Origin of the sequence: Enterococcus ureasiticus (genome assembly GCF_001730285.1) — a bacterium.
GTDB lineage: Bacteria > Bacillota > Bacilli > Lactobacillales > Enterococcaceae > Enterococcus_L > Enterococcus_L ureasiticus.
Map to the genome: position 1 here is coordinate 461,371 of NZ_MIJZ01000013.1, position 46,844 is coordinate 508,214.

Consider the following 46,844-nt stretch of genomic DNA (forward strand, 5'->3'; position numbering starts at 1 on the left):
ATCGTCGTAGCATTTTCCATTTCATAAGTTTTGATTTTTTTTACAAAAAGAGTTGTCTTCACGTTGTAATCAAATTCTTTTACATATGTAGACTTACCTAATTTTTTAACCTCATCTACCTTTAACGCTGTTGGTGAAAAAGATTGACCTTCTTCCATCATCTTCTCATAGTCCATTTCAACACTAACAGTGGCACCTAAATCATGTTTGATTTTCTTTTCGACATTTGCTGTGGATTTCTGAATAGCAATTGATCCTGCAATAACATTACCTAATATAAAAATAACTGCAAATAAAATAACTGATTTCCCTTTTCTTCTTACAACACTGCACAGTGCTCGATTCCAATAATTCATATATTCTTCCTTCCTACTTAAAAAACAATGAAAAATCAGCTTAGCTAGATATCATTACACTATTCAGTCAAATCAATAAAAACAATTGAGTTGTATCCGCTAAAGCTGATTTTCTATATTGTCTTTGATAAATGATAGCTTCCCACCATTCAATCCCCACAATTCGTCAACATATTCAGCAATCGCTTTTGATTGTGAGCTGATAACGACACATTTATTTTCATTTTTTGCATATATACGTATGTACTCCATGATCATTTCTAATGAAAGTTCACTTAATGACGCAGCAGGTTCATCAATCAAAACGATTTCGGGATCATTAATTATTGCTTTTGCCAAATATACCCGCTGCTGATTAGAAACAGCTATTTTTTTGATTTTTTGGTTTGCTACCTTTTCGTCAATTCCTACTTTTTTCAGTGCTTCGTAAAAATAGCTATTTCCTTTTGTAACAGTGTTTGACATACAAAGTTTTAGTGTCGTCAAAGCTGTCTCATTTGAAAGAACATTGTAGTGTTGAAAAACAGTGCCTATTTCTTGCCTACGATAATTGTCTCGATCTATATCCTCAAGGTTTTGGTTTTTAAAAAGAATTGCGCCTGAATCAACGGTATCTAAGCCTGCAATTAGCGCTAGCAAGGTGGTTTTTCCTGCTCCCTGTTTTCCTAAAATCCCATAAACTTTCCCCAGCGAAAAGTCGATCGTTATATCATTTAAAACAGTCACATCGTTCTTCTTATTCGTATATACTATATTTTTAAGAGAGAGAATCATCACTCGTCTAAGTTCCTTTCTAACAAAAAATCAATTGGTTTAAATTTAAAAAGTTTATAGATATCAATGGAAATGATCGTAATCAAGAATAAGCTGGTCATTCCAAGTATAGTGATAAAAGAATGAGCATTCATCAACATAGGAATAGATAATATGGATTCATTTTGTTCGCTAGCCATTAGACTAGATAACTGATCAATATTTCCCATCAGTCGTTTTTGATTTACTAATTGCCAATCAGCGATTGGTTGCACGAACCCTTTTGCAATCACGGATGCTAAACTAAAACTAACACATGTAACGATAACCAACTCAGTCACTCGACTTTTGATTATTTGCTGTTTCGTTATTCCAAGATTGCGCAACACATAAAGCTCTGTTTGACTTTTTCTAAACTTCCGAACTGAAAATAATGCCAACCAAAAGTTACCGAAAATCAAGAAACCTAACAGAATCGTTCCTGCCAATGTTCTTACTCCATTAACTGGACTTAAAATAAAATTCATTTTTGCTTCATTTGTTATCACTTGATAATCACTTGGCAAACCTTTTGCTTTCATCTCGCTTAAAAATTTATCAAAATCATCCATACTTTTTAGTTCATACGATACGCTGTTATGACCTGAATAATCAAAATTTTTTATACTATTCAGTGTTTCCCAATTCGTAAAAATATCATTCCCTTGATAACTCATGAACAGACTGCCTTCATCGGATGATTGAACTTGTTCTTTAGGTTGATACATTCCAGCAACAACCAATGTTTGTTTCTCAGTATCTTGATTTCCTGTTAAAGCCACTTCAATCGAATCGCCTATTTTAAGCTGATTTAGCTGAGCAAACGCACTACTGACAAAGCATTCATTCTGTTTTAGGTCCGTGCTTCCTCCGTTGATTTCCATCCCACTATCTGCGAGCATGTTTACAAATGTCTCTGGTTCTGCCCCTATCCAATAAGTTATTGTTTGACCATAATTAGTTTTGGTACTCTCATTTTTTTGGAACTGATCTGAACTAGGGATTCCGACTGGTTTTAATGTTTCAAATGAAATCGGAACATTGCCAATCATTTCTATTCCAGTTACATATTTAGACTCTCCAAATTTGATATACTGTTCTTTTGTTAGTTTTTCTTCATGCATTGAATTACTTAAATCTGGTTCTAGAATCGTTACTACAGTCATAAACTTTTTGCTATAATTTTTTGTAAATAATTTAGCAGAAGTATATATGGTATTTGTCACCATTGTCCCTAAAATCAAAAGAAACAACATGATACCGACTAGTAAATAATTCCAAATGTGTCTTCTAAGATTTAAGAAAGCATGTTTAAAGACGAACATGTTCTTGCTCTCCCCTTCCTTGATACTACAATACCAAATCAATTGTTAACTGAATGTTAACTTTCAATGATTTGTGGAAATGATAGATAAAAAGTTGAACCTTGATTTTTTTTACTTTCAACATAAACAAAGCCCTGACATAAGTCACAAACATGAGACACCACTGATAATCCAATACCGTAACCATCTTGTTTGAGCCCATTTATTCGATAATTATGATTAAAAATAGTTGCATGAACTTCAGGATCAATCCCTTTTCCATGATCTTTGATTTCAACAATAACACTGCCTTTTTTATTATTAACAGCAACTTCTATAGGCTTGCCATTACCATATTTGATTGCATTATCCACTAAATTTGATACCGCTCGATAGATCCAGCGGTTTTTACCTATGATCAATGTCGACTTGATTTCATCAAAAGAAAAGGTAAGCTGTGGGTAACTTTTGCGATATGTATCGCACACTTCTGCACAGATCAATGAAACATCAACTTGTTCACTCATCACCTCTTCCGTACTGTTTGAAAGAGTTAAAATATCATCGATACTATCCGTCAGACGATCTAGAATATGCAGATTACCCGTTTCGTTTTGCTCTAGTTCTAAATTAGCTCGTAAAATCGCAATGGCATTTTTCTGTTCATGAGTAAGATAACTACTTAGTCTTTTATAATCATCTAAATTCCCATCAAATTTATCTTTTAGTTGTTTAAATGCTTTAGCAACAGATTTATCTTCAACTTTATCTTCTGAAAATTTTTCTAGAAACTGTAAATCATGGATGATCGAAACCATTTGCTTCGTATAAATCCGCCGTAAAACAAACCATAGTGTCATAGTCAGCACTAAAATGGCTGAACACACTGCTAAAATAATCATTGGCAAATACTTGGATAAACTATTTAAATAAATATCATCAAGCGTTTGCGTACTAACTAATTCAGATGCTTTAAGTTCAATACTTGTTATCGGTTTTTCTTGAGCAATTGTTGAATTTACATCATTCACAACATATACAGCTGAACCGATTGACTGACCTATCTGGAGTGAACGCCAGTTATTTTTCACTGCAAAAAAACCACCACTGATAATCAAAATAACAAAAAAAGCAAAGGTTAATACGGTCAAACTAATTTTAAAATTTACTCGCATAATTGATATCCTTTCGCCCGAATAGTTTTAAGTAACTCTTTTCCTGATGCTTGGGCAAGTTGTTTTTTTAAGCGGGCAATATGAACACGCAAAACAGAAGAAAATGGATCAAAGTTTTCGTCATAAACATGTTCAGCTATCATTTCTGTAGAAACTACCGCTGGATGTTGTTGAGCAATACATAACAAAATATCGAATTCTTTTGGTTTTAACACGACTTCTGTTTCCCCATAACGAACAAAACGCTTCACAGGATCGATCATTAACTGATTGATTTGGATATGAGGCGATGTCCGACCATGGAAACGCCGAATAACCGCACGAATGCGGGCAACTAATTCCAATAATTCAAAAGGTTTGACTAAATAATCATCTGCGCCAAAGTCAAGTCCCTTGGCTCTTTCTTCGATTTCGTCCCTAGCTGTAGTAATGATAATAGGAGTGCCAATGTTCGAATCTCTTAAAAAATTCAAAATAGATAATCCATCTTTATCTGGTAAATTCAAGTCTAATAAAATAGCGTCATAGTTATTTACATAGGCCTTTTCTTCTCCTTCAAGCCCAGAAAATGCTAGATCTACTAAAAATTTTTCTCGTTCTAAACCCTTTTGAACTGATAGTGCCAGTTCACGATTATCCTCAATAATTAAAATTCTCATCCAATAGGTTCCTCTCTACGATAACTGATATGCCCGTCAATAGTTATCTCATAAGATACTATACCTATGAATGATTTGTCTATATTTCATTTTTTCAATTAAAATAAAATAACAAAAAATAAGCAATTGTATTTGAGATTCTTCAATACAATTGCTTATTTTTTATTTTCCATCTATTTATACTTCATTTAAAATACTTGCCACTTTTGTCGTAATCAAATCAATAGCTACATGATTTTCTCCGCCTTCTGGAACAATCACATCTGCATAACGTTTCGTGGGCTCAATAAACTGATGATACATTGGCTTTACCACATTCAGATATTGTTCAATAACAGAATCGAGAGTTCTTCCTCGCTCTTCCATATCACGTTTGATTCTACGAATGATGCGGATATCATCATCTGTGTCCACATATAATTTAATATCCATCAACTCTCGTAAACGGATATCTTCTAAAATCAGAATACCTTCTAAAATAATAACCTCTTTTGGTTCTTGAATAATAATGTCTGAACTTCTTGTATGTGCAACATAATCATACACGGGTTTTTCAATTGTTTGATAGCTTATTAATTGTTGCAAATGCTCGATTAACAAATCCGTATCAAAAGCAAACGGATGATCATAATTCGTTGTTAATCTTTCTTCAAAACTCAAATGGCTTTGATCTTTATAATAAGAATCTTGTTCCAACATCATGATCGAATGATTAGGAAAATGATTGAAAATCGCCCGACTGACACTGGTCTTTCCACTACCGGAACCACCAGTAACACCAATCACGATTGGTTGAGTATTTTTCATTCAACGAAACCTCTCTCTTGTATGTAATAGTCATGTTAACCTTTTTCTATTATAATAGAAACGAGCAAGAATGCTACAATTTTATCTATTTATTTTTTAAATCTGTCGATTTTTTTACAGATCCACTAGAAGGGAGTTAATAGTATGAGGATTAATGAAATTCAAGAACTTCAAACAGCACACTATGATTTATTATTATCAGCTGATCCAGATAAGTCTTTGATAGAAGAGTATGTAAAACGTGGCTTATGTTTTGAAGCTATTTTCAGCGAAACGATTGTCGGTATTTTAGTCTTGCTACCCACTCGTCCTGAAACCCTAGAAATCGTCAACATCGCTGTCTCTGAAAAATTGCAAAAAAAGGGGTTTGGTGAAAAATTAATTCAATTTGCATTAGCTCATGCTAAAAACAATCGATATAAAACAGTAGAAATCGGTACTGGAAGTACTAGCTTTGGACAACTATATCTCTATCAAAAATGTGGCTTTCGTATGACAAATATTGATCGTGATTTTTTCCTACGTCACTATGAAAAAGAAATTATCGAAAATAAACTTGTTTTGAAAGATATGGTGCGATTGAGCATTGATGTGTAAATAGTAAAAACAGTGATCAAGAGATTTGGAACCTACTCTTGATCACTGTTTTTCATTAGTTCAAAACACTAAAAATATCGTCTAACCGACTGATTTCATAAGTCGGTTGAATCGCTTGTGTTGCTGGTTGTTTCGAAGGATTTAACCACAGAGTCTGAATCTCAGCTAAATTACCTCCCTGAATATCTGAAGCTAGTGAATCACCAATGATCAGTGTTTTTTCCCGCTCAAAACTTGGAATCCGTTCAAAAACATAATCAAAATATTCCTTCATTGGTTTTTGATACCCCACTTCTTCTGAAACAAAAATATCGTTGAAAAAAGAAGTCATGTTCGAATCATTCAATCGCTGATATTGCGTTTTTGCTACACCGTTTGTAACAATATAAAGCGCATAGTCTGGTTTAAGACGTTCAATAATTTCTTTACTATTTCCTAGCAAATCATGGCCTTGACTTAAATGATAGCGATACTGTTCTCCCATCTTTTTCCCATCCACTTTTTTATTCAGCTGAGCAAACAACAAACTAAAACGAGTATCCGTAATCGTCTTTTTATCTGTTTTTCCTTGTTCGAAATCCCGCCATAATTGGCTGTTGATTTTTCTATAAGTTGCTTCTATTTCATCAGTCAACGTTAGCTCTTCTTCTTGAAAAAGCGCTTGTAATGCTTTTTTTTCTGTTAATTGAAAATCTAGTAATGTATCGTCGACATCAAATAATAAGGTTTTAAATTTCATGTTCCACACTCTTTTCTTTTTTATGAATGGTAAAGTAGGGCATTAAAGCCTGTAATTCTTGTTGATTTAAAGAACGGTATTCACCTAAACCAAGGCTTGGATCTAATCGGATCGGTCCCATCGACAAGCGTTTTAGATAGATCACTTTTTTCCCTACAGATAAAAACATTTTTTTGACCTGATGAAATTTTCCTTCAGTGATATCTAAATGGGCATGACTTTTATTTTCTTCTGAAGACAAAATTCTGAGCTCAGCCGGCTTGCATTGTTTACCATCTGAAAATACGATTCCTTCAGCAAATTCTTTACAATCTACTTCCGTCAAACGTTCATTAACAACGACTTCATAACACTTTGAAACTTTTTTATGTGGCAATAATAACTGATAACCTAATTGGCCATTATCCGTAATCAAGAGTAACCCTTCCGTATCTCGATCTAAGCGACCGATAGGATATAGCCCAGCTCTTTGATCACTTGCCCTAATTAAATCAATGACGGTTTGATGCTGAACATCTTTAACTGCTGTCACAACGCCTTGAGGTTTGTTCAGCATATAATAGACGTGGGTTTGTTGTTGGATTTTTTCATCTCCAACGAAAATATCTTGCAAGGCAGCATCTACATTTAAACTTTCATCCATCATGACCTGTCCATCAACAGTGACTTGTTTACTGCGAATCAGAGCTTTGACTTTCCTTCTTGATCCAATTTTTTCTTGTTCTAATAATTTATCTAAGCGCATTTATTTTCCTCATTTCAAGTAACATTCTAGTATAAACTTTAGAGAATGAAAAGAAAATAGGATAAGAAAACGGTTCATTCACTCTTAAACAAAACTTTAAGTACTATTTAAAAGACGCCCCTTCTTCTTTCACTTCCCTTGACTTAACTTTGAATTCGCGTTATGGTTGATATAGAAAGTGAATAAGGTTTCTCAAAAACAGCGTAATGACCTGGGAGAGAATAAGGTATCATATGGAATTTCCCCCTGGATAATTGTGCACAATTATTCGGGATTTTTTGTTTTTGTTGTCCGTTTGTAGAAGCTACTCGTTCGTTTCAAATTTGAACAGGAAAACCTTAGCTAAGTTTATGCTTTTACATGTTTACAATATGCGTCAACAAAACTCCTTTTTTCCATCATGTTGCGTTTTGCAGATAACCAAATATAAATTCATTTTATTTATCTAGCTTCACGAGCTAGTCTCTCTTAAATCAGTTGAGACTAAAAGGGCTCGTTCAGCTTTTAAATCAAGGAGGAATTTAGGTTATGTCAGTATCATTAGAAGTTAAAGAAAGAGCTGTCCGTCCGCGTTCACTAAGAAATCAACTACGTCACACTGGTCAAGTTCCCGCCGTCGTTTATGGGTATGAAATTGAAAGTACACCCATTTCAGTCGATCAAAAAGAATTAACAAAAATTTTACGAGATAATGGTGCCAATGCTGTAATCACAATGACTATTGGTGGCAAAAAAATCAATACATTGCTATTTAAAGCGCAATTGGACACTTTCACAAATCAAATGAAACATGTCGAATTTCTAGCTGTAAACATGAAAGAAACAACTGAAGTAGAAGCTGAAATCGTTCTTGTTGGCGAATCCGCTGGTGTGAAATCTGGTGGTGAATTAACACAAAACTTATATAATGTTTTAGTTTCAGCAACTCCAGACAAATTACCAGAACGTGTAGAAGTCGATATTACTAAACTAGCGATTGGCGATGCAATTACTGTCGCTGATTTACCAAAAAGCAAAGATTACGATATCATTACTGATGGCGAAGAGCAAATCGTGGCCGTTACAGAAGCCAAAGCTGCAACTGAAGAAGAAAGTTCTGAAGAAGCCGCTGAACCTACAGTAATTGGTGAAAAATCAGAATAAATGGTTGCTTACAAATAAATTTAGGGAGATGAGGTCTTTTGACCTTGTCTCTTTTTTATTGCAAAGAATCGCAAGCTTTCTACTTGCTTTTTTTATGAAACATGACAGAAGCGCGTTTTTACTAAATAAGGTATACTGTTATTATTAGATAGATAAAGGAGGTCATATAAATGGTTGAAAGTTTTGATAGTGAACGTAGTCGGTACGCTTCTTTAGGAGTGGTTGAAAGTCTACCTAGCGCTTTGATCGACAGTATCTGGCTGATTATTGATTTGGATTTAAAAGGTGTTATTCCACTCACAAATATGTTATATTTTGATTTGATCGATAATGGCGGGAAAGTAACCGTTCATTTCTCACAAGAAATAAGCGACGTTCAAATGGCCGTTGACTTGCCTTTCCCCTATTCTGAAGAATACCCATCTCAAGTTTTCGCTTTTGATGATGGGAATAAAGAAACGATTTTACTGCCGGCAGAAATGTTGGAATAGAAAAAAACAGTTCAGTCATCAAATAAAAAAAGTTCCGATAAGTTATAACAACCTTATCAGAACTTTTTTTTATTTATGCCATTCGTTTCGCAATAAACGAATAAATCGCAATACAAATCACTGCACCGATCAGTGCGGAAATAATTGGGAAACCACCGATAATCGGGCCGAAGTTTCCTAAAAGCATCGTACCTACCCAGCTACCAATAAATCCAACGATAATATTACCAATTACACCACCTGGTACATCTCTACCTAAAATTGCTCCAGCAATGGCTCCAAGTACGCCACCGACAATCAATGACCAAATAAAACTAAACATATTAAATGTCCTCCTCTAATTGAAATACACCAAAACATTATTGTAATGTACGCGTATTGTTTTCTTGTTTTTTATCATTTTCATTATCATCTTTTTTCTTGTTTTCGAATTTTTCTTCATACTGTTCTTTTGACATGACATCATCTACGTTCATGTTAAATTCAATAACATCCAAACCAGTCATGTTTTTTACTTCATCGGCAACTTTTTTAGTTGCTGTATCAAATACTTGAGCAATATTTTTTCCATATTCCCCAATTACATCTAAATCGATCGCTACTTGTTTTGTTCCAACTTCTGCACTGATTCCTTTAGTTGGGTTGTTTCCATTCGTAAATTTGTCGGTCAAGTTTGTAATTGCATTTCCGCTCAATCCTAAAATACCAGGGATTTCTGATACGGCGATACCAGCAATTTTTTTCACGACTTGGTCGTCAAATGTTAATTTTGTTTTGATTCCATTTACGTTTGTTCCCTCAGTTGTGTTTCCATTTGCTTTGTTATCCATTTTCTTCTCAACCTTTCTGATTTTGATTCAATTTATTTTTACCTTTCAAAAAAAGCTTGTATAGAAGCTAAAATTGAAGAGATAGAGCGTTTTTCATCTTGCGTTTTGCCAATAAAATAGCCGATTCCTGTTAAAGCGACAAGCAAAACTGTTTTCCAAAATCCAATTGTCATCAAAAGAATAGCAATTAAAACAGCTAAAACCGTGAATACAATTTGATTGCGGTAAGGAGCTATTATCATTCGTTTTTTCACTATGCTTCCTCCTTTAAACCACACGTGACTCTTTTTTTCCGCTTGGCAACAAGGACGATTCTACTTTTTTCTTTTTGAAAATAACGTTTATTTTATTCGTCTCAATCATTGCCATATTTTGTAAAGCTTGTGGGATCAATTCTTGAATTTGTTTCCCTCTACTTAAAAACTGCTGTTGTTTCTCATCTGCTATCGTGACTTCTACATCTGCTGTTTGTTTCTTGGTCAATCTCACTTTCACCTGTGCATCATTGACATTTACAATTCCATGTAGTGAAGACCTAGCAATTGATTCCAGTGTATTCAAAGGCAAGTTGACCTGTCCTGTATCTTTTTTTATGTGGATTTGCTTTTTGGTAATTGGTTTGAATAAAACCATCAAAAAAGTCAGCAACAAGACTGCTAATAAAACAAACAGAACAACTTGATAAAAATAAAACAACCAATCATATTGAAATAGCAAATTATTGAAAAACGTCGTTACAACGCCTAAATCCACCATTTGAGAATATAAACCGGCGATCCCAAAAATACCAGCTATTAACAATAACGAAATAATTCCTTTGATCACTCGCATAGATTTTCTCCCTCCAACATTGTTTGTTCTTTTGTAAAAGTTTTTTTCCTGTCTATACATTTTATGTTAAACGCATTATCCGACAATTACAAAAGATACGCATGCTCTTGGTTGGATTTTTCTATTATTACTTTACATTTCATACGCTATAAATACTGGTATCAACGTATTCATCGATCCCTTATAAATAATAATAAAAAAAGTGGATTTTTAAGATAAATATCTTAAAAATCCACTTACTTCTTCATTTTTTATCTGTTATTCAACATAAGCCAAACGATAAGATACCGTTCTTCCAAAAGGAAAAACTTGTAGTTCTTTTAATTGATCCGCTTTTAGATAACCGATTGCTCCTTGGTAAAGTGGCAAAACAGCCGCATCTTTTTCAATCAGCGTTTCTTCTAATTCTTTCAATTTATCCCAACGTTTTTCTGGATCATTTGCTAATGTGATTCTAGCATCATTCAAACCTTTATCATATTCAGGATTATTGTAGCCCGCCGTATTCAAGCCGCTCTTAGAATCATAGAATTCTAAAAAGTTGATTGGATCAGCATAATCAGGTGTCCATGTCCCAAAAACTAAGTCAAACTCACCAGCAGTTTGTAAATCCAAGCGATTTTGTAATGGAACTGATTTTAACTTAATTTTTAAACCAGGTAAATTTTGTTGCAACTGTCCTTGAACATACTCGATCGTCTTTTTCGCAAGTGCTGAATCAGCTGAAAGTAATTCTAATTCGATTTCATCTTTGCCTAACTCTTTCTTAGCTGTTTCCCAGCTCTTTTGTGCTGCTTTTAAATTAAACGGAAGGAAATCGCCATTTTCTTTACGGAAGTCCTCACCTGTTTCAGGATCTTTTGCAAAGTCTTTTGGTACAAAACCATTGATTGCTGTTGACCCATCCCCTAAAATATCTTTAGCAAATGTCTCTTTATCGATAGCTTGTAAAATCGCTTTACGAACATTTACATTGCCCGTTACTTCTCGTTTATGGTTAGGACTTAAATAACCAACCATTGCTTTGGGTATAAAATGTGCTTGAGGTGAATCTTTATATTGGAGCGCATAGGTATCTGCTAAAACAGTGTAATCTAAATCACCAGCATCAAACAGATTCGTTCCTGTCCCGATTTCTTTGACTACTTGAACATCGATCGTATCTAATTTGACATTTTTTTGATCCCAATAGTCTTTGTTTTTCGTTAATTTCCAATTTTCTGTGTTACCATCCCAACCTGAGATCACGAATGGACCATTTCCAACAAAGTTATCCGTTGAAGTGCCATATGCTTCGCCCTTTTCTTTGACGAATTTTTCGTTTTTAGGCATAAAGGGTGTTCCTACTAAGACTTGAGCTAAATAAGGAATTGGATATTCCAACGTCATTTCTAAGGTTTGATCATCAATTGCTTTTACACCAAGTTCATCCAATTTAGCTTGTCCTTCACGGATTTTTCGACCATTTTTGAAAATATCCATTTGGTTGCTACTACTTGAGCCAAAACTTGGATCAACAACATTTCTAAATGAAGAAACAAAATCACCCGCTATAACTGGATCACCATTGCTCCATTTGGTTTCTTTTAATTTGAATGTGTAAACTAATCCATCATCACTGACAGTCGGTTCACTCGCTGCAACAGCCAACTCAGGATCATGATTTTTATCCATTCGATAAAGACCTTCAACAACTTGGCCGATCATATCTGAACTGTAAACATCCGTATAATGAGCGCTATCTAATGTTGATAATTCTCCCCCAGAAGCAACTTTGATCACTTGTGTCTGAGCTGTTTTTCCATCATCCGTTTTTTCACCAGATGAACTTGTCCCTTTGCCCCCACTACAAGCTGTCAATAATAAACTCGCTGCCAATACAAAAACACCAAACTTTTTCTTCATTACCTAATTCCTCCTCTTTTTAAACGCTAGATTCTCTATAATTCTTCAACGACATAACGAAAAATAGCCATTTCTTGCTCTAAATGATCATAAGCAAAATCAGGATGCCACTGCACTCCTAAAAATGCTAGATTTGAATTGTTACTTTCCACCCCTTCAATGATACCATCTTCACTAAGTGCTGTAACCTTTAGCTTTTTTGCTAATTTTTTTACTGCTTGAAAATGAAATGAATTAACAGTCGTTTTTTCACCATAGATTTTACGTAAAATACATGTGTCTTCTGTGTGGATCTGATGTGTAGGAATTTCTCTAGATACCGGTACTTGCATATGGGCGATTTTCGTATCATTCAAATGACTGAGATCTTGATATAAACTACCACCCAAAGCTACATTAACCAGCTGTAGTCCACGACAAATTGCAAAAATCGGTTTCTTTTGTGCAATGGCTTCTTCAATCAATGCTAACTCAAATTGATCTCTTTCTTCAGATAATGAAGCTTCTTCAACTTGAATTGATTCACCATATAAAGCTGGTGAAACATTCTGTCCGCCAGCTAAAATCAACTTATCGATTTGTGTGATATAATCCTTAGCCAAATCAGGAGACCCAATTGGCAAAACCATAGGTAAGCCGCCAGCATTTTGAACTGCTTTAACATAACCGCAAGGCGTGTAACTAATCGGTAAATGATACAACCGCGCTCCTGCATCTTCAATTTCATTTGCTGCAATTCCAATAATCGGCCGCTTCAATCAACACCACTCCTTTTTACTTTCCGACAATAATTGTACATAGTTTATCAGATATATATATGAAAGGATAGTATAAATAGAAACAGTGCGATAGTTTTTCTCTATCGCCATTTACTTACTTTTTAATAGGAAATAACTATTTCTATTTTACCTCAACTTCACTTAATCGGTTACTTTTATGCTTAAAACATCCTATTTTCTGAATTTTCTAAACAAAGAGTTATTGACAAGGAGAAAAACTGGTGGTAAAGTAATAAAAAACAAAGAACAGAAGAGTACCTTTATTTTTTATTGAAGAGAGTCTTTGGCTGGTGGAAAAAGACTAAAAGATAAAGCGAACCACATCTGGGAGTTAACTTTTTGAACCTATTAGTAGGAAAGTTCGGGAATGCCCGTTATAGCATTAGAAGTCTATGACTTCATGAGGTTATCGTTGTGAAGCGATAATAAAAAAAGGTGGAACCACGAATTTTACGTCCTTTGGCTTAATTGCCAGAGGACTTTTTGTTTACTCATGAATTTCAATAGTTACCTTAATACAAAATAACATTCATTTCCCACACATTTTGATCAATAAAATCAAAAACGTATAAACAGAACAAGTAATCACAGATCATTTCCTGACAGAGACTTTTTTATTCGCTGAGAAAAAAAGCTGGAAACCTTCGATGAACACATCTGTTTCAGTCATCTTCTGAATCAAGTAAGAAGCTGCGGCATTCTCCGTTATCAGAAAAGAATCTTTAGCTTAGTAAAGATTCCATGAGGTTAATGCTGCGAGGTATTAACAAATTGAGGTGGAACCACGATTATTTCGTCCTCTTGGCAATATGGCCAAGGGGATTTTTTGTTTACTCTTAGAAAAAAGAAAATTAAAAAAATGGAGGAAAAATTATGAACTACGTTTTAGAAATCATGCCGGCTTTACTAGACGGCGCACTCATGACATTGAAAGTATTTATTTTTACGCTGTTAGGCTCGATTCCACTAGGGATTTTAGTTGCGTTTGCCTTACAGACAAATTTTAAACCCTTGAATTTTCTGATCAATATTTATATTTGGCTGATGCGTGGAACGCCATTATTATTGCAACTTATTTTTGTTTTTTACGGATTACCATTGATTGGGATCGTCTTTGAGCGATACGATGCAGCTTTATTCGCTTTTATTTTAAATTATGCAGCTTATTTTGCAGAAATTTTCCGTGGTGGGATTCAATCTATTCCTGAAGGGCAATATGAAGCAGCTAAAGTTTTACGTTTAACACGATTTCAAACAGTTTCAAGGATTATTTTACCTCAGGTGATCAAAGTCGTATTACCTTCTATTGGTAATGAAGTGATTAATTTGGTTAAGGATACTTCTTTGATTTATGTACTTGGTTTAGGGGATTTATTACGAGCAGGGAAAATTGCGATGAGTCGGGATGTTAGTTTATTACCATTAGTTTTAGTTGGTGTTATTTATCTATTATTGACAGCTGTGCTGACTCTGGCTTCGAAAAAATTAGAAAAACACTATCAGTATTATAAATAAGCGGAACGTTGTTACCAGATATCATACCTAGCTTCGCAGGCTAGCTCTTCGGGAAAAAGATAAATTATGATTGAGGCAAAAAGCACCTCATTCATGATTTCCTATTTTCCTGTCAGAGTTGAACGAGCCTGTTACGCTTTTAATCATATCTAGCTACGCGGGCTAGCTCTTCGGGAAAAAGATAAATTATGATTGAGGCAAAAAGCACCTCATTCATGATTTCCTATTTTCCTGTCAGAGCTGAACGAGCCCGCTACGCTTTTAAATTTAGGAGGAAAATCATGTTACGAATAAAAAATTTAACCAAAAGCTTCGATGGTCGCCGTATCATCGATCAATTGAATTTAGAAATCAAAGATGGAGAAATCTTAACAATCGTAGGACCTTCCGGCGGTGGGAAAACAACTTTGCTGCGTTGCTTAGCCGGTCTAGAAACGATCGATTCTGGCGAACTAACGATGGATGGTGTACCTTTTAATCCTGTGGAAATGGATAATGCAGACCAAGTCGTAGGGATCGTTTTTCAAGATTTTCAATTATTCCCCCACCTTTCAGTTCTAGACAATATAACTTTAGCACCGATTCTTTCATTAAAACAAACAAAAGAAGCTAGTGAATCTGAAGCAATGGAATTACTGACAAAATTCGGACTTAGTGGAAAAGAGCGCTTGTATCCTTATCAATTATCCGGTGGTCAAAAACAACGAGTAGCTCTCGCCCGTGCTCTTTCTATGAAACCTAAGGTATTAGGTTATGACGAGCCAACCAGTGCGCTTGATCCTGAACTTCGTCAGCAAGTCGAAGAAGTAATTTTGACGCTAAAAGCGCAAGGCATGACGCAAATCGTCGTCACTCATGATATGAATTTTGCTGAAAATATTGCAGATAACTTACTAACAGTAACACCTGTTCAGTAGAAAGGACGCTTCATATGACGAAAAAAAACTATCTGATCCTTACCATAACTGCTTTATTTGCTGTCTTATCAATAGCGGGTTGTGGCAGAAAAAAAACAGACACAGATCAATGGTCACGGATCAATTCTGAAAAACGGGTGATTGTCGGTTTAGATGATTCCTTTGTCCCCATGGGCTTTCAAAATAAATCTGGCGAGATCATCGGTTTTGATGTTGATTTAGCTCGAGCAGTATTTGATTTATACGGAATCACTGTGGACTTTCAACCAATTGATTGGTCGATGAAAGAAAATGAATTACAGAATCAGACGATCGACTTGATTTGGAATGGTTATTCTAAAAGTGCTGAACGTGAAGAAAAGGTTTTATTTAGTGATGAATACATGAAAAACGAGCAAGTTGTAGTGTCTTTGAAAAAAAATAATATCAATAAATTTGCGGATATGAAAGGAAAAATTCTAGGCGCTCAAAATGGTTCTTCTGGCTACAATAGCTTCGAAGAACAACCTGAAATTCTGAAAAATTTTGTTAAAGACCAGAACGCTATTTTATATGACGGCTTTAATGAAGCCTTTATGGATTTAAAATCTGGACGCATCGATGGCTTATTGATTGATCGTGTTTATGCAAATTATTATCTTTCTCATGAAGATAACTTAGCAAATTATTCGATTATCAGTGGTGATTTTGAAAGTGAAGCTTTTGCGGTGGGCTTACGAAAGTCTGATACAAAACTAGCTGAAAAAATCAACAACGGTTTTGAAAAACTAAGAAAATCAGGAAAACTGGCCGAAATTTCTAAGGAATGGTTTGGAGAAGATGTGACCAAGTAAAATCTTATTAGTCTATATAGCCAATGAAAAACCCCAAGGGAACTAAGTTCTCTTGGGGTTTAACGTTTCCATGCTCATACTATTAAGCTAAATATTTACTAGTTACATCAACCAAACGTTTTGTTTGATCTTGAATCGCTGCTTTCACTTCATCAGCTTTCAGCATATTTCCTTCTCCGTCAATTGAAGCACTTGTTCCATAAGGGTTACCGCCAGCTGCAAAAGTCGATGGATTTACGTAGCCTGCTGGTACTATGATCGCACCCCAGTGTTGCATTACTGTATAAATACCTTGGATTACTTGCTCTTGTCCACCATTTGGATTTTGTGCAGAAGAAAAGGCTGTTACAAACTTATTCGCTAATTTTCCTTGTGCCCAAAGTCCGCCTTGCAAATCAAAAAATTGTTTTAATTGGCTAGCCATTACGCCAAAACGTGAAGGTGAAGAGAAGATGTATGCATCTGCCCATAATAAATCATCACTTGTCACTTCTGGGATCTCTTTACTTGCGTCAACATTCTTACGCCAAGCTGGATTTGAATCGATTGCCACATCGGGAGCTAATTCATGGACTTTTCTCAAACGAACTTCTGCACCATTTGCTTCAGCTGCTTCTTTGGCCCATTTCACCATTTGTGTACCTGTTCCTGTTGAACTATAATAAGCAATTAATAATTTTGTTGTCATGATTTTTTTCCTCCAATAACTGTTGTTTTCTTATCTACATTCACATACTAACAAAAAGTAAGTGAACTTGCAAGAGATTTTGCTTACTAAAAATAAGTTAATTTCAAAATCCAACTCTTATCGGCGTTTGCTGAACAAAAAAGAGGCTGAGTCATAACTCTACGAGTCACATCTCAGCCTCAAGGAATCCAAATAAACGGTGGGAGCAAAAGCAACTCCTTCGGAAATAAGCTGAAATTTACAAAAATTTTTTAAAGCAATTTTCGTAAATTCCTTCTTATTCTCAGAGTTAAACACTTCTGTCCCAACCTCTTTTTTTATCGATAACTCTTTTCTTTTCCATCCCAAACTGACATACCTTCTGAAACAGAAACGACATTGTACCCATAATTTTCAAGAAAAGAGCACGCATGCTCTGAACGCACACCATGCTGACAAATAACATAATGGGGCTGTTCACGATTTATCTCTGTCATTGTTTCGGGTAATGTGGACAAAGGATAGTTTTTTGCATTGACGATATGACCTGCAGCAAACTCATCCACATCCCGAACATCAATGATCGAAACTGGTTCATTGACTGTTAATTCGATTAATTTTTTTAATTCTTTGATTGACACTCTTTTCATATTATTACAATTCCTCCTGCGGCTTTTTCAAATATAAGCCTACTCTTATCACACAATTCTGTATTCAGCAAATTCGCCTCATTAGCAGTATACCACTGTTGATTTTTACTACAACATTTTACGCCCTTTTTTTGAAAATTTATTAAAAAAGCTTACTTCAAAATTCTTTTGAAGTAAGCCTTACATTTATTCTTGTATGCCATTAGCTGTAATCAATTTTTTATACCAATAAAAAGATTTTTTCCTTGATCGCTCAAGTGTCCCATTTCCTTCGTCATCCATATCAACATAAATAAATCCATATCGTTTTTTCATTTCACCAGTTCCAGCGGAAACTAAATCAATACATCCCCATGGCGTATAACCAATCAAATCAACACCGTCTAACTCAATAGCATCTTTCATTGCAGCCACATGCTTACTGAAATAATCAATACGGTAATCATCTTGGATCGTACCGTCTGCTTCGATTTTATCCACCGCACCAAAGCCATTTTCTACGACAAATAATGGTACGTTGTAACGATCATACAATTTACACAAAGAAATACGTAACCCTAAAGGATCTACAGCCCAGCCCCAATCTGATTCTTGCAAATACGGGTTTTTGACCGCCGGCATTTGATTTCCCCCTACATATTTCACTTCATCTGGATTAGCCGCAGAAACGGTCGACATATAATAACTAAAGCCGATATAATCAACAGTTCCTTCTTTAATAATCTCATCATCGCCCGCTTCTTTTTTGATCACGACATTTTCTCGCTCAAATTCTTTTATTTTGTGGGCTGGATAATACCCTTTGACTTGGACATCAATATAAAATTCTTGCTCACGATTAAACTTGATTGCTTCCATTACATCTTCTGGATTGCAACTCATTGGGTAGCTTGGAATATAAGCCACCATCATTCCTATATTGAAATCAGGATTGATCTCATGGCCTAATTTAACCGCCTTAGCACTAGCAACAAATAAATGATGCGCTGCTTGATATTTCGCTTGTGGATCATTTTTATGAATACCGATTTGTGTCCAGCTACGTAAAAAATTGATTTCATTAAACGTCATCCAGTATTTGACTTTATCTTTGTAACGCTTAAATAATGTTTCACAGAAAAATAAGAAGTAATCGATCACTTTTCTACTTGACCAACCGTCTAATTCATCTGCTAAATACATTGGAATATCAAAGTGATTAATCGTAACAATTGGTTCTATTCCATAACTTAATAATTCATCAAAAACGCTATCGTAAAAAGCCAAGCCTTCTTCATTGATTTCCGTTGTTCCTTTTGGACAAATTCTAGACCAGGCAATTGAAAGTCTAAAACATTTGAAGCCCATTTCTGCAAATAAAGCAATATCTTCCTTATAATGATTGTAAAAATCTGTTGCCACATGGCTTGGATAATACTTGTCAGGATCAACATAGCCAACCGCCCCTTCAGGTAAAGCTCCTCCTCTGGTAGAAGTTTCGACTTTACCTTCTTTGGTTTTGTACGTGATCATTCTTGGTGTTGTGTGACTGCCTCCTGTAATAGCGTCTAAAGTACTTAGTTCTTTGCCGCCTGAAAGATATCCTCCTTCATATTGATTAGCTGCTGTTGCGCCACCCCATAAAAAATTTTTTGGAAATACTGATTTGCTCATAAGTCATTTCTCCTTACTATTTTTTTAAACGAACTGATTACTAGCACTCTATCTCTTTATTTTCCACTTAAAATGATAAAAACCATAATATAGTAAATACAACAAATGGCTTGTCGTCTTTACTATATTATGGTTATGCCTGAAAATCAGTTACATTCCGTTATCTACAATTATAGCATAGAAGAAAACGCTGTCAACATTACTAAGTATCACGACTATTATTTAAAAACCGAACAATGTAATTTTCAACATTGCTCGGTTTCCTATTAAGTAAATGTCGGGAAAACAATTTAGTCATCCCGCACGTTTATTTCTATGTGCTTTCCATGTATAAAGTAACAGATAAATGAATAGCAACATTAACCCGATTGGGGTTAGTTTTTCAATGACACTACCTGCTTTTGGAAGTTTTTTTAGTTCTATGTGATTTTGTTTTGGTTGCGCTAATTTTGTTTCCGAATCAGTTTCTGGTTTGTTTGGCGACTGTGGAATCGTTTCATTTCTACCGATTTGCCCGTGAATCTCTATATCAGTAGCAGCATAAGTAAAATCTTGAAACAAACTGATACCACTCGCCAAAAGAATGATCGTAATGATGTGACAACTAAATTGCTTCATTGTTTATCACAGCCTTTATTTAATTATGGGGTTACACCAAGTGTTGTACCATCTTTTTGGATCGATGTAAATTTCAATGTTAATGTGTAGTTTTCTGTTGCTGCATTTTCATTGACATCAGTTGGTAAACTAGCAGTTGTCGTACCAGTATAATTGAATTTTGCAGAATTTGCATAAGCAGAAGCAGCGTCTGTAGCGATATTCAAACGTCCATCTTTATTTGCTAAACGCATCCAGACAAGTGCACTTGTCAAATCAGCTAAAGCATTGTTTTCAACCAATTTAGTCGCAGTAGGTGTTGCAACTAAACCATTCCCTTTTGCATTGATTGTTAAAGTATCAACATACTTGGGTGTTCCCTCCATTTTATTCAATGTCACAGCAACACCACGCCCTGAATTATTCACGATGCTATAATCAGCAGACTCAATATTTTTGTGGGCACTTGCTGTCGTTGTATGGAATGCTGTCGCGGTATCAACAGTCACGTTGATCCATTCATCAGATCCTTCTGGGATATTCGTATCTGGATCTGTATTATCTAGTTTACCGATTGTTCCGTTGATAATAACATCTGCTGAATTTTCTCCATCGATGGTTTCAGCTGAAGCTAATTGTGTTAGTCCGGATATGCTTAGACCTAGCATCATTGTAGCGAGTAAAAAGTTTGTTTTTTTCATATTGTTTCTCCTTCTATGTGTAAGATGATTTATTTTTAACAGAAAATCTGCTAAATAACGATATTAGTTGTTGATACGAATTGTAATTCCAGCTTGAACTTGTCCACGTTTTTTGTTTGTTTTTGAATCATAAATATCAAATGTGGCTGTCGCTGGATGATCTCCTTGAGCAAGTTTTTTCTCTAGTTTTGCTCCATTTATTTCATATCCCGGCTGAATTGCACCAGAGGAATAAACCTGTTCATTGTTGCTGTCTAAACGAATCACCACATTGATGGGATAACCGTTTTCGACTGGATTTTGAATATACAGACTGCCTTCACTGTCGCCATTTTCAAATACGGCTTCTGATTTAATGACCATATTGAACTTACTTGCATCCACAGCTTTTTGCTCAGCTGCTTTCACTTCTTTATCACTCATTTTTTTAGCGCTTTTTGCATCTGGTAAATAATCACCTGAAACAACTTGCACAGGTTCCGTTTTAGTTGAAAAATAATAATATAAGCCGCCTGCTGATACAGCCAACAAGAATAGCAATAATAAAATCAGCAGTCGTTTCTTTTTCTTCTTCTCTTCGTTTGTTTGATTATTTTTATCCATAGAATTCCTCTCATTCTTCATTTTTTTCAACTTTGAATGTCACTTTGTAGGTTGGAAAAATTGCTTGCTTTGTTGGATTAAAGTACTTGCCTTTAAGACTCAAGCTTTTTTCTTCATTCACGTTTAAAATGCCGATCGATAAAGGATTCTTTGACAATTCACTCGTTAAAAATAGTGGTGCTTCCTGTTTATCGTCTACTAGCATTTGCAACGCTAGTTCATCCTGTCCTAAATTTCCTGAAAGACTATCTAACAATTGTAATTGATTTGCCGCTGTGTTTTCCTTTGTTAAATTTGTTATCGATAGTTTGGTTGGGGTATTCCCTTTATTTATGACTTGATATTCACTAGAAGACACTTCACCTTCTTTTGAGGTACCCAGGTCCTTGTTTTGGGTCTGAAAAGCCATTTCGATAGGAACTTCTACCTTGATGATCTCTGTTACTGTTTGAAATTCTGTTAAAGGATTCATTGCTAAAACAACTTCTTCTCCAGATGCTCCAGTAACTCTCACACGCACGTAATACGTAACATCTCCATCAAGACTTTTTAATTTCGTTGAAAATTTTTGATTTTTATCACCTGAAAGAGTTGCTAGTTGTGATTTTGTTGCATCAACTGGAAAGTCTTTATTCTTGCTGTATTCCACTTTGACTTGCTGATAATTACCACCATAATAAGCCGTTTGATCAGGAATTGCTGCTGCTTCTCCATTTGTAAAATCTGTCCATTTACCTGTATCACTTGCTAACTCACCACTGATGATTGCCGAAGTTGTTGTGACATTTGCTGTGATACTTTTTAGCTGAGGTTTTGTAGTAAAACTAGTTGCACCAGAAAACTCACTCTCTCCTGCTTGATTGATGACAACCATTTGCGCCCAATAAGTTGTATTAGGGTTTAACTCATTTACCTTTACTTTGTATGTTGAATCAAGTGCAGTATTTTCTTGATCGTCAAAATTGTTCAGTGTCACAATATGCTTGGCTTTTCTTAAATCGCTAGTATCATCTTCATTGGTAAACAAGAAAAATTTCACTTCTGATGCTGGACTTCCATTGTTGACTGATGAACCATTTAAAAGGACGGATGTATCTGTTTCATCAGCCGCAATTAATCCTAACTGGTTCGGAACTTCCATAAATTCACTAAACACGATTTTCTGTGAATTTTTTAAAGCTGAAATTTCTTGTATTGAAAAAGGATTTGGTGTCCCAACAATATTAGTAAAATTTGTTCCTTGAACGCTTAAATCGGACGCTTCTTTAAATATTTCTTGTGTCGGCGTACTGTTTGTTTTGCTTGAAAATGTTTCGATTTTTTGTAAATAATTGCTTGTAAAAGACAAGTTCTTTGCACCATTGGCACCATTTAAACCAATTGTCCCACTATCTGTACCAGAAAATGAGGCTCGCTTTGCTTTGTTCATACTGATTGAGAATGAGCTGGAAGCAGCTGTCGTGAAGATTGCGCCACTCGCAACATCGATTGAAACATCAGCGTTTTCAGCAATCGTCAGTCCACCTTTAGCTGTGTAAAGATTGATCGGTAAAGGTAGTTTGAAATCGACTTGAGCATTTTCTTGAAAATCAAATAGTACTGGTTGGGTTTGAGAAGAAGCAAAAAATTGATTTCTTGCACCACCTGTAGCAAGACTTACTTTATCCAAATTAAAAACAGCATTCCTTTCAACGATATAACTTGGTGCTAAAGTACCATATGTCATATTGCTGTTCGTTTGGATATCAAGTTGCGCATTTTCTCTAACTACGATTTGGGATTTTCCTGAATAAGGATTGGCTGAAGAGGTGCTAGTTGACCAAATAAACGCGCTGGTTTGATTGGAAGAATGTTTGATTGACGTATGACCACTTTGAACTTCTACGTAATTGATTTCTGCCCATTCTTGGGAATATGTACTCGTACCTCTTTGATCGATTGTATTTTGCCCTCGCATAATGACCGACCCATTTATGTTATAAATCATTTGACCATTTGTAGAATAGTAATCGACGCCATCAAAGATAAACGTCATGTTGGCAGCCGAACCGCCAGATAAAAAGCCATAATATCCTACTGCACCAGATCCATCGCTGTTACCAAACTGAGTATTACGAATCTCGATTACAGCATTTGCCTGATTAGCATAAAAACCTCTCGTAGCCGAGCCGCCTTTATCATATGTAATAATATGATTTGCACCATCGATGATCATGCTATCTTTAAGTTGATAACCAGTAGTTCCCAGGTCAATGTTATTGGTTAAACGAAATTTCAGCTTTTGACTATCCTTTAAGTATTCTGTCAAAGTAGCAGCAGAATCGACTAACCAGAAACCATCCGCATCTTGTGAAGCATCCGCTCTTAACATTCTTTCACTATTTATTTCAGAATTATTTTGATTTTCTGAATTATTTATCTCATTATTACTCGTTATTTTTTCACTTGTTATCGGTTCTTCTTCCTCCGTCGATTCTTGACTAGATGAAGAATCGCTGACAGTTGTTTCTACTGAATTTGACGGTTCATTTTCTCCGGTTGACTCAGATTTTACTACAGGTTGATCAATAGATTGTTCCATTTCTATAGCATAGGACCAATCAATCGGAAAAATCATTAAAATGATAAAGCTAATGAAAATCAAATGAATATTTTTTTTCATGACAGTCCTCCCCTACTATTTTATATAAATTATAACAATAATATATCTTGCATCTATTATTGTATTGCAGTTCACTAGGAATATCAATTTAATAACGCTAGTTTTTTAAAATTTATATAATTATTTTATTGTTAACAGATAATTTTTTTAAACTTTATATATTTTTGTCGCTATTCAAGCCTTTTGTTCACAAATATTAAGTTTTTTCTAAGCTCTTAATTTTTTTTGCTTTCTAGTGATTTTATGGTTCAAATTTATTTTTATGTTAATGAAACTAAAATAAAAAAGACAAACGGTATAAAAACAAGGTAACGTTTTATCCGTTCATCTTTTTATGAGTTTCATTTACTTATAAGTAAGTACCTCTACGTAAGTTCCTATTTCTTTTTTGATTTTCTGTTGATCAACAATTAAAAAAGTATCAAACATTTTTTGTAAAAAGAAACGATCATGTGAAACAACTAGCATCGTTCCTTTAAAGTCTTCCAATATTTCTTCTATCTCTTCTCTCGTTTCAATATCTAAATGATTTGTTGGTTCATCCAGCACTAAAAAATTAACCTCATTGTGCATCAGTTTAGCTAATTCCAAACGAATTTTTTCACCGCCACTTAAAAATCGAACTTGCTTCATCACATCATCACTATAAAAAGAGTACTTAGCTAATGCGCGACGGCTTTCTTGTTCAACTAGAGAACAGGCTTCACTGAAGGATTGTAACAATGTTTGTTTTGGATTTTTATATCGAATAGCTTGAGGCAAATAGCCAACTTGAAGATTCGTTCCTTGCTTGATTTCACCGCTGTCGAATTCCTCCAACCCTAGGGCAAGTTTTAGCAAGGTGCTTTTACCTACACCATTTTCTCCGATGATCGCCGAACGTTCTTTCCAAAATAGTGAAAATTCGACTTTATCAAACAACATTCGGCCAGCATAACTTTTGCTGACCTCTTTAAATTGAAGAACTTCTTTACCAGAGCGATTCGTTTCTTTGAATTTCTGGCTTATTTTTTCTGTTTCATCTTTAGGTTTAGGAATTCTCTGAATCTTTTCTAATCGTTTTTCAAGTTGCTTAGCTTTTTTGAAAAATTTTTCATTATCTCCTTCGTGTCCCCATTGTCGAAAACGACGAATTGCTAGTTTTAATTTCTGAATTTCTTTTTGCTGCTCTGCAAAATCTTTTCTAAGCTTTTCAAGTTGTTCTTCCTTTTGCCGTTTATAAGCAGAATAATTTCCTTTGTATTCCTGTAGATGACCATCTTCTAATTCTACAATTTTTTCTACCGTATGGTCTAAAAACAACCGATCATGAGAAACAATCAAATATGCTGTTTTCTCATGGGTCAAATAGCCTTCAAGCCAAGTAATTCTTTTAGCGTCCAGATGATTGGTTGGTTCATCTAGCAATACAAGGTCATTTTCTTGTAATAGAATTCTCGCCAATGCTACGATCGTCTGTTCACCGCCACTTAATTCTGACATTTTTTTTTGCAACAAATAATTGATCATTAGACCATTAGCAATCATCTCAAGTTTATTTTCCATCTCGTACCCACCAGCTTGTTGAAATTCTTCTTGCTTTTGACCGTAACGAGCTAATATTTTATCTAAATCGCATTCTGAATTCGTCATTTGCTCTTCTAGTTGCGTTAATTGATATTGGATCGAATTCAGTAATGTGAACGTTTCTAATAAGTAATCTTTGACCTTCTGTTCGCAAACGTCTGGCATTTGAGCTAAATAGCCAATACGTGCATTTTTCTTGCAACTAACCGTTCCTGAATCAACAGTCTCGATTCCTGTGATGATTTTTAAAATGGTCGATTTTCCTGAGCCATTTGTCCCGATTAATCCTATTTTTTCACCTTTGTTTATTTGTAAATTTAATTCTTCAAAAAGTGGTTCCATTCCATAATTTTTGGTGATTCTTTGTAATTGTACTAACATCTTTTCCTCTTTCTGCCATTCAGACAGATCAACAAGAATAAACTTTATCGTCTTTATACTTTTTTAGCGTACGCAAAAAAGCTGAACAATGTTCTCCGTTCAACCTCCATTATTTACTATTAGCTAGCGATTCCCTGTATCTCTTCTGACAAAGATGAGTAAAATGAAAGCACTATGCAATGTTATTTTATGACTGATTCGCTTTAAGTAAATAAGTCTGAATGGTCTGTTTTATTTAATTTTTTATCCCTTTTTAGACACACTTGTCCCTTGAGATAAAAAATTGGAAATAATAACATGACAAAAAGCTAGGTACGCTATTATATAAGAAAAACCTGTTGTTATTTTTGGCATGTTGACCATTGTACTTATTCACCACCTTCGTCATTTCTTAGGTCTATTGTAGCATGATGTTTTCATTTGTGCAAAATGAGTTTATTCGTTCCTTTGTTGATAGCATTTTAATCGTTCTTCTAGAGTTCCTGTGTGCAGTTCGAATAGATGATTATCAAAATCATAGAAATAAAGTGAGTTTGCTTCACCTTCTACTCGATGACGTCCATTTTTTATTTCTAATCCTAATGAATTGATTTTCTTTAAGTAATTGTCATACTCACTTTCCTCTATCTTAAAAGCAATGTGATTATATGTCTTGGTTGGTAAAGAGTCGCCTTGCATGATGGCTATCCACAGGTTATCAATCAGAAAAAACTTTTCTTGCGCTACTGAAAATGTATCTGCTCCACTTGAATAAACCTCTTTTGCGGCAAATATTGTTTCGAAAAAGAGGGTAGCCTTTTCTAAATCTTGAACGATAAATGTCATATGACTGATCATTTTTTTCTCACATCCTACGATATAGTGAAACAGAGATACTGATTTTATTCAGCACCTCTGTTTCTAATTTCTTTAATTCGCTACAATATTCACCAATTTATCTGGAACGACAATAACTTTGCGTACCGTTTTTCCATCAATAAAGGATTGGATTTCTTCTGCTGCTAGAGCTTTTTCCTCTAGCTCTTCTTTGCTTAAACCTCGAGCGATATTCAATTTTGCACGAACTTTTCCGTTAACTTGGAAAACGACTTCGACCTCATCTTCGATCAATGCAGATTCATCATACGTCGGCCAAGGAGCATTGGTTAAACTTTCTTCATTTCCAAGAATTGCCCATAGCTCTTCACCAATGTGTGGTGCGATTGGTGCTAGTAATTGAACGAATCCTTCAATGTATTCATATGGTAAAACATCGACTTTATTCGCTTCATTCACAAAGACCATCAATTGAGAAATTGCCGTATTGAAGTGCAGATTTTCCATATCTTCTGTCACTTTTTTTACTGTCTGATGATAAACTTTCGTTAAACGCCCATCGTTTATCGTCGTGATACGGTCACGCATCTTGTCATTTTCATCTACGATCAAGCGCCATACACGATCCAAGAATTTGCGACTGCCTTCAAGCCCGTTTTCACTCCACGCAATCGATGCATCAAGGGGTCCCATGAACATTTCATACATTCTTAGTGTGTCCGCACCATATTTTTCCACAACATCATCTGGATTTACAACGTTTTTCAATGATTTACTCATTTTAGCTGGTGCTTCTTCCAGCTCTTCACCCGTTTCACTATTTAACCAAACGCCGTCACGTTTCTCTACCATATTCGTAGGGACTAGTACGCCGCGGCTGTCACGGAAACTTTGACCCAGAATCATTCCTTGATTATAGAGTTTTTGATACGGTTCTTTTGTTGGTACAACACCGATATCATACAAGAATTTATGCCAGAAACGTGCATATAATAAATGAAGTACTGCATGTTCTGCTCCGCCAATATAAATATCGACAGGTAACCAACGTTCTAATTTTTCATAATTGGCAATTTCATTTTTGTTATGAGGATCGATATAGCGTAAATGGTACCATGAGCTTCCTGCCCATTGCGGCATTGTATTTGTTTCACGTTTGCCTTTCTTGCCAGTTTCAGGATCGACTACATTGATCCACTCAGTAATATTGGCAAGCGGTGATTCGCCTGTTCCACTTGGTTTGATATCATCCGTTTTCGGTAATTTCAATGGTAATTCAGATTCTGGAACCGTCGTTGTTGTACCATCTTCCCAATGGATCACAGGGATTGGTTCACCCCAGTAACGTTGACGAGAAAATAGCCAATCACGCAAACGATAGGTGACTTCTTTTTTACCACAGCCGTTATCTTCTAGCCATTGATACATTTTTTCATTGGCTTCATCTTTTGTTAGACCATCTAAGAAAGCAGAATTGATATGAAGACCATCTCCAGTGTATGCTTCTTTCGTGATATCTCCGCCTTCAATGACTTGAATCATCTCGATACCAAACTTATCAGCAAACGCGTAGTCTCTTTCATCGTGAGCTGGTACAGCCATGACAGCACCTGTTCCATAGCTTCCTAGAACGTAATCTGCGATCCAGATTGGGATTTCTTTGCCGTTTACCGGATTGATCGCATATGCTCCTGTAAAAGCCCCTGTTTTTATTTTAGATAAATCTGTACGATCTAAATCAGATTTTTTACTTACTTCTTCTTGATATGCTGTTACTGCTGTTTTTTGCTCAGGTGTTGTAATCTCATCAACTATTTTTAACTCCGGCGCAACGACTAAATAACTAGCACCAAATAAAGTATCTGCACGCGTTGTGAAAACGGTGATTGTATCATTACTTCCCTTGACTTTGAAATCAACATTCGCCCCTTCAGAACGTCCGATCCAGTTACGTTGCATATCCTTGATACTTTCAGGCCAATCGACTAAATCTAAATCATCCAGTAAACGGTCTGCGTAAGCAGTGATTTTAAGCATCCATTGACGCATTGGTTTTCTAACAACATCATAACCGCCGCGCTCACTTTTCCCATCGATGACTTCTTCATTTGAGATCACAGTTCCAAGTTCCGGCACCCAATTTACTGCTACTTCTGCTTCATAAGCCAAACCATGTTCATATAGTTTTGTGAAAATCCATTGCGTCCATTTATAATATTCTGGATCTGTCGTATTGATCTCACGATTCCAATCATAACTGAAACCTAATGAATTGATTTGACGTTTGAATGTTTCAATATTTTTTTTCGTAAACTCTGCTGGGTCATTACCAGTATCTAACGCATACTGTTCGGCAGGTAACCCAAATGCATCCCATCCCATTGGATGTAAAACGCTATACCCCTGACTTCTTTTCATTCGAGATAGGATATCTGTCGCTGTATAACCTTCAGGATGTCCAACATGAAGACCTTGCCCTGATGGATATGGAAACATGTCTAAGGCATAAAATTTTTCTTTATTTGGGTCGTCATGAGTAGTAAAGCTGTTATGCTTAGCCCAATATTTTTGCCATTTTTTTTCGATTTTTTTGTGATCGTAACTCACGTTTTTTCCTCCTATTTATGTAGCTTTTTATTGATAGTGATTGTTTTCTTTTTTAGGTTTGTTTTCTGTACCCGATTAAAGTGTTTACTTGGTGTTGTTTCACTAGTAAGGTAACTTCTCTCCCTTTGCACGCCTTGTATTGTTCAGCATCTGCTCTGGCTAGCCAGTTATACTCCTTCGATTCTTAGAAAACTTTAGCCCTTAGGAATCGTTAAGCTCAAAATACAGTGGCGTGATTCACTAGTATGGTAACTTCTCTCCCTTTGCACGCCTTGTATTGTTCAGCATCTGCTCTGGCTAGCCAGTTATACTCCTTCGATTCTTAGAAAACTTTAGCCCTTAAAAATCGTTAAGCTCAAAATGCAGTGGCGTGATTCACTAGTATGGTAACTTCTCTCCCTTTGGTCGCCAAGTATTGTTCAGCATCTGCTCTGGCTAGCCAGTCGCAGTGATTCACAACAAAAAGTCCTACAGGAAAAATTTCCTATAGGACGTGTGATTGACAACGTGGTACCACCTAAATTTACTTGTATAAATACAAGCCTCAACGCTGTAACGACCGTCGCCGATTTTACTTACTAAAGTTCAGATGATCGCCGAATTATTACTCGTCACTCATCTACATCGAAAAAAGCTCAAATAGCATTTCTTCACTCATTCAGTAAAATAACTCAAAGGCGAGTTCGAAAGCTTCTGTGCGTATTTTCACCAACCATACGCTCTCTTAAACATGGTTCTTTCTACTATTCCTTTTCACTGTTTATATATATCTGTCATGTGCTATCATACTACCAAAGATCTCAGCCAATTTCAATTGTTTTATTTAACTTTCAATGTTTGACCAATATAAATTGTATCGTTAGATAGGCCGTTCAATTGTTTGATTCTTTGGACGCTTGTTCCATATTTTTGAGAAAGCCCCCATAAGGTATCTCCACTTTTTACAGTATGTGCCCCTGCTGTTTGACTACTACCTTGATTCCCAGATGAACTAGTTGATCCACCTTGGCCTTTTTTCACAACTAAACGTTGACCTGGGTAAATAATATCTCCACTTAAATTGTTCCATTGGCGTAGATTAGCAATACTTATGCCATTTGCATTGGCGATTGCCCATAACGAGTCTCCTGATTTTACCGTGTAGTAGCCAGTGGCTGTACCAGCATTATTTGAGCCGCCTGCGTTTCCAGTTGAGCCGCTATTGCCTCCACTTGTGTTGCCTCCGCCTGCGTTGCCAGAACCTTTTTTCACGATCAGTTTTTGACCTGGGTAAATGATATCTCCACTTAAATTATTCCATTGACGTAGGTTAGCGATACTTATGCCATTTGCATTGGCAATTGCCCATAACGAGTCTCCTGATTTTACTGTGTAGTATGAGTTTGAGGTTCCTGTATTTCCTGAACCGCCAGTATTACCAGTTGAGCCGCCAGTGTTTCCTCCTGTGCTACCGCCACCAGTATTTCCCGAACCTTTTTTCACGATCAATTTTTGACCTGGGTAAATGATATCTCCACTTAAATTATTCCATTGACGTAGGTTAGCGATACTTATGCCATTTGCATTAGCGATTGCCCATAACGAATCACCTGATTTTACTGTATAGTATGTGTTTGAAGTTCCAGTATTTCCTGAACCACCGGTGTTGCCAGTTGAGCCGCCAGTATTTCCACCGGTATTGCCGCCACCCGTGTTACCAGAACCTTTTTTCACGATCAGTTTTTGACCCACGTAAATCACATCACTAGAAAGTTTATTCCAGCTTTTGATATTAGCGATTGATGTGCCATATTTAGCAGATAATGCCCATAAGCTATCTCCGGCTTTTACAGTATGTGTCACATCTTGACTACTCGTTCCACCACCAGTGTTACCGCCAGTATTTCCACCAGTATTACCTCCTGTGTTACCATTACCAGTATCGCCACCAGTATTTCCACCGCCTGATGAAGGAGTGTCATATTGAGTTAGATTGTATGTTGTAATAATATTATTGAGTTTTGTATTATAGCTAGGATCTGTTGCATAACGTCCTGTCAGCCAAGCCGTTGCATCTCTGTATGAACTCGTATTGCTCTTCCATGCGCCTGAATAATAATAAACACCAGCTTGAAATGATGTATTTCTCAAAACATATGCATTGTCACTAAATGATTCTGAGTAAGAAGGGTATTTTCTAAAAGCTGCATTTACCTGAACCCACTGCCCATTGATCACTTCCCAAGTTTTCATCGTAACAGATTGTCCTTGATAACTTCCTTTGATCCCAAATAGATTGTGGTTTGGTGCTGTAGATAATGTACTTCTCCCCCAGTCACTTTCAAGAATCGCTTGAGCCATCATTACAGAAGCATATAAATCATTTGCTGCTGCAACTGAGCGGGCATGTCCGGAGATTTCAGCAATGAAAGCACTTGGACTGATATTACTAAGTTGAGGAGCTGCTGCTCGCATCATTAGCTCTGGTGTCTTCGGCTCTTCCTTTTCAGCTGTTGAAGAATCTGTTGTTGCAGTTGATTCTTTTGTTGATTCAGTTGTCTCAGTACTTTGTGTTGTTTCTGATGTATTTAATTCTGATGATTCTTGTGTTTCAGACGTTTCTTCACTTGAAGATGTTTCAGGTGCTGTAGTCTGAGTGTCTTGTGTCATCGAATCGTTAGAGTCAGTTGTCGTTTTTTGCGTTTGAACGGCTTCTGTATGTGTATTTGTATCTGAGTAACTTACTTGTTCACTTGGTATCTTATCTTCTGATGCTTCTGCAATTTTTGGCGCGGCAATCGGTGCAGCAATTGAGGAAACAACAATTGCAGAGCTAAGCACAGTGGTTCCTTTTTTAAACTGATCGTAAGCAAGCTTGTTCTGTTCGGCTTTCCTCCGCTCTTTTCTTGATAATTTGTACTTCTCCATAATATATCCTCCGAATTTTCTAAAGAAAGTATTCTTTAATTTATAGTATACCCTTTTTTCAAAGAAAATAGAAATATTTTTTATTTTTTCTTCCCCAAAATGCAAAAAAAAATGTAAAAAATTTCTTTCTAATTTGATTTTTTCCCCACTGACCATTTCGGATTAATTTTTCAATACAACTAGGTCTCAAGTCTGATTCCTCTCTTTACCTTAGGCTGATTTTTTGATTAAAGACTTGTTATTACTTCTAAAAAAAATTATAGTGGAGAAGAAGTAACAAGACTGTAAAAAGAAACGGGGGAACAAAATGAACAAAGAGCACTTTTTAATCGAATTGAAAATCTACTTAAAACCTCTGACCAATCAACAGCAATCTTTTATCTTGAATAAATATGAAACAATTTTTGATGAACGCATAGCTGCTGGAGAAACAGAAGAACAGATTGCAAAAAGTCTAGGAAAACCAAGGGCAATCGCTGAAGAAATTTTACAGGAGTTTGATATCACCGTTCCTGAAAAGAAACTTGAACGAGATGGCTGGCAAGAAATCCAGCCTGTTGTGAATAATGACTATCGTTATGATGAAATACCTGAGCATCCTTATGATGATACTTACCGTTCCTATGAGCGTCCTCATCGTAGTGGTTTTACTCGATTCTGCCAGGTTGCTGGAGTCCTTTCATTTAACTTTCTTTTTATGTTTTGGATGATTTTTGCATTTATTATGGTCGTATTTTCTTGTTGGTTAGTCGCTATTGTTTTCTTATTTTCACCAATTCTTGGAGGCGTTTCAGTATTTTCCGGATTTAATGATGGTGCGATATTCCAATTGTCTGTTAGTATTTTCCTTTTTGGTGCCGGGATTATCGGATTATTGATCTTGACGCCCTTAACAAAATTCTTTGGAAAAGTTTTGAAACGATATCTGCAATGGAATATTCGCGTTTTAAGAGGAGAGGTTTAATATGAAAAAGACAACTGCTTTTTTTCTGACCATTGGTGTTTTATCCATGATCATCGGTGGAATGGGAAGTGCCGTTTACTTCAGACGCGCTGAAAATTCTATGACAGATACAAAAGAACAAACATATGAGATAAAAAATAAACAAAGTACAAAAGAAATCCATCTTAAGCTTTCTGGTAATGCTGAGTTTCATATTCTTACTGAAAATTCGAATAAGATCGTAATGAATACTCGAAGTTCTATGCCCATTTCAATTAACAGCTCTTTAGAGGTTAAGGAAACAGACAACCAACTGACGGTTTCAGCAAACAGTAATAAGAATAAACAAGAACTAAACGGAATAAAATTTGGGATTTTCAATCGAGGGTCAGCAGTAACATTAACGATCCCTGACGATACTGAACGCTTAATAATCGATGGCAATGCTGACGATACTATCAATCTTTCGGGTGTCACAACAAAAGATTTATCTATTAAAATGACCAATGCGGACATTAACGTTCTTAATACCAATACAGAAAAATTGACGCTTGAAACTAGCAATGGTCATCTTAACGTTCAGAATGATGTTCAAGCAGAAGAAGCGACATTCAAAACCACTAATGGCGATATTCAAATAGGTAATTTTGTTGCATCTAATTGGTCTGCTGCTAGTACATCTGGCGATATTTCCTTGAATTCAGTCAGAGGGAGCTCTAAAATAGAAACCACTAATGGAGAAATCCAAGCAACTAATTTAAAAGGCGAAGCTATCATCAAGAGTATCAACGGCGATTTTTCATTATATGGAACAGAAACTCCTAAAAAATTACTGGTTGAAACCCAACGAGGAAGTATTGATTTGCACACAGAAGAAATTTTGTACGATGTAACAATCAAAACAAAAACAAAATTGGGTGATAGTACGATATTTGGAAAAGAACGAACATCTTACAAAAAAGGTAAAGGAACAAAATCATTCACGTTACAAACGAGTTCTGGGGATATTTCAGTTGAAGGTCCTTCAGATTATGAAGATGGAGAAGATGACTAATTTTCTTTTACATTCAGAGAGATCGGAGCAAAAGTGTTTACTTTTATTCCAACTGTTCATTCGCATTTAGGGTGTGAGACAAAAGTGGATTTGACTTTTGTCTCACACCCTCTTTTTTGATGATTCTCAGATGTGTTCTTAATTATTTGATGTTATAATAAACTTTATCTAATCTGGAAAGGATCTTTCATGAAAAATAAATTATACTATCAATTTGCAGGCAGCTGTTTTTTAGTTGTCTTTATGTTTTTAGGCTACGTAGTGCGTTTTTACCCTGGTTGGTTAAAAGGGTTTGACCAAACGATCACGACGATCGTGCGGACGCCTTATCCTTCAGCTAATCAATTTTTCATTTGGTATACAAAGTTCGCTGATCCATTGACGGTAGGAATTTTGACTTTAGCAATTGCTTTTATATTTTTTAGAGGAAAATATTATGCGGAAATGCTTTGGCTTTTGATCAATACTGGATTGATTGCAGGTGTTGCTAACCCATTGATCAAGTTATTATTTATGCGCCCTCGTCCAACCTTAAATCATTTAGTAACAGAGCATAGTTACAGTTTTCCAAGTGGTCATTCTACTGGAAGCGTATTGTTGTATGGAACGATTATTTTATTATTACCGCAATTTATTAAGCAAAAAAATCTTTGTTTATTTTTACAAATCCTCTTAGGATTAGGTGTTTTTCTGATTGGTATCAGCCGAATCTATGCTGGTGTTCATTTCCCTAGTGACGTTTTAGGTGGATTCTGTTTTGGTTTAGCTTGGCTATTGATGACCTATCCAATTTATTTAGAAAAACGCTTTGTCTGGCGCTTTAAAAGTAAACAACAATAGAAAGAAGAAGAATTATGTCTGAATTTATCTATACGGAAGATCCAAATAAACGATATCATACATGGAATTACGCATTACGTCAGCAGTTTGGCGGGAAAATATTTAAGGTCCCTTTAGATGGCGGGTTTGATTGTCCTAATCGAGATGGAACTGTCGCAAAAGGCGGTTGTACTTTTTGCAGCGTTTCAGGATCAGGTGATATGATCGTTGCCCCTCAAGATCCTTTGCCGATTCAATTTCAAAAAGAAGTTCATATGATGCATAAAAAGTGGCCGAATGTTGACCAATATATCGTCTATTTTCAAAACTTCACAAATACGCATGCGCCTGTTGAAGTGATTCGGCATCGTTTTGAACAAGTGGTCAACGAAAAAGGTGTTGTCGGTATTTCGATTGGGACTCGTCCAGATTGTCTACCTGATGAGGTTGTCGAATATTTAGCTGAACTGAATCAGCGGTATTATTTGTGGGTGGAATTGGGATTACAGACGACCTATGAAAACACAAGCAGTACGATCAACCGAGCCCATGATTATCAAACGTATTTAGACGGCGTAGCAAAATTACGGAAACATGATATTCGAGTTTGTACTCATCTAATCAATGGTTTGCCTGGAGAAAATCTAGATATGATGAGAGAAAATGTTCGTCGAACGATTCTTGATTCAGATATTCAAGGGATCAAATTACACCTATTGCACCTTATGACCAATACACGTATGCTAAGAGATTATCATGAGGGACGTTTGCAGTTAATGACCCGAACTGATTACGTAAATGTTATTTGTGATCAGCTAGAAATGATTCCACCTGAAATCGTGATCCATCGTTTAACGGGGGACGCACCTACTGATTCTTTAGTTGGTCCGATGTGGAGTTTGAAAAAATGGGAAGTCTTGAATGCCATTGATGATGAGATGAAACGTCGTGAAAGTGTTCAAGGTATCTATAATGTACGCAAAACTACGGAGGTATTTAGCTAATGTTACAAACAGCTCTCCATTTTAGTCATACACTTTTAAAAGAAGTGATTCAAGTTGGCGATATAGTCGTTGATGCTACGATGGGTAATGGGAACGATACAGCTTTTCTAGCAGAACTCGTTGGTTCAACTGGTTTAGTCTACGCATTTGATGTCCAAGAAAAAGCCCTGATAAATACAGAAAAGAAGCTCACTGAATTAGGTTTAAAAGATCAGACTACATTATTGCATCAAGGTCATGAAACCCTTGGAGAAGCCATTCCAGAAGAAACTCAACTGACAGCAGCTATTTTTAATTTGGGCTATCTCCCTAAAAGTGATAAACAAGTCATTACCAAACCTGATACAACAAAAAAAGCTCTAGATGCATTGCTTGCTAGGCTAAAGCCTAAAGGACGAATCATTTTAGTCGTTTATTATGGACATACTGGCGGCGAAGCTGAATTAGCATTGGTCCAAGAGTATTCTCAAAAATTACCTCAAGAAGAGTATAGTGTACTGACATATCAGTTTATCAATCAGAAGAATAATCCACCGATTTTATTTTGTTTTGAAAAAAAATAAGATACTATTAACAAACTGAGTATATAGATAAAAAAATAACTTGAGTCTCGTACTACACAAGACTCAAGTTATTTTAATACGCTATTTTAGACGTCTATTCAAATACAAATTGATTGTGATACAATTCTGAATAAAAACCTTCTTGTTTCAACAATTCATGATGGCTTCCTTCTTCGATCACTTCACCGTTTCTTAAAACAACAATACGATCTGCATTCAAAATTGTTTTCAAGCGGTGAGCAATGACAAAGCTGGTTCTGCCTTTGATTGCTTCATCCATTGCTTTTTGAATTTTTGCTTCTGTTACAGTATCTACGTTACTTGTAGCTTCATCTAAAATCAATAATGATGGATTTGTGATGATTGTACGTGCAATACTAATCAGTTGTTTTTGACCTGTACTAAAAATATTGTTTTCCTCAGTAATTTCAGTGTCATAGCCATTTTCTTGTTCCATGATGAACTCGTGAATATTTGCTTGTTTAGCAGCCCCTATAATCTCTTCTTCAGTAGCATCGGGTTTACCAAAAGCGATATTTGCTCGAATTGTTCCAGAGAATAAAACTGAATCTTGTAAAACGATTCCGACATGACTTCTTAAACTACTTAATTCGATTTCACGAATATCTGTACCATCAAATGTAACCGAACCGCTATTCACATCATAAAAACGATTCAATAAATTCATGATCGTCGTTTTACCTGAACCCGTTGGGCCAACTAAAGCGACCATTTCACCCTTGCTTACATTAATTGAAACGTCTTTTAAAATTTGTACCTCTGGATCATAACCAAATTCAACATGATTCAACGAGACAGATTCATTGATACCATCGATTTCTTTACCATCTTTTGGATTAATTTCATCTGGCTCATCAAACATTTCATTCAAACGACGAGCTCCTGTAATCGCCAATTGGATCATACTGTATCCAGAAGAAATCTGCATCAATGGTTGGTAATATTGTTGTGAATATTGAACAAATGTTACGACTAAACCTAAAGCAACTGTTTTTTCCAAATCGCCATTTAATGCTAACCAACCACCAAAGAAAATCACAATAGCGGTATTTACAAGGGACATTCCCTGCATCATTGGAAATAGCAGTCCAGAATAAACTTGCCCTTTAAACGTTGCTTTACGTACGGTTTCATTACGTTCCAAGAAGCCATCGATCGTTTCTTCTTGTAAACCATTTGTAATGATCACACGTTGCCCACTGATTTTTTCATCCATATAACCATTTAGTTTTCCAACTTCATCTTGTTGGATATCAACATATTTTCTTGCCTTGCTAATAACAACTACAGCAATTAAAATTGCTACAGGCGTAGAAGCAATCGTCGCCCATGCCAATTGAACATTTTGACGGAACATCATGATCAAGATTCCAACAAATAATGCCGCATTCGTCAACACTTGAAGTAAGGCTTGATTCAAACTATTTTGGATATTATCCAAATCACTGGTAAAACGACTTAAAATTTCTCCATCTTGATGTGAATCAAAGAAACGAATCGTTAATTTTTCTAATTTATTGAATAAGCCGATACGCATCCGGTTTGTTGATTTTCCAACAACTTGGGTAAATAGTATGCTGTAAATAAAGTTTGCTGCACTTGTTAGTACATAAAAAATCAATAACTTCCAGATAATATCGATGAATTTGCTTTTATCATCAGTTCCTTGCGCTAAAGCGCCAACGTAATTTGCCAGTTCTTGAATTGCTTCACCTACAAATTGAGGTGCTTTAACTTGTAAATACGTAGCAATAACAATTGTCACAAAGATAAACAAGAAGGAAAGTTTATAACGTTTTAAATAATGAAAAAAGAATTTACTTGCTCTTATTAAATCAGTCATTATTTTCATCCTTTCCTTTTTGCGTTTCGTAGATTTCTTGATAGATTGGGTTTGTTTTTGCTAATTCTTCATGCGTTCCCTCACCCACTAATTGGCCTTTATCTAAAACTAAAATCCGATCTGCATGTACTACAGAAGAAATTTTCTGTGCGATTACAATCGTTGTTGTATCTTTTAAATCTCTATCCAACGCTTCTCTTACTAAACGCTCTGAACGGGCATCTAAGGCACTTGTACTGTCATCTAATATCAAAATCTTAGGATCACCGATCACCCCTCGTGAAATAGATAAGCGTTGTTTTTGTCCACCTGAGAAGTTGTTGCTTCGTTCAGCAACTGGAGCTTCATATTGTAATGATAATTTCTCAATAAATTCTTTTGCTTGCGCAATTTCAGTTGCCCGAGACATATCGGCTTCACTAGCATCTCGTTTTCCCTGACGTAAATTTTGTGAAATCGTACCAGAGAAAAGAATCGCTTTTTGTAATACGAAAGACACAGCTTTACGCAAACTATGTTCATTGACATCCTTCAAGTCAATTCCGCCAACTTCCACTTTCCCCTCAGACGGATCAAATAATCGTGGAATCAATTGTGCCAAAGTTGACTTACCAGCACCAGTTGCGCCTACGATCCCGACCATTTCACCTGGTTTGATAGAAAACGATACATCTTTCAACGTATCTGTATCATCTCCTGGATAACGGAAACTAACATGATCAAAAACCACACTACCATTTAATTTTTGTTCTGGTACATCTTTATATGTTAGTGCTGGAACTGTGTCCATGACTTCCTTGATCCGCTTGATTGAAACAGCAGCACGAGAAGTCATCATCATCATCATTCCGCCAATAATGATCGCCATCATGATTTGCATTAAATAGCTCATGAATGAGGCAATACCACCGATAACAGTTGGATCATCTTTTACAAGATTACCTACAAGAAAAATAGACCCTACAACAGCTAAATTAGCTGCCAACATAAACGATGGGATCATTACAGAAAACAGTGTTCCAACAATCAAGTTGTGTTTCGTCAATTCTTCACTGACTTTGGTGAAACGGTTTAATTCATTCTTTTCCTGAACAAAGGATTTAACGACACGAATACCTAAAAGATTTTCTTTAGCTAAACCATTTACTTTATCGATCAATGTTTGGATGATCATAAAGTGTTTGCCCATCTGTGAAAACGATAGTGCTGTGATAATGAATACAGCGATGACCAATAAAACGATCACCCACCACAGCTGCGGCAATGTCATCATTGCTAGAATAAAACTACCGATAAACAGAATCGGGATTCTAAATAATGACTGTAACGCAATCATGATCACATTTTGAATTTGAGTCACATCATTAGTTAAACGAACCACTAAATTCCCCGCTGAAAATTCTTCGATATTTCCAAATGAAAATGTTTGGATCTTACGAAAAGTTGCTTCACGAATATCTGCACTCACACCTTGTGCGACTTTCGCAGAATATATCGTGTTGAAAACACCAGCAATCAAGCCGAGGCCTGCAATCCCAATCAAATACAAGCCAAGTTCTTTCATTTGACTCTTATCCTCTTTAATAATTGCTTCTAACACTTTTTGTAATAGTTTAGGTTGCCATAATGCCGACATGACCATGACAACAACGGTAATCAAGGCTATGGAAACTTCCAGCTTGTACTTTTTGATATGTTCCATAATAATACTCACTTATATCCCAACTTTCTTTGTAAAACTAGCCTTATCCAGTTCGTTGTGCAACTTTCAACAATCATTTAGTGTTATTATATAGTCATAGACAATGTGCGAGACACGTTCACTTTCATTGACTTCACAAACTTAACACTGTAAAGTTAGGCCGTATAACAATTTACCATTTTTAGAAACGAAATTCAAGAACTTAGCTTACATTTTTAGATAAAAGGATGAGAAAATTTGGAATCAAAATTATCAAAAGAAAAAATCGTTCAAGCTGCATTTCAGTTATTAACAGAAAATCCTGAATTAGAAAAATTATCCATGCGTAAAGTCGCTCAAAAACTTAATGTAAAAGCCCCTGCGATTTATTGGCATGTGGAAAATAAACAAGCCTTACTTCAAAGTATGGCTGAGGAAATAGAAAATCATTTTATTCCACCAAAACCTCAAGAAACTTGGAAAGAAACAATTTATGCGTATATGGAAAACTATTATGAATTGTATCAGCAATATCCTTGTGCTATAGAAATCGAAATTCAAACGATTCCTTCTTACCCTTCTCGTTTAAGAAATCTCGACGCAATATTGTCTATTCTGAATAAAGCCGGATTTTCCATCGAATTAAGTTATATGACGATCACCTCTTTACAGCATTTACTATTCGGCATGCTGTTGGATTCTGCCGAAGAGAAGAAATTGTATAATAAAGTGATGTCTGGCGACGATTATTTGAAAAAGCAAATTATCTTGATGAAACAATACGTTCAGGATCATAAGCTGAATAATATCAGTGAAAGCATTCAATATCGGCAAAAAGAAAAACAAAAAGATTTTTTTATGAAGACATTGCGAGTGTTTTTGAATGGGTTAGATACCTTCGTCTAATAGTAAATACGCAAAAAGCTTAGACATTTTTTATTTGTCCAAGCTTTTTTTCTTTATTTATCTAGCGGCAACCATTCTAATACTCGTTGAATCCACTTATCCCAAAAGACCCAATCATGGTTACCCGGGCCTGTTTCAAATGTATGTTCAATATTATAAGCTGTAAGTTTTGTCGCCATTGTTTTATTTCCATGTAAAAGAAAATCCTCTTCGCCACAACAAAGAAAAATATTTGGTACATCATCTCCACTTGCAACTAGCTGATCAAGTAAAAATATGGGATCATTGATCGATCCTTGAATATTTTCCAACGGACCAAAAATACCTTCCCAAAAGCCTCTTCCTTTGATCGCTAATAGATCTTCTATTCTGTCAGCAAGATTCACTGCACCTGATAAGGAAGCTACCGCTCTAAAGCTTTCAGGTTTTGTTAGTCCAAGTTTTAAAGCACCATATCCACCCATTGACAGTCCTACCGCAAATGTTTTTTCTCTTTTTATCGTTAACTGTGGAAATAATTCATGACAGATCTTCGGTAGCTCCTCAGAAATAAACGTCCAGTAATTCATTTCATAAGTTGTATCTGTATACCACCCGAGTTCTGTAGATGGCATGATCACAGCCATTCCCAAATTTGCAACATAACGTTCTATCGATGTTCGGCGTTCCCATACGCTATGATTTCCACCCATCCCGTGAAGTAAATACATAACAGGTACATCTGTAAGATTTCCTTTTGTCGCTGTACCAATTTTTTTCTCCGTTTTTTGAGGTAAAATAACATTTACTGATACTTCCATTTCTAATACGTTAGAATAAATATTCGTTTGTAAAAAAGCCATCCAACATCCCTCATTTTCTGTTTTCTACTATTGTAGCATTAAATCGATTATTTTTTGATATATATAAAACAAAAAACTCGTTCTTCTTAGAAGAACGAGCAGAGGAGGAGTTAAAATGAAAATATGTTTAATTAAGTTGTTTTCTATTGGTATGCTTATATAATACAAAGCAAATATGAACTTTCCATGTCAAAACTTCGTATTCTATAGTCCTTTTTTATACAGAAATAGAAATTCCTTTACTTAGCCACTTTCTTTTTAACGCTCACATTTAAAATGATCGCAACGATAATCAAACCGATTCCGACTAAATACACATTATGAAGACCAGCATATAGCATGCCGCGTAAAGGTTTCAGTAAGTCTGCCGGTATCGTATTGGCCGTATGCGGATTAACAAGTTGATTCATCACATCAGAATCCACTTGTAATGTACTTTTCGCTAATTCAGAAGTTGTTACTGCATTGATGATCACACCAAAAATCGACACCATCAATGTTTGCCCAATCGTTCTAGCTAATGTATTGAATGACGTTGCAACCCCCATTTCAGATGGATCTACACTGCTTTGAGCAGTCACAGTTGTTGTTGTGATCGTAATCCCAAAACCAATTCCCAAAACAGAAGAAATCGCGAAGAACCAGATAAATGAAATCGTTGCTGGAACCAACACTAAGAAAATACCGCCTAGCAATGTAATACTCAAGCCAATTGTCAGTACTCTTTTTGTTGTATGCTTCTCCATTAAATTACTAGCAATGAACGAACCTACCATCCATAAAATCGACATTGGTGCTAATACTAATCCACCGATTCCAGCGCTTTTACCCAATACGCCTTGCATCCACATTGGAATGTACACTTCTACACCCATCAAAAATCCGCTAATTAAAGCTGCTACAATATTGACGATCACAAATGTGGAATTTTTAAACAGCATCAAATCGATAACAGGATCTTTGGCTCTTTTTTCCACAAAAACAAAGCCAATAAAGAATAAAACAGAAGCCCCCAAACATAAGAACACTTTTAAACTAAAACCGCCATCACCAATTAATTGAAATCCTAATAATAACGTTAATAAAACGAACATCAGCTGAACGCTACCTAAGATATCCATTGGTACTTTAGATTTCTCTCTTTTTGGTTCCACTAAAAAGTAAGCGATCAAGCCCATCAAGACAAGTCCAATTGGTACGTTAATGAAGAAAATCCAGTGCCAACCCACAGTATCTACAATAAAACCGCCTGCAAGTGGACCAAAAATACTGGCAATTCCCCAAGCTGCACTATTTAGACCTAACATTTTGGCACGTTTATCAATTGAATAGATATCCGCTAAAATTGTCAATGCAACTGGCATAATGGCCCCTGCTCCGATTCCTTGAATTGCGCGAGCAATAATCAAGGTGATCATATTTTGCGCTAAGCCACAAAGTGACGAACCGATAATAAAAATAATAATTCCAATCATGAATATCGGTTTACGCCCGATTTTGTCTGCTAGCTTTCCGTAAATCGGTGTTAGCATTGCATTTGTTAATAAGTAAATAGAAAAAACCCAGTTCATAATTTCCATGCCGTGCAGTGATCCTACGATCGTTGGCATCGCTGTTGAAACGATTGTTCCTTCGATTGCTGTCATAAATGTTGCAACGAAAACACTGATTGTTACAAGTTTGACGTTTGTTTTTCTTTCCATGTATCTCCATCCTTTTTAATTTTTTTGCTTTAATAAAGTTACTTATAAATTCATTTACAGAGGTTTGGTGGTACTTTTGTGAGATTTTACATTACTATCAGATTTTTAGGTTTGCTGTAATCTACTCATGATTAATTTTGTGGATTGCTGGATTTTATTTGTTGTTTGGTTTATGGCGGTTGGTGGTTGCACTCTCTTGGGCTGCTGACTTCTATTTGTTATTAGCATTATAGCGTTTGGCGTTTCACTAGTAAGGTAACTTCTCTCCCTTTGGTCGCCAAGTACTGTTCAACATCTGCTCTGCGTAGCAGTCGCAGTGTTTCACAGCAAAACGGCGCCACTAATTTTCATTAGTAGCGCCGCCTCGTTTACTCCATCAAGCTTTTCTTGATTGCATCGACTTTATCTGTCTGCTCCCAAGGTAGTTCAATGTCTGTACGACCAAAATGACCATATGCTGCCGTCTGTTTGTAGATTGGACGACGCAAGTCAAGCATTTCAATAATTCCTGCTGGACGCAGGTCAAAGTTTTCCCGAACGGCTGCAATCAATTTGCTTTCAGGGACTTCACTTGTCCCAAAAGTATTGATTGAAATCGATACAGGTTGTGCTACACCAATTGCGTAAGCTAACTGAACTTCAACTTTTTCAGCTAATCCTGCTGCAACGATATTTTTTGCAATATATCGTGCTGCGTAACTTGCAGAACGATCGACCTTAGTCGCGTCTTTTCCTGAAAAGGCACCGCCACCATGACGAGCGTAACCGCCATAGGTATCTACGATGATCTTACGACCAGTCAAGCCGGCATCTCCTTGAGGTCCACCGATAACAAAGCGACCTGTCGGATTAATAAAGTATTTTGTTTCTTCATCTAGTAATTCTGCTGGGATAACTTCTTCAATAACGAGTGCTTTCACGTCTTTTTGAATTTGCTCCAGCGTAGCTTCTTCATCATGTTGTGTGCTGATCACGACTGTATCTACACGTTGTGGTTTGCCGTTTTCATCATATTCTACTGTCACTTGTGATTTTGCATCTGGACGTAGATAAGGTAGTTTTTCCTCTTTACGTAATTCTGCTAAACGACGAACAAGTTTATGACTTAAAGAGATCGGTAACGGCATTAGTTCTGGGGTTTCATCCACTGCAAAACCAAACATCAAGCCTTGGTCTCCAGCACCAATATCATCTTTGGTATCTTTTTCACCACGTGTTTCTAATGCGTCATCCACACCTTGTGCAATATCCGGTGATTGCTCATCGATTGCAACAAGAACTGCAACGGTATCGCCATCAAATCCATATTTAGCTCGTGTATAGCCAATATCTTTCAATGTTTGTCGAACAACTTTTTGGATATCTACATAAGCAGTTGTAGAAATCTCTCCAAAAACTAAAACCAAGCCAGTTGTAACGCTTGTTTCGCATGCCACACGGGCCAACGGATCTTGTTCCAAAATCGCATCTAGTATTGCGTCACTCACTTGATCGGCAACTTTATCTGGATGTCCTTCAGAAACGGATTCTGATGTAAATAAATGTCTCTCTGTCATAATGTATTCCCCCTAAATTTAGTCGGTTACAAGGCATCTTTGTACAAAATGTAGCACAGCTCGCATCATATCCAAAAAGAATATTTCATCGAAAAGTCTACTATCTTACAACAAATCCTTTCGGGAACTTGTAACGCTTATTAGTATAACAGATTATTGAAGAAAAGACTTCCTATTTGCAAAAAAACACCTTTTGAAATAAAAAAATAAGACAAAGCAGCTCTGCTCGTCTTATCAATTGTATAAATGAAATACCGCCCTAACTTGAAACAAACTAGAAACTTTGCAATAGATGAAGCGGCAAGATTCTCATTTCCACCACACCGATAATATCTTTTTGATCTATCAGTCCATACTGACGACTATCCACCGAATAAGGGCGGTTGTCCCCTAAAACTAGATATTTTCCTTCTGGTATTTCTGATGATCCAGTTAGAGTAAAAATCGAAAAATCATCTGTATAAAGGCGACCGTTTTCTTGAGAGGTTTGCTTTTCATCAAAGATAAATTTTTCTTCTCTATCTTGTCCATCTATTTGCAGCTGATCATTTTTATAGGTTACTTTTTGGCCTGGCATCCCGATGATTCGCCGAACTTCTTTTTCCTTTGTCCCCGGTATCTGAACATATACTAACTCAAAAGTTTTGAGTTTCCCAATTTTATTTACGTAAACCCGATCCCCATCTCTCAATGTGGAAACCATCGAATAACCTTCAACTTTAGGAAGAGAAAATAGAAATACAGACATTAGTAAAACAAGAATACTAGTAATTGCGATTGCACCTAAAAATTCAAATAAAAGATATTTACGCTTTTGTTTTTTCCTTCTCTTTTGAGCTTCAATCAGTGCTTTTTTCGATTTTCCTTTACGTCGTCTTTTTCTTTTTTGTTGACTCTTTTTTGATTGTTCTTGTTTTTGCGGCTTCTTTTTTTGGTTTGGACTTGGATTAGCATGATGCTTTTTCTTTTTGACTGTACGCTTTCGTGATTCCATGATAAATCACCTCAATTGTTTACTTTTTTTGATCCAAAGCAGCTTCATTGATATTGTACAGCTTAAATACTTTTTGCTCGTACTCTTTAACTTTTTTTACATCTTCCTGATACTCTTTTGCCAGATCAGGATTATTATAAATTTGAGTGTAATTTCTCATTACGTTTGTGCCCAGCTCTTTCATTGCATTATAATAACGATTTAATGTCAATTGCCCTTCTTGCGTATTAACAGTACTCGCTTTTTTCGTTCCATAACTCGCAATACTATTGGCAAGATAACGCAAATTGGTTTCTGTTTTATCCTGAGCTTCTGATGCACTGCCTGCTTTTGACAATTCTCCATTAAAATCACTTAAAAGATAATACCCCTTAGAAATTGAATCTGAGTCATCTGTGGTTAAGTTCATTGCCTGATAATAAGCAGAGTAAAAAGCTCCAGCGCCTAGCAATAAACTTGCAACTAATGAAATAATCGCTGCGACCCGCTGATTCTTCTTTTGTTGAATTAATTTCTTCTTTGCAATACGAAGTCTTTTCTTCTTTTTCTTTGTTTTTGGTTTTCTTTTACTTAAACTTTTTACCTTTGCTCCTGTTCTGATTGTTAAAAATAGGAAAAGGATGAAAAATAGGATGGCAAGGACTGCCAACACTAATCCTATAATAAAAAACCAATCTAAGGTTGTCA

General features: G+C 35.9%; 44 protein-coding genes, 1 riboswitch and 3 other annotated features (1 of these 48 running past the window's edge). Of the genes, 12 read left to right on the top strand and 32 right to left on the bottom strand.

All coding sequences use genetic code 11. From position 1 onward, the window contains the following. The 6 genes from BCR21_RS10590 to udk form a co-directional block, all read right to left on the bottom strand. Nucleotides 1-356, bottom strand: partial view of an ABC transporter permease gene (locus BCR21_RS10590; protein WP_069646423.1) — the start only. It extends 1,129 nt beyond the left edge of the window; the window shows 356 of its 1,485 coding nt (coding positions 1-356); the start codon lies at nt 354-356; its stop codon lies beyond the left edge, outside the window. A gap of 99 nt (nt 357-455) precedes the next feature. Next, nucleotides 456-1,082 (bottom strand): ATP-binding cassette domain-containing protein, encoded by a 627-nt coding sequence (locus BCR21_RS10595; RefSeq protein ID WP_240488089.1) that lies wholly within the window; start codon nt 1,080-1,082, stop codon nt 456-458. 47 nt (nt 1,083-1,129) lie between these two features. Then, on the bottom strand, nt 1,130-2,473 hold the full coding sequence (locus tag BCR21_RS10600; protein WP_069646425.1) for an ABC transporter permease family protein: 1,344 nt from the start codon (nt 2,471-2,473) through the stop codon (nt 1,130-1,132). 56 nt (nt 2,474-2,529) lie between these two features. Continuing rightward, on the bottom strand, nt 2,530-3,627 hold the full coding sequence (locus BCR21_RS10605) for a sensor histidine kinase (protein ID WP_069646426.1): 1,098 nt from the start codon (nt 3,625-3,627) through the stop codon (nt 2,530-2,532). Next, nucleotides 3,618-4,286 carry a response regulator transcription factor gene (locus BCR21_RS10610; protein WP_069646427.1) on the bottom strand — a complete coding sequence of 223 codons (669 nt, stop codon included), beginning with the start codon at nt 4,284-4,286 and terminating at the stop codon, nt 3,618-3,620. The genes BCR21_RS10605 and BCR21_RS10610 overlap by 10 nt, the downstream gene beginning before the upstream one ends. Before the next feature lie 177 nt (nt 4,287-4,463). After that, the gene (gene udk / locus BCR21_RS10615; RefSeq protein ID WP_069646428.1) at nt 4,464-5,093 is read right to left on the bottom strand and encodes a uridine kinase; all 630 of its coding nucleotides are present in this window, start codon (nt 5,091-5,093) and stop codon (nt 4,464-4,466) included. A 144-nt stretch (nt 5,094-5,237) separates the two neighbouring features. Between udk and BCR21_RS10620 the strand changes: the two genes are divergently transcribed. Next, nucleotides 5,238-5,690, top strand: coding sequence for a GNAT family N-acetyltransferase (locus BCR21_RS10620; protein WP_069646429.1), 453 nt, complete (start codon nt 5,238-5,240; stop codon nt 5,688-5,690). Between the two features lie 55 nt (nt 5,691-5,745). Here BCR21_RS10620 and BCR21_RS10625 read toward each other — a convergent pair whose 3' ends face one another. Both BCR21_RS10625 and BCR21_RS10630 read right to left on the bottom strand, forming a co-directional pair. After that, nucleotides 5,746-6,429 (bottom strand): YjjG family noncanonical pyrimidine nucleotidase, encoded by a 684-nt coding sequence (locus BCR21_RS10625; protein ID WP_069646430.1) that lies wholly within the window; start codon nt 6,427-6,429, stop codon nt 5,746-5,748. Then, the gene (locus BCR21_RS10630; RefSeq protein ID WP_069646431.1) at nt 6,419-7,174 is read right to left on the bottom strand and encodes a 16S rRNA pseudouridine(516) synthase; all 756 of its coding nucleotides are present in this window, start codon (nt 7,172-7,174) and stop codon (nt 6,419-6,421) included. The genes BCR21_RS10625 and BCR21_RS10630 overlap by 11 nt, the downstream gene beginning before the upstream one ends. A gap of 528 nt (nt 7,175-7,702) precedes the next feature. Here BCR21_RS10630 and BCR21_RS10635 point away from each other — a divergent pair. Both BCR21_RS10635 and BCR21_RS10640 read left to right on the top strand, forming a co-directional pair. After that, nucleotides 7,703-8,317, top strand: coding sequence for a 50S ribosomal protein L25/general stress protein Ctc (locus BCR21_RS10635; RefSeq protein ID WP_069646432.1), 615 nt, complete (start codon nt 7,703-7,705; stop codon nt 8,315-8,317). Nucleotides 8,318-8,487: 170 nt separating this feature from the next. Continuing rightward, nucleotides 8,488-8,808, top strand: coding sequence for a DUF960 domain-containing protein (locus tag BCR21_RS10640; protein ID WP_069646433.1), 321 nt, complete (start codon nt 8,488-8,490; stop codon nt 8,806-8,808). Nucleotides 8,809-8,881: 73 nt separating this feature from the next. On the opposite strand, the gene BCR21_RS10645 is transcribed toward BCR21_RS10640, so the two are convergent. The 6 genes from BCR21_RS10645 to BCR21_RS10670 form a co-directional block, all read right to left on the bottom strand. Beyond that, a complete protein-coding gene (locus tag BCR21_RS10645; RefSeq protein ID WP_010762557.1) occupies nt 8,882-9,130 on the bottom strand; it encodes a GlsB/YeaQ/YmgE family stress response membrane protein in 249 nt (82 codons plus the stop codon). Nucleotides 9,131-9,167: 37 nt separating this feature from the next. Further along, complete coding sequence (locus tag BCR21_RS10650; protein WP_069646434.1) at nt 9,168-9,638, bottom strand: Asp23/Gls24 family envelope stress response protein; 471 nt, start codon at nt 9,636-9,638, stop codon at nt 9,168-9,170. Between the two features lie 38 nt (nt 9,639-9,676). Beyond that, nucleotides 9,677-9,892, bottom strand: a complete 216-nt coding sequence (locus tag BCR21_RS10655; protein WP_205684843.1) for a DUF2273 domain-containing protein — start codon at nt 9,890-9,892, stop codon at nt 9,677-9,679. A gap of 13 nt (nt 9,893-9,905) precedes the next feature. Further along, on the bottom strand, nt 9,906-10,469 hold the full coding sequence (amaP, locus tag BCR21_RS10660) for an alkaline shock response membrane anchor protein AmaP (RefSeq protein ID WP_069646435.1): 564 nt from the start codon (nt 10,467-10,469) through the stop codon (nt 9,906-9,908). A 258-nt stretch (nt 10,470-10,727) separates the two neighbouring features. Then, entirely contained in the window at nt 10,728-12,374 is a 1,647-nt protein-coding gene (locus tag BCR21_RS10665) for a peptide ABC transporter substrate-binding protein (RefSeq protein ID WP_069646436.1), read from the bottom strand. A 35-nt stretch (nt 12,375-12,409) separates the two neighbouring features. Then, a complete protein-coding gene (locus BCR21_RS10670) occupies nt 12,410-13,132 on the bottom strand; it encodes a gamma-glutamyl-gamma-aminobutyrate hydrolase family protein (protein WP_069646437.1) in 723 nt (240 codons plus the stop codon). 254 nt (nt 13,133-13,386) lie between these two features. Beyond that, nucleotides 13,387-13,616 (top strand) — a binding site (T-box leader). A 96-nt stretch (nt 13,617-13,712) separates the two neighbouring features. Further along, nucleotides 13,713-13,957: a binding site (T-box leader), on the top strand. Nucleotides 13,958-14,026: 69 nt separating this feature from the next. Between BCR21_RS10670 and BCR21_RS10675 the strand changes: the two genes are divergently transcribed. The 3 genes from BCR21_RS10675 (at nt 14,027) to BCR21_RS10685 (ending at nt 16,418) form a co-directional block, all read left to right on the top strand. Continuing rightward, a complete protein-coding gene (locus tag BCR21_RS10675) occupies nt 14,027-14,668 on the top strand; it encodes an amino acid ABC transporter permease (protein ID WP_069646438.1) in 642 nt (213 codons plus the stop codon). Nucleotides 14,669-14,949: 281 nt separating this feature from the next. Beyond that, nucleotides 14,950-15,585, top strand: a complete 636-nt coding sequence (locus tag BCR21_RS10680; RefSeq protein ID WP_069646439.1) for an amino acid ABC transporter ATP-binding protein — start codon at nt 14,950-14,952, stop codon at nt 15,583-15,585. Nucleotides 15,586-15,599: 14 nt separating this feature from the next. Further along, nucleotides 15,600-16,418 (top strand): amino acid ABC transporter substrate-binding protein, encoded by an 819-nt coding sequence (locus BCR21_RS10685; RefSeq protein ID WP_069646440.1) that lies wholly within the window; start codon nt 15,600-15,602, stop codon nt 16,416-16,418. Nucleotides 16,419-16,500: 82 nt separating this feature from the next. Here BCR21_RS10685 and wrbA read toward each other — a convergent pair whose 3' ends face one another. The 11 genes from wrbA to BCR21_RS10745 form a co-directional block, all read right to left on the bottom strand. Continuing rightward, on the bottom strand, nt 16,501-17,106 hold the full coding sequence (gene wrbA, locus BCR21_RS10690; RefSeq protein ID WP_069646441.1) for an NAD(P)H:quinone oxidoreductase type IV: 606 nt from the start codon (nt 17,104-17,106) through the stop codon (nt 16,501-16,503). A 317-nt stretch (nt 17,107-17,423) separates the two neighbouring features. Continuing rightward, entirely contained in the window at nt 17,424-17,735 is a 312-nt protein-coding gene (locus BCR21_RS10700; RefSeq protein ID WP_069646443.1) for a rhodanese-like domain-containing protein, read from the bottom strand. Between the two features lie 186 nt (nt 17,736-17,921). After that, a complete protein-coding gene (locus BCR21_RS10705; protein WP_069646444.1) occupies nt 17,922-19,388 on the bottom strand; it encodes a glycoside hydrolase family 1 protein in 1,467 nt (488 codons plus the stop codon). 294 nt (nt 19,389-19,682) lie between these two features. After that, on the bottom strand, nt 19,683-20,006 hold the full coding sequence (locus tag BCR21_RS10710) for a hypothetical protein (protein ID WP_069646445.1): 324 nt from the start codon (nt 20,004-20,006) through the stop codon (nt 19,683-19,685). A 23-nt stretch (nt 20,007-20,029) separates the two neighbouring features. Next, nucleotides 20,030-20,686 carry a hypothetical protein gene (locus BCR21_RS10715; protein ID WP_069646446.1) on the bottom strand — a complete coding sequence of 219 codons (657 nt, stop codon included), beginning with the start codon at nt 20,684-20,686 and terminating at the stop codon, nt 20,030-20,032. 63 nt (nt 20,687-20,749) lie between these two features. Continuing rightward, nucleotides 20,750-21,289: a hypothetical protein gene (locus BCR21_RS10720; protein ID WP_069646447.1), complete on the bottom strand. Its 540-nt coding sequence runs from the start codon at nt 21,287-21,289 to the stop codon at nt 20,750-20,752. A gap of 10 nt (nt 21,290-21,299) precedes the next feature. Next, the gene (locus BCR21_RS10725; protein WP_069646448.1) at nt 21,300-23,951 is read right to left on the bottom strand and encodes a fibronectin type III domain-containing protein; all 2,652 of its coding nucleotides are present in this window, start codon (nt 23,949-23,951) and stop codon (nt 21,300-21,302) included. 345 nt (nt 23,952-24,296) lie between these two features. Continuing rightward, nucleotides 24,297-25,898, bottom strand: a complete 1,602-nt coding sequence (abc-f, locus tag BCR21_RS10730) for a ribosomal protection-like ABC-F family protein (protein ID WP_069646449.1) — start codon at nt 25,896-25,898, stop codon at nt 24,297-24,299. A 435-nt stretch (nt 25,899-26,333) separates the two neighbouring features. Then, nucleotides 26,334-26,735, bottom strand: a complete 402-nt coding sequence (gene fosX / locus BCR21_RS10735; protein ID WP_069646450.1) for a FosX/FosE/FosI family fosfomycin resistance hydrolase — start codon at nt 26,733-26,735, stop codon at nt 26,334-26,336. 72 nt (nt 26,736-26,807) lie between these two features. Then, nucleotides 26,808-29,321, bottom strand: coding sequence for a leucine--tRNA ligase (leuS, locus tag BCR21_RS10740; RefSeq protein ID WP_069646451.1), 2,514 nt, complete (start codon nt 29,319-29,321; stop codon nt 26,808-26,810). Between the two features lie 484 nt (nt 29,322-29,805). Continuing rightward, nucleotides 29,806-30,087, bottom strand: a binding site (T-box leader). A gap of 53 nt (nt 30,088-30,140) precedes the next feature. Next, nucleotides 30,141-32,228, bottom strand: coding sequence for a muramidase family protein (locus BCR21_RS10745; protein ID WP_069646452.1), 2,088 nt, complete (start codon nt 32,226-32,228; stop codon nt 30,141-30,143). A gap of 307 nt (nt 32,229-32,535) precedes the next feature. On the opposite strand from BCR21_RS10745, the gene BCR21_RS10750 reads away from it, so the two are divergent. The 5 genes from BCR21_RS10750 to mnmM all read left to right on the top strand — a co-directional run bounded on the left by BCR21_RS10750 (nt 32,536) and on the right by mnmM (nt 36,611). Continuing rightward, nucleotides 32,536-33,192 carry a DUF1700 domain-containing protein gene (locus BCR21_RS10750; RefSeq protein ID WP_069646453.1) on the top strand — a complete coding sequence of 219 codons (657 nt, stop codon included), beginning with the start codon at nt 32,536-32,538 and terminating at the stop codon, nt 33,190-33,192. A 1-nt stretch (nt 33,193) separates the two neighbouring features. Next, nucleotides 33,194-34,225, top strand: coding sequence for a DUF4097 family beta strand repeat-containing protein (locus tag BCR21_RS10755; protein WP_069646454.1), 1,032 nt, complete (start codon nt 33,194-33,196; stop codon nt 34,223-34,225). 189 nt (nt 34,226-34,414) lie between these two features. Beyond that, the gene (locus tag BCR21_RS10760; protein ID WP_069646455.1) at nt 34,415-35,065 is read left to right on the top strand and encodes a phosphatase PAP2 family protein; all 651 of its coding nucleotides are present in this window, start codon (nt 34,415-34,417) and stop codon (nt 35,063-35,065) included. 14 nt (nt 35,066-35,079) lie between these two features. Continuing rightward, nucleotides 35,080-36,048, top strand: coding sequence for a tRNA modification radical SAM protein MnmL/YtqA (mnmL, locus tag BCR21_RS10765; protein ID WP_069646456.1), 969 nt, complete (start codon nt 35,080-35,082; stop codon nt 36,046-36,048). After that, nucleotides 36,048-36,611, top strand: coding sequence for a tRNA 5-(aminomethyl)-2-thiouridylate-methyltransferase MnmM (gene mnmM, locus BCR21_RS10770; RefSeq protein WP_069646457.1), 564 nt, complete (start codon nt 36,048-36,050; stop codon nt 36,609-36,611). The genes mnmL and mnmM overlap by 1 nt, the downstream gene beginning before the upstream one ends. Before the next feature lie 94 nt (nt 36,612-36,705). Here mnmM and BCR21_RS10775 read toward each other — a convergent pair whose 3' ends face one another. After that, nucleotides 36,706-38,475 (bottom strand): ABC transporter ATP-binding protein, encoded by a 1,770-nt coding sequence (locus tag BCR21_RS10775; protein ID WP_069646458.1) that lies wholly within the window; start codon nt 38,473-38,475, stop codon nt 36,706-36,708. Then, on the bottom strand, nt 38,468-40,177 hold the full coding sequence (locus BCR21_RS10780) for an ABC transporter ATP-binding protein (protein ID WP_420809826.1): 1,710 nt from the start codon (nt 40,175-40,177) through the stop codon (nt 38,468-38,470). The genes BCR21_RS10775 and BCR21_RS10780 overlap by 8 nt, the downstream gene beginning before the upstream one ends. 237 nt (nt 40,178-40,414) lie before the next feature. Here BCR21_RS10780 and BCR21_RS10785 point away from each other — a divergent pair, with 237 nt between their 5' ends. After that, on the top strand, nt 40,415-41,062 hold the full coding sequence (locus tag BCR21_RS10785; protein WP_069646460.1) for a TetR/AcrR family transcriptional regulator C-terminal domain-containing protein: 648 nt from the start codon (nt 40,415-40,417) through the stop codon (nt 41,060-41,062). A gap of 53 nt (nt 41,063-41,115) precedes the next feature. On the opposite strand, the gene BCR21_RS10790 is transcribed toward BCR21_RS10785, so the two are convergent. From BCR21_RS10790 to BCR21_RS17015, 5 genes are all read right to left on the bottom strand, one after another. Further along, nucleotides 41,116-41,904, bottom strand: a complete 789-nt coding sequence (locus BCR21_RS10790; protein ID WP_069646461.1) for an alpha/beta hydrolase — start codon at nt 41,902-41,904, stop codon at nt 41,116-41,118. A 239-nt stretch (nt 41,905-42,143) separates the two neighbouring features. Continuing rightward, nucleotides 42,144-43,607, bottom strand: a complete 1,464-nt coding sequence (locus tag BCR21_RS10795) for an MDR family MFS transporter (RefSeq protein ID WP_069646462.1) — start codon at nt 43,605-43,607, stop codon at nt 42,144-42,146. 368 nt (nt 43,608-43,975) lie between these two features. Beyond that, complete coding sequence (gene metK / locus BCR21_RS10800; RefSeq protein WP_069646463.1) at nt 43,976-45,163, bottom strand: methionine adenosyltransferase; 1,188 nt, start codon at nt 45,161-45,163, stop codon at nt 43,976-43,978. Next, nucleotides 45,161-45,302, bottom strand: a riboswitch (SMK box riboswitch). It overlaps the preceding gene by 3 nt. A 135-nt stretch (nt 45,303-45,437) precedes the next feature. Beyond that, nucleotides 45,438-46,157: a signal peptidase I gene (gene lepB / locus BCR21_RS10805; RefSeq protein WP_069646464.1), complete on the bottom strand. Its 720-nt coding sequence runs from the start codon at nt 46,155-46,157 to the stop codon at nt 45,438-45,440. A 19-nt stretch (nt 46,158-46,176) separates the two neighbouring features. Further along, a partial coding sequence (locus tag BCR21_RS17015; protein WP_069646483.1) for a hypothetical protein occupies nt 46,177-46,844 on the bottom strand: 668 nt, incomplete at its 5' end.

Excerpts from the sequence above, each read along its gene's own strand:
- BCR21_RS10600 (WP_069646425.1), bottom strand. The coding sequence starts at position 2,473 with ATGTTCGTCTTTAAACATGCTTTCTTAAATCTTAGAAGACACATTTGG.
- BCR21_RS10605 (WP_069646426.1), bottom strand. The coding sequence starts at position 3,627 with ATGCGAGTAAATTTTAAAATTAGTTTGACCGTATTAACCTTTGCTTTT.
- BCR21_RS10610 (WP_069646427.1), bottom strand. The coding sequence starts at position 4,286 with ATGAGAATTTTAATTATTGAGGATAATCGTGAACTGGCACTATCAGTT.
- udk (WP_069646428.1), bottom strand. The coding sequence starts at position 5,093 with ATGAAAAATACTCAACCAATCGTGATTGGTGTTACTGGTGGTTCCGGT.
- BCR21_RS10620 (WP_069646429.1), top strand. The coding sequence starts at position 5,238 with ATGAGGATTAATGAAATTCAAGAACTTCAAACAGCACACTATGATTTA.
- BCR21_RS10625 (WP_069646430.1), bottom strand. The coding sequence starts at position 6,429 with ATGAAATTTAAAACCTTATTATTTGATGTCGACGATACATTACTAGAT.
- BCR21_RS10630 (WP_069646431.1), bottom strand. The coding sequence starts at position 7,174 with ATGCGCTTAGATAAATTATTAGAACAAGAAAAAATTGGATCAAGAAGG.
- BCR21_RS10635 (WP_069646432.1), top strand. The coding sequence starts at position 7,703 with ATGTCAGTATCATTAGAAGTTAAAGAAAGAGCTGTCCGTCCGCGTTCA.
- BCR21_RS10640 (WP_069646433.1), top strand. The coding sequence starts at position 8,488 with ATGGTTGAAAGTTTTGATAGTGAACGTAGTCGGTACGCTTCTTTAGGA.
- BCR21_RS10645 (WP_010762557.1), bottom strand. The coding sequence starts at position 9,130 with ATGTTTAGTTTTATTTGGTCATTGATTGTCGGTGGCGTACTTGGAGCC.
- BCR21_RS10650 (WP_069646434.1), bottom strand. The coding sequence starts at position 9,638 with ATGGATAACAAAGCAAATGGAAACACAACTGAGGGAACAAACGTAAAT.
- amaP (WP_069646435.1), bottom strand. The coding sequence starts at position 10,469 with ATGCGAGTGATCAAAGGAATTATTTCGTTATTGTTAATAGCTGGTATT.
- BCR21_RS10665 (WP_069646436.1), bottom strand. The coding sequence starts at position 12,374 with ATGAAGAAAAAGTTTGGTGTTTTTGTATTGGCAGCGAGTTTATTATTG.
- BCR21_RS10675 (WP_069646438.1), top strand. The coding sequence starts at position 14,027 with ATGAACTACGTTTTAGAAATCATGCCGGCTTTACTAGACGGCGCACTC.
- BCR21_RS10680 (WP_069646439.1), top strand. The coding sequence starts at position 14,950 with ATGTTACGAATAAAAAATTTAACCAAAAGCTTCGATGGTCGCCGTATC.
- BCR21_RS10685 (WP_069646440.1), top strand. The coding sequence starts at position 15,600 with ATGACGAAAAAAAACTATCTGATCCTTACCATAACTGCTTTATTTGCT.
- wrbA (WP_069646441.1), bottom strand. The coding sequence starts at position 17,106 with ATGACAACAAAATTATTAATTGCTTATTATAGTTCAACAGGAACAGGT.
- BCR21_RS10700 (WP_069646443.1), bottom strand. The coding sequence starts at position 17,735 with ATGAAAAGAGTGTCAATCAAAGAATTAAAAAAATTAATCGAATTAACA.
- BCR21_RS10705 (WP_069646444.1), bottom strand. The coding sequence starts at position 19,388 with ATGAGCAAATCAGTATTTCCAAAAAATTTTTTATGGGGTGGCGCAACA.
- BCR21_RS10710 (WP_069646445.1), bottom strand. The coding sequence starts at position 20,006 with ATGAAGCAATTTAGTTGTCACATCATTACGATCATTCTTTTGGCGAGT.
- BCR21_RS10715 (WP_069646446.1), bottom strand. The coding sequence starts at position 20,686 with ATGAAAAAAACAAACTTTTTACTCGCTACAATGATGCTAGGTCTAAGC.
- BCR21_RS10720 (WP_069646447.1), bottom strand. The coding sequence starts at position 21,289 with ATGGATAAAAATAATCAAACAAACGAAGAGAAGAAGAAAAAGAAACGA.
- BCR21_RS10725 (WP_069646448.1), bottom strand. The coding sequence starts at position 23,951 with ATGAAAAAAAATATTCATTTGATTTTCATTAGCTTTATCATTTTAATG.
- abc-f (WP_069646449.1), bottom strand. The coding sequence starts at position 25,898 with ATGTTAGTACAATTACAAAGAATCACCAAAAATTATGGAATGGAACCA.
- fosX (WP_069646450.1), bottom strand. The coding sequence starts at position 26,735 with ATGATCAGTCATATGACATTTATCGTTCAAGATTTAGAAAAGGCTACC.
- BCR21_RS10745 (WP_069646452.1), bottom strand. The coding sequence starts at position 32,228 with ATGGAGAAGTACAAATTATCAAGAAAAGAGCGGAGGAAAGCCGAACAG.
- BCR21_RS10750 (WP_069646453.1), top strand. The coding sequence starts at position 32,536 with ATGAACAAAGAGCACTTTTTAATCGAATTGAAAATCTACTTAAAACCT.
- BCR21_RS10755 (WP_069646454.1), top strand. The coding sequence starts at position 33,194 with ATGAAAAAGACAACTGCTTTTTTTCTGACCATTGGTGTTTTATCCATG.
- BCR21_RS10760 (WP_069646455.1), top strand. The coding sequence starts at position 34,415 with ATGAAAAATAAATTATACTATCAATTTGCAGGCAGCTGTTTTTTAGTT.
- mnmL (WP_069646456.1), top strand. The coding sequence starts at position 35,080 with ATGTCTGAATTTATCTATACGGAAGATCCAAATAAACGATATCATACA.
- mnmM (WP_069646457.1), top strand. The coding sequence starts at position 36,048 with ATGTTACAAACAGCTCTCCATTTTAGTCATACACTTTTAAAAGAAGTG.
- BCR21_RS10775 (WP_069646458.1), bottom strand. The coding sequence starts at position 38,475 with ATGACTGATTTAATAAGAGCAAGTAAATTCTTTTTTCATTATTTAAAA.
- BCR21_RS10780 (WP_420809826.1), bottom strand. The coding sequence starts at position 40,177 with ATGGAACATATCAAAAAGTACAAGCTGGAAGTTTCCATAGCCTTGATT.
- BCR21_RS10790 (WP_069646461.1), bottom strand. The coding sequence starts at position 41,904 with ATGGCTTTTTTACAAACGAATATTTATTCTAACGTATTAGAAATGGAA.
- BCR21_RS10795 (WP_069646462.1), bottom strand. The coding sequence starts at position 43,607 with ATGGAAAGAAAAACAAACGTCAAACTTGTAACAATCAGTGTTTTCGTT.
- metK (WP_069646463.1), bottom strand. The coding sequence starts at position 45,163 with ATGACAGAGAGACATTTATTTACATCAGAATCCGTTTCTGAAGGACAT.
- lepB (WP_069646464.1), bottom strand. The coding sequence starts at position 46,157 with ATGGAATCACGAAAGCGTACAGTCAAAAAGAAAAAGCATCATGCTAAT.